Genomic DNA, 50,981 nt, shown 5'->3' on the forward strand with positions numbered 1-50,981 from the left:
TCAAGACTGCCGGACGAGCAGGCGACCGGACCTGGATTCCGATTCGGCGCTGCGCAGAGTTTGATTCCAGTGGAATCAGGAGTCGTGGTTCGGTCTGATTCCACTGGAATCAAGACTGCCGGACGAGCAGTCGACCGAACCTGAATTCCGATGCGGCGCTGCGCAGAGTTTGATTCCAGTGGAATCAAGATTCGAGGTCCATTCTGATTCCAGTGGAATCAAGTCTCCTCGGCCCATCCAGTTCCGCCGGTCTACCTGACCTAGCCTCACGCGTTGCCAAATCTTCGTTCCGACAAACCAGTTTTCCAACTGACTGCCTTCCGGCCCGTCGCGACACTGGATGCACTCCAGCCAGCAACGAGGTTTCCCGTGGCAGACTCCATCCAACTCAACCTGGGCGCGCTTCGCAGCGACATGAAGCTTACGCTCCACACCCATCACGCCGCGCGTATCTGGCACGGTCGGACCGCCAGCGAGGGCAAGAACGGCATCCTCGGCCTTAGCGGCTTTGTCGGTGTCCTCAACAAGATGAAGCGTGGTGCCGAGCAGGATGATCCTTACTCGGACTGGTGGCTGATCCGCGTCGAAGAAAAGCTCGCCGGTTCCAAGGCCGCGCTCACGACCATTCAGGAACAACTGGCTCAGATGATGACGGTCCTCCCGCCTGCGCTGAGCATCGGCGAGAACCTGAACGTTCAGCCCGTGACCCTGCCACTGTTCGTCAATGCGCAACACGGCTTCATGGCCGTCTACCTGCTGACCCAGTACGACGATCTCGCACGCCGACTGCTACTGGCCCATCACACCGCTTTGATCGGCCGCCGTGACATGGAGCGCTGGCTCAATGAAGGCGCTCATGTTCTACGCAGCCTGTTCGGCCTGGTGCAGCAGTACAGGTTCTCGGGGGCGACCCGCGACGACTTCGCAGCCAACAACGCCAGAGCGCGTGAAGCGCGGGAGTTGCTCGGCGAGCTGCCGCAGGAAGTGCTGGAAGGCACGCTGCGTGCCGAGTTCGCACCGCCGATCATCCGTCGACACAAGGTCGATGCGCTGGATCCTGACCCAGTAGAACAATCGCTCGACTCGGAGGGCCAGGAACCTGATGCAGGCGACGTCGAGAATAGGGAGCGCTGAGCCATGCACCTTCCGCTTACTGAGGCAGAGTCCTTCGCTGGAAGTGCCGGTGCTGACGCAAAACATCGAGCCTTCCGGATGCTGGAACAGACCGCCTTCTCCAGGCTTGAACACGCCGCCTTCCACAAAGGGCTTTTAAAACCTTTTAAGGGTAAGGGGGAGCTGGGCCAATTTGCATGCTACTGCGAGCAGCTCATGGAAGGCCTGATTCATCTCGCCGTTCATGAGGTCCTGGCACAGACAGGACGTTATCCCTTCACGCTGCTGCCGGTCCGCCTGACTCGACAAACGACCGGGGCCGGCACAGTCTTCCTGCGCTGGACCCGGGTCGATCGCAGCCAGATGGGCGTCCTGTTGTGGGACGAACTGCTCGCCGATCCGCGCACGCCGAACACCATGATCGACGACCTATACGCAGTGGAGCAGCAACGCATTGCGCTCAACATGCAGATCAGCCTGATGCACACGCTCAGCCGTCAGGCTGCGATTTGTGCCGACCGGATGAGCGAAGCCGAAGCCGCGTACGTACACCGCATCCGTTTCAATAACACCACATTCAACGAGGAGGCCTAAGCATGGCCACGCATTTCTGGGGTGAAGGCAACATTGGCAGCAAACCCGACTTCAAGGAGTTCGCCAACGGCAACAAAGAGCCGAGACGTCTGGTGCGGCTGAACGTCTATTTCGACAACTCGTTCGCCCGAGAAGGCGGCGACTTCGAAGACAAGGGAGGCTTCTGGGCCAACGTTGAGTTGTGGCACAAGGACGCCGAGCGATATGCGCGGCTGTACGCGAAAGGTATGCGCGTGCTGGTGCAGGGCCGGATGGTCATGGACAAGTGGGAGGCCGATGACGGCACCGAAGCCTGTGCCATGAAAGTCCAGGCGGCGCGGATCGGCATCCTGCCGCATCGTATTGAAAGTCTGGCCATGGCGTCGTCCGACCAGGCTGCGCCGGATCCGGACATTTGAACCTGGCACAAAAAACGCCCTCCACGTGGAGCCTCTGCGGAATGAGGCTCCATGCTCGTCATTCCGGCCATCCAACTAGACAGCTGATGTCTGGACACTCACGACGAAGGAGCGTCTGTCGGGCTGATTCCAGTGGAATCAGAATCACTGCTGATCACCGAACCGTCGCTTCGAGGTGGTCACCTGTCCGCTGGCCTGATTTGATTCCAGTGGAATCAAGTTACCTGGCCCAGCTTGATTCCACTGGAATCAGCCTGCGTTTCCGGCCCATGCGCTAATGAGCACGCTTCTTAAACGTCCACTACCGGCGCTGCTCAAAGCGGCGGTCTACGACGGTTACGACTACGGGCTGTCGCTCACGTATCTGGAAGGTGGCAACAAAGTCCTGCTCGCCCGGCAGGGCTACTACATCCGTCGCAGCGAGCATCCGTTGCACCGTGCCTGGCGCGTGCCGAAGCATCACATCCATGCCGACCCCGAAGGCTTGTTTGCCGACTTGAAGGCTTTGGCTTCGACGGATCTTCGCGAAACGCCGGACAGCTTTATCGCCAAACTCAACGAAGCCCGCGAGCATCAGGATCGCAGTGCGTTCATCTGGGGCATGCACCTACGCTTGGCGCCGCTGCTGGGTGGCGGCGTTCTGGCAAGTGGTGATTACCATCCGGGCGTCGTGGCCGTATACAAGCGCATGGGCGGCCTGTACCTGTCGCAGATGCGCGCGTGGAAACTCGCAAGCTCGGCCGAGATCGTGAAGCTCAACCTGGTCGAGGAGCTTGGCTTTGTGGATGCGCAGATCGAGGTCCTGACCACGCTGCAACAGCTGCACAGCGACGGCTCACTGACTTCGGTACGCGCCACGGACGGTATTTGTATTGGCGGAGATTTTCCGCAGGGTGAGGAAAAGGCCGAGGCAGGAGAGGGCGCCAAGGATATCTTTCTGGCCAGCGTGGCCGGCATCCAGCGCACGCAATGGACGGATGCCGGCATCGAAGAAGCGCTGCAGCAGTACTCGCTCTACGACCATCAGCATGCGGGCGTTCGCCATCTGCTGCTGCGTAACAGCGCGTTGCTGGCCGATGACATGGGGCTCGGCAAAAGCCGCCAGGCTGTTGTGGCAGCTGAGATCCAGTCAGCAGGCAGACCAGTCCTGATCGTGTGTCTGCTGAGCCTGATCATCAACTGGGAACGGGAAATTCGTGCGGTCAACCCGGACGCCCGGATTGCGCGGCAGCGGTTCGACAACGACGCTCAGTGGGTGCTGGTCAACTACGAGCGCTTGGGCGACTACCTGCAAACCGCGAAGCACTTCGCCGTCCTGGTCATCGATGAAGCCCATCGACTCAAGGAGCCGACTGCACTCTGGACACGACACGCCTTCGACATCGCTGCGCAGATCCCTTATCGCTACCTGCTGACCGGCACGCCAGTCCTCAACCGGGAGCTGGAACTGCACACTTTGCTACGGCTGTCGGGCCATAGCATCGGCCTGATGCCGTTGAAAGAATTCTGCAGAGATTTCACCGGTAGCACCGAATTTCGCCAGGCGCTGCGCGCGCAGCTTTCGGACTGGATGCTGCGCCGCCGCAAGGACGTGCTGACCCAGCTCAAAGGCAAACAGCGGCAATTGCTTTCACTGTCCATGACCTCTGAACAACGCGAGCAATACGACGCTGTCTTTCACGGCAGCGAATCCGCACTGGCACGTATCGGCAGGCTCCGGATCCTGCTCGAACGCATCAAACTCCCGAGCGTACTGGAGCTGGTGCAGGAGCTGGACGTCGAGGACAAGGTGATCGTCTTTTGCGAGTTCAAGGAAAGCGTCTTTGCGCTGACCGAAGAGTTCGAGCGCCTCGGCATCCAGGCTGTCACGCTGATTGGCAGCCATTCCTTCACAAAACGCCAGAAAGCGATCGACCGCTTCCAGACCGATCCCGATACGCGCGTGTTCATAGGGACCACTTCGGCGGCCGGTACCGGCAATAACCTGACCGCCGCCAACTACGTCATTTTTGCCAGCCTGCCATGGACGCCGGCGCTGCAGGATCAGGCGGAGGACCGCGCGTACAGGAATGGGCAGTTGAGGCTGGTTGTGGTGAAGATTCCGATGGTGGAAGGCAGTATCGATCAACAGTTGTGGAGCATGCTGGAGGGAAAGAGGGCGCTGGCGAGGGATCTGGTTGAAGGAGTAGATGAGCCGGACAGCATGATGCGAACCATGGCCCGCTCGCTTGAATACTCATCTGGTTGAAATCTGTTTGTTCCTGGACGGAGATTTCCCACTTTCGCACTCTGCACTCATGTCCGCTGACCTCGTCAGCAACATGCCCAGGCAGCCAGAGGTCTTCGAGGCTGTAGCGTGACTTCACGCTGACCTGCTCAGGACCGCTACCGCATTCATCAGCGCGGTCAGGTCGTCGTACCCTCGATGATCGGAATGCCTTTTTCATAACATCCCGCCGATCACGTTAACCGTGACCACCACCTACCTCTCGGGGAGCATTCCCCCTTGGGGTCAATGCTCGCCCGGGTTTCCTGGAGAGCACCTTATGAACCTGTCCCTGGTTAAACAAACCGGCACCGAGATGCAGTCGTTCGCGACCGCCATAGAAGATGAGCTCATCCTGCAGGCCTGCGAGATTCTTGATCGCAGACTGTTTTCGCAAGAGCCTGCTTTGAGTTGTCCTGCCGCAGTCTCATCCTACCTCAAGCTCAAGCTGGCACCCGAAGAGCATGAAGTGTTCGCCGCAGTATTTCTGAATGCGCAGCATCGTCCACTCGCGTTCGAAGTTCTGTTCACAGGCAGCATCGAAGGCGCTGCGGTTTATCCGCGGCAACTGGTGAAACGCGCCCTGTTTCATAACGCGGCCGCGCTGATCATCAGCCACAACCATCCTTCCGGCTGCACCGAACCCAGCACCAGCGATATCCAGCTCACAAAGCGTGTCCAGGAGGCGCTGAAACTAGTGGATGTACGACTGCTCGATCACTTCATCGTCGGTAGCGGCCAACCTCTGTCCTTCGCTGAAAAGGGATTGATCTGACCCTTCACTACTACGCGCCTTCGGGCGCTTCTTTTCGCCACATCACCCATTGGGAAACATCCCCGGTGGGGGTGCTTCCCATTCTGGAGAGCACCATGAACTCATTCACCACCCTGATCACTTCTAAAATTGGCGAGTCCCGAGGCGTTGCACGTGTCTGGCTGGAAGGGCAGAAGCTCCTCAACGCCGGCGTGAAGATCGGCATGCGATACGCGCTTCGTACCACAGCTGATAGACGTCTGGAGCTGGTTCCGCTGGCCACTGTCAGCGAAACTGACCTGGTTATCACCGTCTCGAAGCGGGAGCGCCACGGCGTGATCAGCCCGCTGCTCGAAATCCGCACCGAGCTGCTGCGCAACCTGTTCAAAACCGCAGAGAAGGTCCGCGTCGTAATCCGGCGTGGCCGAATTGCGGTAACGGCGCTCGATAAAGACATCCGCGTTCAGGAGCGTCTTGATCGACTGAGACACAAGCTGCAGGCCAACGAACCGCTGGCCGTCTGCAGTCTGTTTCACGGAGGAGGGGTGCTGGATCGCGCCATTCACAGTGGCTTCGCGCGGCACGGCATCGCTACCTATATCCGGATCGGGATTGAGCTCGAAGAACAGTACCTTGACGCAAGTCTGCGCAACAACCCGATGCTCTGGCGGGACGATTCGTTTGCCATCTGCTCGGATATCCGCGACATCAGGCGTGGAGACGATATTCCGGTTTGCGACCTAGTCGTGGCCGGTATTCCCTGTACCGGCGCATCAAGATCCGGGAAGGCGAAGAACAAACTGAGTGCCACGGAGGAGCATCCGTCCGCCGGCTCGTTGTTTGTCGACTTCCTGGATTTTGTGCGTTACTCCAACCCGGCCCTGGCCATACTGGAAAATGTCCCTGACTACCTCACCAGCACCTCAATGATGGTGATCCGTTCAGTGCTCGGTTCGCTCGGGTACAGGCTGTTTGAATGCGTGCTCGATGGCAATGCTTTCGGCGCGCTTGAGAACAGATCGCGGATGGCGATAGTCGCTTACACCGATGGCATGGTCGACTCGCTGTACCTGGAGGAGGTGCTGCCCGTGCGAACCAAGGAAAGCACCTTGGCCAGCGTGCTTGCGGAAATCGCACCAGACCATGAGAGCTGGAAATCTTACGATTATCTACATCTCAAGGAGCAACGCGACATCGCAGCAGGGAAGGGTTTTCGCCGGCAGCTGCTTGATGGTGATTCGGCATCTTGCGGCTGCATAGGTCGCGGATATGCGAAAGCCCGGTCGACCGAGCCTTTCATTCGGCATCCAACCAACCCAAGACTGAGCCGGTTGTTGACGATAGCCGAGCATGCCCGCATCAAGACCATTCCGGAGGAGATGGTGCACGGGGTGGCTGCTACGACAGCTCACGAGATCCTCGGACAGTCCGTTATCTTCGCGGCGTTCGAAGCGCTAGGGTCAGCGGTGGCGAAAAAATTGGTCCTTTTGAGAAGAGCTGTGTCACTCGTTGCATGATGGATCAGGTGCTTCCCATCTGGGAGCACCACATTCCCGACATGAAAGGCCGTGACCACTCCACGCTTTTGAGCTTGCGGACGCTAGCGGACAATCCGGTAATGGTCTGGCCTCGTATCGTCGACCGACCAGCGTATAACGCCCGGGGTTTCATGAACTGCAGCCTCACCTTCATCGACATCAATCAACAAGCTGCGGATCAATTTGCAAATCTGCTCCCGAATATCATCAAGGCTGTTGATTTGCGCGAGCCGCAAACTGAACGTCCAGCGGTCAGCGGCACCATTTTCAGTTTCCCATCGAAACAGAGATGCGGTGCCCTCTTGAAAGCGGGCCAAGGACCTTGGAGATATGTCACGCATCTCAAAGCCCATGTAGTTGTCATATCTCACATCTGTTGGGTCATCCCACAGGTTGATATGAATCAGGGGCTCGGGGCTGAAACCGCCTGCAGCGTCGTTACAAAGGAAAGTGATCTGGAACGCCAGATGCGCCGTCGCTTTACGTTTCCCCTTGGGCGTTAGAGGTAACGTCCATGCTGCTGCGCTAAAAACCCAGCCACTCTCGTCGGTTCTGTAACTGCTCGACCACTCGCCTGGTTTGTAGAGGGCGATAAGCGGATCTTTGCTGAAGAGAGCACTGATTTCTCCCTTGATCAGGTTGGCCAGCGCCTCACATTCTTTTCCGACTTCGGACACAAATGCGAAAGACGCTGAGATTGCTTTACCTACGTCACTCATTGGGAATGCACCCTTGGAAACTGGCTATTGAGATCGGGGGAAAAAGATATGACCCGACACGGCTGGCAACTGTGGTAGCGCCAGATTGGCGAACCCGTTAAAGGGCTCGACTGCGAGTAGCTCTAGACACCGTTGGACCTGATCGCTCCATCGTCTTAGCGCAATGCCCGGCCCGGTTTGAATGGCCGATACGGCAGTCAGGATGTCAAACCAGGAGCGTGCGAGCAGCTTCCCGTTCCAGATATCCTGGCGACTCAGCGCGTTACTGGCTTCGCTGACGTCTAGTCCGATGAACAAGTGGAGCGCTCGGCTCCGCTCTTCCGGCATGAGATAGGTTTTCCACTGGTCATGAAGCTGTCCCTGCCCACTCAAAGGAGCGCGCCATTTGAACTCCACCAGCAAAATCAGCGTGTGGTTGCCCCAGGTCAGCTCTACGTGCAGATCCGGCTCGACCCGATTCCTGCGTGGCCAGAAACACATTTCAGCACGAGTGGGCGCCTCAGCAGGGAAAGCGTATTCAGGATTGCGTAGATTGACCACGGCACCCCAGAAAGCTGCTATAGCCGCAGGAGGCAAAAATGCCAGCGGCCCCATAAGTGTTGAAGTGATTTCATCCTCTTCGGCGACCCTGCTCTCGTTTGTCTCGTCGCGATGGCCTAAATATCGCCGGTAAAGCCTGGATTTCTTATGGCTAAACGCATGCAGCATGACGGCTCTCCCGTGTATGCACAAAACTACTGAATTCACCCGGACGGCCCAAGCGATTGTGATCCTTATACAACACTGTAAAGGAGAGTCGCGCCTTCGCCTGCATTCATAGGATTGCGGGCAGTTTAAGACAACCCCGCAATGTTTAGCCCGTTCTTGCTGGTGTTGCTGAACAACCTGAAGCGCATCGTCCCTGAGCCTAGTCCACGGACCGCACCTACTTATGCGGGTATGGGCATGCCCAGATCATGCGCCGCCATCGACAGTGTTCGCTCCGCAACAAGCGAATCCAGATCCGAGGTCGAAAGATGGCTGCCAGGTGATGGTAGGGCAGAGGTTGTAGCGACGCGCCATTGGTCAAAAACTGCACCGGGTGCAAAATCCGGACGCTGAGCTTTGCGAGCCAATGCGCTTTCAATTCCTGAGCGGATGGTCGGTTTAACTCGGGCGTAAGCGAACCGGGAAGAAGGGTGGTTGACCACTGCTACGGGCACGGCACCCGCTAGTTTTTCAAGTGACGCTCCGGTGCGTCGGCTGAAGCAGATAATCAAGTCAGGAGATAAGACTGTGAGAACCTCTGCAAAGGCCTCTTTACCCTGTTCCCAGGCGTACGGTGGAGGATTGATTCGGCTGCGTGCGATGAACACTTGCAGGTAGTTGTAATAAGCGACCCTGCTCCAGAAATCTCGCTTGGACGGGTAAGCGAAGTCCTGCTTTGCGCCATTGATGGCGGCCATGATCTTGGCGAAATGCGGATGGCGCCGCAGCCTGCCGGTAGCTTTAGGATGTCTCTCGCCCAAGGCGAGAGCTTTGACAATTTCTGGTGTGACGGTCGGCCGTTCGTGATGCTTGGCCCCGTAGTGCGATTCGCAAACCAGCAGCATTCGCAAGCCATGAAACCCTTCGGCGTAGTTGGACCCTATCCAGGGCGCAAAGCGGATTGTCGTCTTGTTCATCGAAGCTCGTGAGTTTTATGGGTGGTAAATCTTGTGCGATTGGTCAGCTCGGCTTAGGTCATCCAGTGTCCTCGGGGTGTAGCCCTGCCGTATGCCTTCTCTATGTTGCAAGATCAGCAGGCGGTTTGGCCATCACTGCACCAATCGGATGTTCTTGCGCATGGCCTTTGAGCATCTCGCTATCAGAATTGTCCGCTCAGCGCGGCGGCTCATGCCTGTGGTTATGCGCTCGGCATCGAGTCTGTTCGGACGGACGCTGGGTAGACAATGGGGATTTTAGAATTCTGGGCTTTGTCTGCCGGAGCTGCTGAAGACACGGCGGTGGAGAGTTGAAGGCTGTTATCTCTTAGCGCTCGATTCGCGGTCAGTAGGGCTGTCCTGAGCGACAGGCTGCTACCGGCCAGAAGCGGACGCCTGTTTAGCTTGCGGATACCTTACAGTTGCTACTCAAGGGCTATGCACACCTGTTCGAACCAGGCGGCAAAGGTTGGCCAGCTTTCGTCTGTACTTCCGTTGTGTGACCAGTATCGAACAACACCAGCCTGCGATATGCAGAAGTAGTCGCTGTTATCTTCGATGAAAGGCAACCAATCCCGCGGCATACCTTGGGCCCAGGCGGCTTCGGCAATCTCAAAGATATCCAGATGGCTGCATCCGCCCAAAATCACCGCGGGTTCAAATACGGCGTTCGCGACGTCGCTGCCACCTTTCAGGAACTGGCTATATTGATCGGGAAAGCGAAAATTGAGTCTGCTCTCCGCGTCAGCAATTTCAGCATCTGTTGGAATGCGAAAAGGATGGTCGGTCATTCGTTCAAGTCCGAGGGTTGATCTGTATCGTGCAGTGACCGATAGCTGCAATAAGAGCGTGTAGGCGTCCGCTTTGGGTCGAAAGCAGAGAGCCGCGACTGACAGCTATCGACCCATAGCGGACCCAGTGGTGCTTCTTTCTTCTTTCGTCATGTTCGACTGAGTGTGCTCGCCTTTCGTGACGTCATGAGCGTCTGGCACATTGCCGCCACTTCTGGGATAGCCGCAGCCAGCGTGGACAACACCTGATACATCTCCTGGGCATCTGGAAATGGATATACATCTAGGCTCATGGCAATCCTTAGCTTGCGCGGATCGTGCTGTTCTCTGAGCCACGTCTCTACCTCACGCGTCATTGCCGCGCCGTTATCGTTTGTTTGCCATGCCAATAAATTGAATAGTTCGACAACCAGCTCTTCGGGCACTGTTCGAGGTATCTCCGCGAACAGGCGATTGGCTAGTTCAAGCTCGCCAAATACGCTTACCACTTCATTCACCGCGTCAAACGCCTGGGTGTATTCGGCGGCGTCGCGTTCTATATTAATGATGTCGAGCGCTTGTTTTAACGATGGGTGCATCTGGTCATTCCATGGTGTTGCAGGGGGGTTAATCATACGGGTATGCAAATCAGCATTGGACCCAACGCATCGTCGGCGCGTTGAGCCACGGTGCGGCAACATCTCACAGCTTGGAAGCGAGCGTTCACCACGAAAAGAAATATCTTTTCACCTATTGCAAACGTCCGCTTTGGCCGCATTTTGCCCCTCAGAGGTTAGCCGCAATCAATCCCCGGACAGGCAGCGCATTAACGCTCCAAGAGCCACGGATTGGCTTCGTCAAAGCGAGCCGGCGCCGGCATTTTTCCAGCGAAGAAGCCTTCGAAAACCATCTTGAATCTTTCACGAAAATCGTAAATTTGGTTTCTTTTGAGGTTGCGGATCTTGAAGCCATCCTTGTGATCGAAGTGGCATCCAAACAGCAGAAAACTATAGCTGAATATTTCAAACACCCGCTGAAAGAGCGTTAGGCTGAAGCTCGCTTCTGTTGCAAGTTGGTACAACGCCCACTCCAGTAACCAGTATTCGTCGTGATCCCAGATTTCTGCTTCGTGCAATCGTCCAATGAACGACGCGTCTTCGAACGCTTCGCCCCCAACGAAATTTCTAGCGATGACAGTATGTGCATCCATGTCCGAGATTCCCGACGCAAATAGGTCGATAGCCTATCGAGTGGCTCACTCTCAAACAATAGATTGCATAATCCTGCTACCCTTGAAAGGTGACTGGATCGACCGGCTGCTTCTGGCCGATTGCAGCCCCCGATGTCCGCAGCATCGGCCGAACCTAGAGGTGGCTTTACCAATATACCTGTTTAGTCAGCGTAGACGGCCGGAGTCCATCGTCAGCTTAGCAACGCCTGCAGAATCCGAAGAACGCTCGAGAGCCTGGGTCTGCACCAATGAGGGGTCCTAGGCAGTGAACTGGCACTCCCGCATGCAGAGTATTTCTACCGGGATACAAAAAAACGCTGAGTTGGTGGATGTCGGCACAGATCTATGCCAGACAGAGCCTCCCTGCTATCAGCCTTCAGGAGAGCTGGGGCCTTGAGGATTGTCGGCGTATCAGTCGGTGAAACATGTGACGCGACGCCGGAATAGCGAGGAGGTCTCGTAATAAGCTTCAAGTGCTGCCGTCCGGATGAGCAGGCGGCGTCATGGAGGCTTCCGATACTTCGTTCCAGCTGTCGTCAGGATCGAACGCCGCCATCAATCGTGCCACGCGGTCTCCGTCCGGACCCAGATCCTTTTCGAATACCTGTCCTTGATGGCTGATCATGAAGGACATCACCCCGGTGTCCGCGTAGCTAGCGGGCCAAGCGATCAACGCAAAACCACGGCTCATTCTGGAGCCGATCAGATAGCCATAGGCCCCGCCCGGCGCCGACGGGCCTTGCCGGTCCAGAATGCGGAAGTGATAACCGTGCCAGTCCTCGCCCGGCAGCGTCTTCCCAAACAGGGGGCCCAGGGGGCTGAGCTGAGCGCTGTCGTCTTCCGCCCAGTAGAGCCCGTCGTGTCTGCCTGGGGTGCTGAAGATATTCTGGGCATATTCGAGGGCGCCGTCGCCGTCGCGGTCCTCGGATGCATATTCCATTTGCGCGTCGTGATAGGCGAGCACCGCCTGCACAGCCGTCAGCTCATTGCGGCCGATCCGCCGCGCGCGGATTTCCTCGCCGCCTGCTTTGCTGTCGAAGCGCCAGCCGTCTGCCGCTCTGGCAATCGGGATGGGTAGCGTCCAATGAGTCGGAGGCTTGCCCACGGTCAACCGCGCCTCGTGGTCACCGACCCTCTGCAGATGATGCTCCACTCGGTAATGCATCAGGAACGCGTCTACATCCCTGCGCTGCACGCCTTCGAGCGGTATGAAGTCCCGCCAGTCATTGCCCAGGAGCTGGCTGAGACGTTGATGATTCGCAGGCTCCATGGTCAGCGCTTCGACGAATGACTGGGCTGCCTGCTCCGGCGTTGAAAAAAACTGCTATGCCCATGTTGCGCAGGACAGTGTTGCCGCCGTGATCAGGGCTAGGACCCGAGGTAGCCGGCGTATACCCGATGTGAAGCGCTTGTGGTCCATCAGCGTCTGCCTCGTGCGCCACGTGCCGGCGCACTGGCGGGGCGACTGACCGGACGACCGGCTGCTCGCGGCGTGCTCGCACGTTGCGCGGAAACCTGGCTGGCCCGACCACGATTCGCCTGCGCCGCCGTTTGAGCCGGTGAACGGGCACCTGCGAAGGCATTGTTGCGGGTGCTGCTCGGGCCGGCGGTCGCCTGGCTACGGGTGCCGGCCTGGGTCTGCGCCGTGTTCTGCCGGCGCTGCTGGGCGGCCTGAGCCGTGTTTTGCGAACGAGGCCCGGCTGCGTTTGCGGAGCGGGCCGCGCTGGCCCGGTCACGGGCTTCCCGGTTGCTGGTGGCCGGCCGTTGGACGCCATGCCTGTCCATCGAAGCACGGGCCTGTTCGCGAGCCTGGGCTCGTGCCGGGTCGTCGCCTCGGTAGGCATCGCGCTGCCGGGCGCCGTCCCGTTGCCGCCCGTAGCGTTCGCGACTCTGAGTGTCGCGGTAGGGGACACCGTCACGATGGACGGCATTGTGTTCCCATTTGTTCTGGTTTGCGCTGAGCTGGTTATTACGGTTGATGTTGTTGAATCGGGAAACATTGATATCGACGTCGTTGCTTCCCCAGTCGCAGTCCCCCCACAGCGACGCAACGACCGCGACGCCGGTGCCGAACGCAAGCCCGGCCATCAGCGCGGAACCGGGGTAGTAGGCGGGCGGTGGCGGGTAATACATCGGGGGTGAGGAGGGATATGACCATGACCCATACACCACTGTCGGGTTGTAGCTGGGGACATACACGACCTGAGGATCGGCAGGCTGAATGACGATGGTAGAGGCGGCCGGTGCCGGGGTCGTGGACGTTGGGGCCGGTCCGGTCTGCACCGTGACAGTCTGATAGCTGTTGCTTTTCAGGTTACCGGCCGCCTGCGCCTGATGACGCAGGCGCTGCACGCTGCCCATGACCTCATCGGGCTGCGCGAGAAAGGCATCACCGAGACGCTGGACCCACACCGAATCCTGCTCCAGAGTCGCCAGCACCTGGGGGAAGGCGACCAGCGCCTGTACGCTCGGATCCCAAGGCTGATCCGCGACCTGCCTGATGGCATCATCGCCTTTGGCTTCCGGATGGGCCTTCACCCAGGCTGCCGCTTCGGACAATCCACCGGGGTAGGTCGCGGCCATCAGCACTTGTGCCAGCAGAGGATCTGGATAGAGCGCGACAGGCGCCAGCATCTGGTCCAGTTGTTCCTGGCTGAACACCGCATCCTTTTTTGGCGCAGCGGCTGCGGGCGCGGGTTCGGCGGCCTTAGCGACCTTGGTTTCCAGGGCGGACCAGCCGCCCAGCAGCAACATGGCCGACATCAGGCACAGCAATCCAGACCGCATGGCACCTCTCCGATGACGCACTCACGCTTCAATGACCGGCAATTACGGCAGCGCATACACCTTGAACAGTTCTCTGGCGATCTCGGTGGTTGCACCGAAGTGCTTGTTGTAGGCGCCCTCGATGGCGCCGGTGTAATAGGCTTCGCTCAGGGCGGTGTCGACGAGCAGACGGAAATCCTCGTCACCGCGCTCCACAATCATGGCCACCGGTGAAAAATCGAAAATCCGGTCCAGCAACATCAGGCTCTTGCCGGTACCTTCTGTGGCTATCTCGTGCCTCAGCAGCATTCGTTCGGAAAAGAACGCATCCGCCTTGCCGTCGGCAACCAGCTGGACTCCCTCGTCCGCATTCGCGACTGTCACCAGTGAAGCCACCACGCCTAGCAGGCGCATGCGCTGGCGGATCCAGTCTTCGGTTACGCCGCCCTCGACCGTTGCGTAGGTGTGATTGGCCAGCCCCCGGTTGATCGTGGCCCGCCAGGTAGGGCCGTCGTACGCCTGATGTCCGTTGAGCACGTTGAGCAACGGCTGCGGGGCGTCGTTGCGAACGACTACCGACAGACCGGCGGTATAGACCGGTATGGAGTAGCTGATCGATCGGCGCCGCTCCAGAGTCGGCGGGGTCGGGGTGCAAAGGATATCAACTTCGCCCACGCTGACCGCTCCGACTTCTTCAGCGACCTTTACCGGGCGATACCGGACTTCAAGGTCAGGCATGCCCAGCTCGCGCTTGACCCTGTCGGCCACCATCAGACACAGGTCGATGGCATAGCCGCTTGCCTGATCGCCCTCGGCGCTGCTGAACGGCGCCTGATCCGGCAGATAGCCGAGGGTCAGCGTATGGGTACCACGCACCCGCTCAAGCGTCGCGGCGCCAGTCATCAGCGGCAACGCCAGGAGCACGCAAGTGGATAGCAAACGAGTGATTTTTGCCAGCGACCGGTTCATGTCCTATTCCCCTATGCAGATGTCTGTGCAGGTCCGGTGATCAGAGTCGCGGTTCACTGAGCCGGTCCTCGGTGCCCGGCGATGCGTACGGCGCGGCAACGAAGCGTTTAGCAAGGAAGCCATAAAGCAGATAGCCGAAGGCAAGGACCAGAGCACCCCCCATCACCGCATCCTTCCCGCACGCATACAATGCGTACAGTGAATAGCCCACCGCGATCAGCAAGACGGCGGTATTGCGCGTGTAGACCGAAGGCGCAACCCCAGCCTTGTACATGATCACCAGCAGCCCGGTCAGCGCCGTGATGTAAGGAATCAGGTTGGTGACCGCTGCCAGACTGACCAGTTTGCTGAACTGAGCGGCTGCGTCGGGCGAGATCGTCGACAGCGCAAGCACCGTCTGCAGAACGCCGCAGACGATCATCCCGACCACCGGCGCGCCCATGGAGTTGAGCTTGCTGAACAGCTTGAAAAAAAGATCCTGGTCGGCGGTCATCTTTGCCGTCTGCGCCAGCGTGAACTGCCAGCCCAGCAGCGAACCGACGCAGGCCATGACCGCCAGTGCCATGACGATGTTGCCCACCAGAGGGTTGAAAATCGTGCTGTAGACCAGCGCGAAGGGCGCGGAGGAATTGGCCAGGTCCGCGTTTGGCACGATCCCCTGGATGACCGTGGTCGACAGTACGTAGACGACCGCAGCGCCGAGCGTGCCGAACAGACAGGCCAGCGGTACGTTGCGCTTGGGGTCTTCGACGGCATCCGACGCCTGTGCCGCCGACTCCATGCCCAGAAAGGCCCAGAGCGTCAGGGGAATGGCCTTGCCGACGGCTTCCGAGATCGCCAGGTCGTTGGGGTTCCACGCGGCCACCAGTACATCCGGCTTGAACCAGAACCAGCCGACGACGCTGAGCCCGGCTACCGGAATGATCACACCCCATACCGTGAAGCTGCCGATTTTGCCGGTGATACTCGGGCCGCCGAAATTGGCGAAGGTGGTCAGCCAGATCAGTGCGATCGTACCGATGCATAACTCGATGGCACCGGTTCCCAGCCAAGGAATGAAGGCGGTCATATACCCTACCGCCGAAATGGCGACTGCAACGTTGGCGATCGCCAGCGACAGGAAGTACAGATAGGAACAAAGAAAAAATCCGGACTTCGCGTGGGCTTCTTCGGTATAGGCCGAAAGGCCGCCGGAGCGCGCGCAAAAAACCCCGCACTGGGCGAAACAGTAGGCGATCGCCATCGAACCTATGGCGGTGAATACCCACGACAACAGCGAAACGGCACCCAGTTGAGCCATGTTGGTGGGCAGCATGATGATGCCAGACCCCATCATGCTGACTGTCACCAGGGTGGTGAGTCCCATCAGGCTCATTTTTTTGTTCTTGCTTGAATCAGCCATCGCAAACTCCTTGTCGGGTTCGACGTGTTGAACCGGCCCGGCGCTTCACACTACGATGCCGGGGAGCGCACTGTTCACTGCTTGATGACATACACCTTGTAGGTCGGTTGTCCTTGACCGTCGCGCTCGATCTCGACGCCATGGTTGTCGTGTTCGAACCCCGGAAACCGTGCGTCGAAGGCCTCCATCGCCAGCAGATAGTCGATGACGGCCCTCTTTTCAGCGTCTGCCTTCTCGCCCGGCATCATCAGCGGAATGCCTGGCGGGTAGGGGACTATTTGCACGGCAACCGTGCGACCCGCCATGTCACGCACGGCAATCCGCTCGATTTCGCCTCTGACGAGCCTGGCGTAGGTTTCTCTGGGCGAAGAGACCTGGTCGGGCAGAAGGGTGTATGCGGCGTCCATGTTTTCAAGCATTTTCGTGGCTAGCATATCTTGGTGCATCGCTTGCGCCAGATCCTTGAGACCCATGTCGTGATAACGCCCGCTGTGGTCGGCCACCAGGTCTGGCATGACCTGCTTCAGCGGCGAATTGCTGTCGTAATGTTTTTTGAAATCCATGAGGCCTGCGACCAGTGAGCCCCATTTTCCTTTGGTGATGCCCAGCGTGAACAAAACCAGAATCGAATAAGGCTCGGTTTTCTCGACCACGATCCCGCGGCTGGACAGGAACGACGAGACCAGTGGTGCCGGAATGCCGTCCGCCTGCATCTGGCCCTCCAGAGTCTGTCCAGGGGTAAGCACCGTGACCTTGATCGGATCGAGCATGCAGTAGTCATCGCCCAGATTGCCGAAGCCGTGCCACGTCGCTTCAGGCTTGAGCCGCCACGCGCTGCCGTCTCGCAAGGTCTGCGGGTCAATGTCGGCGAAGGGCACGCCGTCAACCTCGTCGGGCTGCCAGACAGCGAACCACCAGTCCTCGGCGTCGCGCTGCTGTATTTCATTGCGCAGCCGCACCATGGCCTGGCGAAATGCGATCGCTTCGGCGATGGATTCATCGGTCAGGTAGCCGCCGGCATCATCCATCATCTTTGCCGAGACATCGGTCGAGGCAATGATGCTGTACTGCGGCGATGTCGAGGTGTGCATCATGAAGGCTTCGTTGAGCAACGCCGGCTTGACCGGCACTTTGCCCGAGCGGATATGGATCATGGACGCCTGGGACAACGCAGCCAGCAGTTTGTGGGTCGAGTGGGTGACGGTCACGGTGGCATCGTCGGCATGTCGTTCCCCGCGGTGCATGCCATAGTGTCCCTCGTAAAGCGTGTTGAACCGGGCGTACGCATACCAGGCTTCGTCATAATGGATGCGGTCGACGCTCTGGCTCAGTTCGCGAGTGGTGGTCTGCGCGTTGTAGCAGAGGCCGTCGTAGGTCGAGTTGGTGAGCACAGCCAACACCGGCCTCGCAGCCTTGTCGGTGGCCAGCGGGCTTTCGGCCAGTTTGCGGGCCACGGCCGCCGGAGTCAGTTCCTCGCGGGGAACAGGGCCTATGAGACCGCGCGCATTGCGTCGCGGGCGCAGGTACAGTGGTACGGCGCCGCTAATGTTCAAGGCGTAATTCAGAGACTTGTGACAGTTGCGATCCACCAGCACCGCATCCCCGTCGGTGACGGCCGAGTGCAGAATGATCTCGTTGCTCGCCGAGCTTCCTCCCACCGAGAAGAATGTGAAATCAGCGCCGAAAACACGGGCGGCGTAGATCTCGGCTTGACCGATCGGACCGGAATGATCGTTCAGCGAACCCAGCTCGCCCACTGACACGCTCAGGTCTGAACGCAACATCTGCTCGCCGTAGAAGTCCAGAAACGCACGCCCTACAGCGGTTTTCATGAACGCGGTGCCGCCGGTGTGCCCCGGCGTATGCCAGGAGTATTCATGGGTGTCGGCGAAGTTCACCAAGGCCCCGAAAAATGGTGGCAGCAGGCTGTCGAGGTAACGGCGGGCGGCGGTTTCGATACGCCCGGCGATGAACTCCGGGCTGTCTTCGGGCTGCCAGATGAATCCGTCGATATGTTCCACGATGGCCAGCGGAACCTGACCCCGATGGGCCTCGCTCATGCCCAGCATGAGCGGCACCCGAGCCATGCGACGACGGATCAGGCGGATCAGTTGCAAGGCTTCGTCCTGATTGTCCTCACAGAGCCCCCAGCCAACGATTACGCAGCACCAGGCCGGATTGGCGGTCACCGCAATCTGCGCTTCTCGCAGAGAATCCGCGAGCTGGACCGAGAGCTCATGTTCACGCAGCACGTCGGCGATCGCCTCGACGCTGCGCAGGATAATGCTGCCCTGATGTTGCCGGGTATCGGCAACGATCAGCACCGGGAAACGCTGCGCCAGCTCTTGAGGCAAGCGGGTCTGCGAATGACTCATACGTGTCTCCTTGATCAGCGTGAGTGTGCAGCGTCATGCCTTGAGCACGTGCCCGTAAACGCGAGTCCTGCCGTTTTCCCGTGTGAGATAGACCCCTTGCAGCTCCGGGGTGAAACCAGGCAGACGATTGATTCCCTCTTCGAGCGCTAGGAAATAGTCGAGCGCCGCGCCGCCCCAGACCTCTCCGGGCACGACGCACAGGACCCCCGGCGGATACGGCAGCGCGCCTTCCGCGGCTATTCGCCCGTTTGCCTCTTCCAGAGGGATCCGTTCGTAATTGCCGCGGATGTATTCGATCTGCGCCGCCTGGGGATTCATGGCGACCTGAGGGAGGTGGGCCTTGCGAAACAGGTACTTCTGCAACTGCTGAACATTGCGGCTGCGGTAGAGATCGTGCATTTCCTGACAGAGTCTGCGGATGGTGTAGCCGTTGTAGCGTTCCTGGTATTGGGCGTAGATCGCAGGCAGCACTCGGCTCATGGGCGCGTCATCGTGAATGAAGCGTTCGAAGCGGGCCATTTGCGCGGCGAGGTGGCTCATTTTGGCCCAGTCTTCGGCCGGGGTCAGCAGGAACAGAATGGAGTTGAGGTCGCACTTTTCCGGCACGATCCCGTTCTGGCGCAGGAAGTTGGCCAGTATCCCCGCGTGGATGCCGAAGTCCGTATAGCTGCCGTCCACTGGGTCGATGCCGGGCGTGGTGAACAGCAGTTTGCAAGGGTCGATGAAGTATTGTTTCTCGGCGTAGCCAGGGAAGGCATGCCAGCGATCCTTGGGATGAAACTCGAAAAAACGCAAATCGCTGGCGATGACTTCGGTCGGATGGTCCTGCCAGGGTCGGCCGTCGATGGTGTCCGGCACGAACGGCCGGATCAGGGTGCAGGCTTCAAGAATGAGCTTGCGCGCATTGATACCGAACTTCACGCAGTCGTCCCACAGCCTGAGGCCGCTGCGGCCTGCGTGGATTCGCGCATTCACATCCAGCGAGGCGAACAGCGGGTAGAAGGGGCTGGTGGAGGCCTGGGCCATGAACGCATTGTTCAGCCGGGCATGGTTGCAATAGCGCGCCTGACCTTTGATATGGCGATCCTTCTTGTGGATCTGCGAAGCCTGTGAGAAACCCGCCTGCTGTTTATGCACCGACTGGGTGACGAAGATGCCAGGGTCGTTTTCGTCCAGTTCCAGCAGCATCGGCGAGCAGTCCTTCATCATGGGGATGAACTGTTCGTAACCTACCCAGGCAGAATCGAACAGGATGTAGTCGCACAGTCTGCCGATGCGCTCGACCACCTGACGGGCGTTGTAGATCGTGCCGTCGTAGGTGCCGAGCTGGATGATCGCCAGCCGGAAGGGTCGGGGCAGGCCGACCTTGTCTGGGGCAACCTCTGCGATCAGCTGGCGCAGGTATTGCTCTTCGAAACAATGAGCGTCGATTCCGCCAATGAACCCATACGGATTGCGCGCGGTTTCCAGGTAGACGGGGGTAGCGCCGGCTTGCAGCAGCGCGCCCTGGTGGTTGGATTTGTGGTTGTTGCGGTCGAACAGAACAAGGTCGCCCGGGGTCAGCAGGGCATTGGTCACGACCTTGTTGGAGGCCGACGTGCCATTGAGCACGAAGTAGGTCTTGTCGGCGTTGAACACCTGGGCTGCATGTTTCTGGGCCAGCAGCGCGGGACCTTCATGGATCAGCAGATCGCCCAGCATGACATCCGCGTTGCACATGTCGGCACGAAACAGCGTCTCACCGAAGAAGTCGAAAAACTGCCTTCCGGCCGGGTGCTTGCGAAAAAATTGCCCACCTTGATGGCCGGGACAGGCGAAGGTCGCATTCGCCGACTCGGTGTAACGCTTGAGCGAATCGAAGAAGGGCGGCAGCATGCTTGCTTCGTAGGCCTTCGCCGCGGTTTCCAGTTGATTGCCGTAATACTGGGCGTTATTGCGGGTGGGATCGAAAACGCCGTTGACCTGCAGGATCACATCTTCCAGTTGCTTGTAGATTTCCAGCGAGCGTTCGCCGCCGCGCTGCGCGGCAACCAGAAAGATCGGGATGTCGAAGCCGGTGCGTTTGATGGCATCCAGAACACCAACTTGCAAGTCATCGATCGATAGCACCGCAACCGCAATATCGGTGTAATCGGTCAGTTCAAACGGAACGGTTTCGCGCGTGGTATGAAAGTAAGGTCGAACGGAGTCGCTGACAGCGATTTTCAAGATATTCATATCCATGATCTCTTGTTCGATGGTCAGATCAGTCAGCCGCTAGTTGCGTTTGAAATTTAGTATTCAGGTATAGGACTGACTCGAAAAGAATCAAATGCCGTTAGTCGCTACTGAATGCTGCGGGTATTAATCACCCTGTATTCGGGTTGGAGGCTCATAATAAGCATACTAACGAATCACTTTCAGGCAACACTAAAAAAGAGTGGATGACCGATGGTCGGGTGCGGGCTTCTACAAGCCAAACGGTGCTTTAGTTCAAGTTCGTACTTGCGCTCATCACCAAGTACCTGTGTCGAACTTTTTTCTCGTAGGTACTGACACCTGATGTCGGATCTTTCCGCTGGCTCGCACGGAGAAGGAAATGACAGGCCGCAGTACCATAATCTATAAATGGAGCGGACGATGAACGTGTTCAACAGACAGGCGTTAGGGATTGTTTTCAGCAGCTTGCTGCTTGGTGCTTGCGTCTCGGATGTGACAGAGGTAGATCAGTATTCCGGATTCCTTCCAGACTATTCGAGACTTGAGCGGGCCACCTCGACGAGCGGCCACCCTGTCATGCGCTGGATAGACCCGGACTTCAGCCCGCGCAGTTACACGACCATCGTGTTCAGCACGCTCCAGATGCATCCGGCACCCAAGCCCAACGAACGGGTGGACCGCAAGACCCTTCAGGATTTGCAGGATTACACCAGCGCCAGCGTCAGGGACACCCTTTCGCTGCGCTACAAGCTGGCAGCCAACCGCCAGTCGGTGCCCGCCGGAGAGCGCGCGATGACCCTGCGAGCCGCGATCACCGGTGTCAGCTCGTCGAACGAAGGCATGAAATGGTACGAGGTCATTCCAGTCGCCGCGGTGGTAGGGGCGACTTCCGCTGCGACCGGCCATCGCGACCAGAACACCGAGCTGTATATCGAGGCCAGTCTGACAGACAGCGCGACAGGGAAACCGCTCGTCTATGTGGTGCGCAAGGTGTTCGGCGAGACGCTGGAAAACGATCAGCAAGCGGTAACCGTCAAGGGTTTCGAGAAGGCTATCAAAGAGCTGAACAGCGATTTGAGCGTCATGCTAAATCGATAAATCCATGCTCTGGACATGAAGGCTGCCTGGATGAAAGATCTGTTCAACGCTCTCGTGTTGGGCCTGGTGGCGCTGTTGCCGCTGATCAACCCGCCGACCACGGTGGCGCTGTTCATCGCGCTTTCCAAGGGGCTGGGGCAGGAGCAGAAGCGCCGGCAGGCTTCGCTCACCTGTGTCTACGTGTTTCTGATCATGACGGTCGCGTTCTACCTGGGCGAGCTCATCATGAGGGCGTTCAGCATATCCATACCGGGCCTGCGGATCGCCGGTGGGGGGATTCTGGTGATCATGGGCATCAGAATGCTCTTCCCGGCGCCGGCACCCGCGTCGCCACGCATCAACGAAGAAGACAGGATCAGTTTCGCCTTTATCCCGTTGGCCATGCCCAGCACAGCGGGGCCGGGGACCATTGCGATGATCATCAGCGCCTCCGCCACCATCAGAACCAATGCCGCCTTTCCGGAGTGGGTGTTGCTCGCAGCGCCACCCCTGATTTTCCTGGCGACCTCGGTGATCCTTTGGTGCTGTCTGTTGGGAGCCGACCTGATCATGAAAGCGGTCGGCAGATCCGGAATCGATGCCATTTCCCGCTTGATGGGATTTCTGCTTGTGTGCATGGGCGCGCAGTTCGCGATAAACGGAATGCTCGAAGTCATGCAGGGATTTGTCAACTTCAATGCCCATCTCGTTCGACCGTAGGCGTTCCGCTCAGCACTGCGAAGCGAAGTATCTGATCCGAGGCTTATAGCGAAACGGTAGATGTTCTTCAGCGCTTTTTACTAACATGAGCAGCTGAATGCTCAATGTAGTTTTTATGAGAAAAGCGAACAAACAAAGGCAGCCTTACAGCCAAATGTTAGTTGGGGGTCTCTGTACAAAACGAGGCGGGATACTAAGCTGGAATTCGGAATGCCGCACCGTTTGAGTCGTCCGGGTCGCGCGCGAATGAAATTGCGAATGAAATTAAAGTTCTGCAAGGGCGGTTCTTGCCTGGCGCTTGTCAGAGAGAGTTGCTGTAACTCTGTCCAGAGCAAATATTTAGCCGGAGCTTTCCTGGAAATAGCACAGTTCGCCAATCACTCAGTCACCGAGGACGATCATGATGGCCCTGGAAAAAGTCAAACTCGGCGTGCATTCGGAAGCCGGCAGGTTGCGCAAGGTCATGGTTTGTTCGCCGGGTCTTGCGCACCAGCGGCTGACGCCGAGCAACTGCGATGAATTGCTGTTCGACGATGTACTCTGGGTTGCACAAGCCAAGCGCGATCACTTCGATTTCGTCAGCAAGTTGCGCGAATGGAACGTGGATGTACTCGACATGCACAACTTGCTGACCGATATCGCTGCGGATCCCGAAGCCCTCGACTGGATATTGCAGCGCAAGATCACGGCCAACTCGGTCGGCACCGGGCTGGTCAACGAGACAACGTCCTGGCTGCGCAGTCTGGAGCCCCGGGAAATCGCGGAGTTCCTGATCGGCGGGGTCTCTGGCGCCGATCTGCCCGACAGTTTCGGCGGCAATACCATCCAGATGTTCCGCGACTTCATCGGACCTTCTGGATTCATCTTCCCGCCGCTGCCCAACACGCAGTTCACTCGCGACACCACGTCTTGGATCTATGGCGGCGTCACTGTGAACCCGATGTACTGGCCCGCACGACGTCAGGAGACGCTTCTGGCCGCGGCGATCTACAAGTTTCATCCGCAATTTACCGAGTCCGAGTTCGAGATATGGTACGGCGATCCTGATCAGGATCACGGCTACGCCACGCTGGAGGGCGGCGACGTCATGCCGATCGGCAACGGCGTGGTATTGATTGGCATGGGCGAGCGTTCTTCACGCCAAGCCATCAGTCAGCTCGCCCTCAACCTGTTCGAAAAAAACGCCGCCGAGCGCGTGATCGTGGCCGGTATGCCCAGGTCCCGCGCCGCGATGCACCTGGACACGGTGTTCAGTTTTTGCGACCGGGACGTGGTGACGATATTCCCCGAAGTGGTCAACCAGATTGTCGCCCTGAGCCTGCGGCCCGATTCCGGTAATCCCAGCGGTCTGGACATTCGTCGTGAGCCCACCAGTTTCCTGGATACGGTTGCCGAGGCAATCAATCTCAAAACCTTGCGCGTCGTCCAGACCGGCGGCAACAGCTTTGCCGCTGAACGCGAACAGTGGGACGACGGCAACAACGTGGTGGCGATCGAGCCCGGCGTTGTGATCGGTTACGACCGCAACACTTACACCAACACGCTGCTGCGCAAGGCGGGGGTGGAGGTCATCACCATCAGCGCCAGCGAGCTGGGTCGAGGTCGCGGCGGCGGCCACTGCATGACCTGCCCGATAATTCGCGACCCGGTCGACTATTGACCGTCGAGCGCCGGCCCACGGGTCGCTCTTGATCCGAGGCCGCCGATTTCAGGAGAACGCAAATGGCCTTCAATATCCGCAATCGCAATCTGTTGAGTCTGGAGCACCACAGCGCGCGGGAACTGCGCTATCTGTTGGACCTTTCCCGGGACCTCAAACGTGCCAAGTACACCGGGACCGAACAACAGCATCTCAAAGGCAACAACATCGCCTTGATCTTCGAAAAGACCTCGACCCGCACCCGCTGCGCATTCGAGGTCGCCGCCTATGACCAGGGAGCTCATGTCACCTACATCGATCCGTCATCATCCCAGATCGGACACAAGGAAAGCATGAAGGACACGGCTCGGGTGCTTGGGCGTATGTACGATGCCATCGAGTACCGGGGCTTCAAGCAGGAGATCGTGGAGGAGCTCGCCGAATTCGCCGGCGTCCCGGTCTTCAACGGTCTGACCGATGAATACCATCCGACCCAGATGATCGCCGACGTGCTGACCATGCGTGAGCACGCTGACAAACCGCTTCACGAAATCAGCTACGCCTACCTTGGCGACGCTCGCAACAACATGGGCAATTCACTCTTGCTGATCGGCGCGAAACTGGGGATGGACGTGCGTATTTGCGCACCCAAGGCGCTCTGGCCCGCCGACGACCTGGTGAGACGCTGTCAGGAATACGCTGTGCAGAGCGGCGCCCGCGTCACCTTGACCGAGGACACCGGCGCGGCGGTCAAGGGCGTGGACTTCATTCATACCGACGTCTGGGTCTCGATGGGCGAACCGGTCGAAGCCTGGGGCGAACGCATCCAGCAGCTTCTGCCTTACCAGGTGAACAAGCGCCTGATGGACGCCACCGGAAATCCTCGGACGATGTTCATGCACTGCCTGCCGGCCTTCCATAACAGCGAGACCAAGGTCGGGCGACAGATTGCCGAGCAGTATCCGCAGCTGGCGAACGGCATCGAGGTGACAGACGACGTTTTCGAGTCGCCCGCGTGCATCGCCTTCGAACAGGCAGAGAACCGCATGCATACCATCAAGGCGATCCTCGTCTCGACCCTGGCGGATCTTTGACCGGGGCTTCATGTTTCTGGCTAGAAGGACTGCGCCATGCGTATTGTCATTGCTCTGGGCGGTAACGCGCTGCTACGACGCGGTGAGCCACTGAGTGCCGAAAATCAGCGGGCCAATATCCGGTTGGCGGCCGAGCAGATCGCCCGGATTCACCCTGGAAATCAGCTGGTCGTCGCCCATGGCAACGGCCCGCAAGTGGGTCTGCTGTCCCTTCAGGCTGCCGCCTATACCTCCGTTTCTCCCTATCCGCTGGACGTGCTGGGCGCTGAAACCGAAGGGATGATCGGGTACATCATCGAGCAGGAGCTGGGCAACCTGCTGGCGTTCGAAGTGCCGCTCGCGACCTTGTTGACCCAGGTCGAAATCGACCCCGACGATCCTGCATTCCTCAACCCCACCAAGCCCATCGGTCCGGTCTATACCCAGGCCGAAGCGGAGCGCCTGGCGGCACTGGAAGGCTGGAGCATTGCCCCGGACGGCGCCAATTATCGCCGCGTTGTCGCAAGCCCCAGACCCAGGCGCATTTTTGAAATGCGTCCGATCAAGTGGTTGCTGGAGCACGACTGTATTGTGATCTGCGCGGGCGGCGGCGGGATTCCCACGATGTATGACGATGCCCGCAAGCTTCACGGAGTCGAGGCGGTGATCGACAAGGACCTGTGCTCTTCGCTGCTGGCGCAACAGCTTGAAAGCGATCTATTGCTGATCGCGACCGATGTCCATGCCGCCTACGTCGATTTCGGTAAGCCCGGCGAGCGGGCCATTGCCCAGACGCACCCGGATGACATCGAAAAGCTGGGATTCGCGGCGGGTTCGATGGGCCCCAAAGTGCAGGCAGCCTGCGAATTCGCGCGTCATACCGGAAACGTCGCGGTGATCGGCTCGCTGTCAGACATCGAGCAGATCGTGGCCGGCCAAGCGGGCACCCGAGTCAGCATGGCATCCCGGGGCATCACCTATTATCCGGGCGCTGCCGAGACGGATGCGCCTGACATGCATCAGGGGAGTCAACCATGACCGCATTCAAGCCGGGTCACCTGCATCTGGAGCGCCATGCCGTAGGCAAGCAGGACGCTTTTTACGACGTCTGGCTCGATTACGAGGTCAGCCATGATTCCAGGCAAGGGAAGGGGATGCTGTTCACGATGCATGGCAGCATCCAGGGGAACTCGCTCGACGAGTCATTCTTTCTACCGCAGGATCAGGTCTATAACTTCGCCAGCGCTGTCACCAGCATCGCGGAAAAATATGGTGTGCCCAAGCACCTGAGCAGCATTGGCTCGGCACATAAACACTATGACGCGATGTTCGAGGATGTCAGGACGAAAATGGGCTTGAAATCAGGCGATGCGGTCAATATCGAGCGCTTCGAATAGAGCGCGACGGGTCGTTTGCGTCAGCCAGTCCTCGCGTGGCGCCTTGCCGGGTTATCCATCGCGTAAATCATTGCGCAACCATACAAGGCTACCAGCAGGAACAACGTCATGCGCACCGCGAACACCTGATAGACATCCCGACCCGTCACGCTGTCCTCGACGGACTGCCCGAGCAGTATCAGCAGCGTTGAAAGGCAGCTTACCCAGAAGCCGGGCGACTGCCGGGTCGCCACCACCCAGTAGAGCCTGCGGCCCTGCAATAACGAAAACAGGAAAGTCCACAGGAAGAACATCCACAGGTGAACGAACAGGCTCAGCGCTCCCCAGAAGAGCACTGCCAGGATGCCCGCCAGCACGGTTGAGCCGATCAGCTCGCGGCCTGCTCGACGGGCGTTGGTGGCGCAACTCTGTTGGCCGAGACTGACCGATTTCAGTATCAGTGGCATGAACGTGTCCGGGGAGACCAAGGCCAGCAGGAAGGCCGGCATCACGATCAAGGTGGCGCGTAGCGAGATCCGGGACCGCGCTTGCGGGTCGGGCAATGGAGGGGAGGGGAACGCTGGCGCCTGTAAGGGCTCGGGGAGTAGCCAGTGGGACAGCGTCACGGTGAGTGCGGCCAGTAGCATTCCTTTGGCCAGGGCGCTCACTACTGACAGGGCCAGGGTAAAGTGGCTGACCCCCGCAGCCGAGACCATGGTCAATCCGATCACCATGAAGGTTGCAAGCAAGCCGTTGCCGCCATTGAGGATGAACCGGAAACACAGGAACAGGCCGAGCCCCACAAGCAGCACGCCGCTGAGCGGTGCGTGGCGCAGCATCGGAATCAACAGCAGGCCGCTGCCAGCGCTCAACATCACCGTCAACGCCAGCGCTGGCGCCATGCGCAAAGGCAGGGCCTGGGGACGCGCGGCAAGTATCAACATCGTGAACAGCGGGCCGAGTATGGGGATTGGCAGCGCCAGACCGTAGCTGAGCGCCAGACAGAGCGCCGTGCCGGTGGCCAGACGCAGCGCACGTCGACGGCTAGGCTGAACCGGCCTGCAAGGCATAGGCTCAATAGGCATAGGACAGCCAGCTCATGAGCCACATGAACAGGCGCCCGAGCGGGTTCAGAAGATTACCCTCGCCGGGGAATGCCATGACCTCGGCCTGGCCGCCCACCCGCAGGTCGAGACTGCCGCCCAGAGCGCTTCGATCGAACTCCACGACCACGGGAAAACGTTGCGCCGAACGTAACCACTCGCGGCTGTTCTGCGCGGTCGGAAGGTTGCCGGCCGCAGTGGGGCGGCCAGCGCTGATGCCGTGACTGACGCTGCGCACCCGGCCTTCGAACAGCTCGCCGGGTCTTGCGTCGAGAATGATCAGGACCGGCGTGCCCGGCTTGACGTGGCCCAGGTTATTCTCGGTCATTTCCGCGCTGATCCAGACATCGTGGATCGCGATGAGGGTCATCACCGGGCTGCCGGCCGCGACGTAATGCCCGACGTCAGTGCGCAGATCGGTTATCAGGCCGTCCGAGTCGGCGCGCACGACCGTACGCTGCAGGTCCAGTTGGGCCTTGTCGACGGCGGCTGCCGCACTGCGCAGTTGGGCGTTCTCGGATTCCTGGCCACCTTGCTGCTCGCGGGCCCGTTCGACTTCGGCACGGGCGGCGATGACCTGGCTGATGGCCTGATCACGGCTGGCGCGGGCGCTCTCCAGACGACGTATGGAAACCGTGCCCGGATCCTCGCTGTACAGACGCTGCAAGCGATCGCTGTCCTGACGGGCTCTGCGCTCGCTGGCTTGCGCTGCGGCCAGGCTCGCGGTCGCCGCATCGATGCCGGCGGTGCTGGCGCCGACTTGCCGCCGTACGGTTTCCAGATCCGCCTGCGCGCGAGCCAGATTGATGCGGTATTGCTCTTGGTCCAGCTCGAACAACACTTCGCCTTTGCGTACCCCCCGGTTGTTGCTGACCGCCACCCGGGTCACCTGGCCCACGACCTCGGCAGCGACAGGAATGACGTAGGCTTCCAGGCGTGCTTGCTGGGTATAGGGGGTAAAACGATCGGCAAACAGATACCAGACCAGGCTGGCGACAATGGCGATTAGCACCCATCGAACACTGTGGTCGGCGCGAGTGGTATTCGCGGGCTCAGCCGATGGAGCGGTCTCATTCATGTCTGCCTACCTCGTGATCCCCGTTCGCGAGTCGTCCAGTCGCCCGCCCCAATCAGTACGTTGTTCCATTTGCCTTTGGGTATCGGGGTCGACGACCGGGCGGGTCTCGTCCCAGCCGCCCCCAAGCGCCTTGTAGAGCGCCACCAGACTGCTGACCGCATTGCCCCGGCTCACCAGGTAACCATCCTGCTGTTGCAGCAAAAGCTGTTGGGAGTCGAGTACCCGCTGGAAGTCGGCAAAACCCTCTCTGTAGTGAGCGTTTGCCAACGCCAGGGAGCGCTCCGCCGCCTCTGCGGCGGAGGCACGCAGGCCCGCGCTGGCCAACGCGCGGACCAGGCCGCTGGCCGCATCGTCGGCCTCGCGCGCCGCCTGCCTAACCTGTTGCCGATAGGACTCGATCAATTGTTGCAATCGGGCATCCTCTATGCGCACCTGATCCGCACCCCGCTGATAGTCGAAGAGGTCCCAGGCCAGACTCGGCCCTGCGGCGATGTCGAAACTGTCGGGCAAGTTGCCTGCCGAAAACAGGGTCCAGCCGATCGTGCCGCTCAGGCCTATGGAAGGGTAAAGGTCGGCTTGTGCGACGCCGACCAGTGCCGATTGCGCCGCGACGAGTTGTTCCGCCGCGCGTATGTCGGGCCGGCGCAAAAGCAGCCGGGCCGGTACATCCTCCAGGATGGCCCGGTCGGGGAGCTTGAGCTGTCCCTGATGGGCCGCAAGTTCCGGGACCGGCCCGGGAGGGCGCCCGATCAGCACGCAAATCGTGTTGATGAGCGCATTGATCTGGTTCTCGAATTCCGGAATGGTTGCCTGGGTCGCCAAGTATTGAGTGCGGGCCTGTTGCCAATCCAGCTCGTCGCTTTCGCCGTGACGGAACAACCGCTCGGTAATCTCCAGGCTGCGCCCCTGGCGGGATGTGTTCTCCACCGCGACCGCCAGACGGGCCTGGGCCGTGCGCAGGGCGAAGTAGGTATCGGCCATCTGTGCATGCAGGAGGACCTGGGCATCGAAATAGTTGGCCTGAGAGGCGAAGTAGTTCGCGTCGGCTGATTCGATGGCCCGGCTGAACCGCCCCCAGAAATCGATCTCCCATGCGATATCGAAGCCCGGTGTCGACTGCCAGAAGACCGAGTCGCGCGCGCCCGGACCCGACTGATCGCGTTTGAGGTACAGCGTGTCGTTGCGCAACTGCTGGCGTTGCGGATAGCGACCGGAGTGGGCCAGTGAAAGCTGCGTGCGGGCCTCGACCACCCGCAGACCGGCGATCCGCAGGTCGCTGTTGTTCAAGTTTGCTTCATCGAGCAAGGCGTCAAGCGTAGGGTCCGCGAAGACGCGCCACCACTGCATTGAATCTGCCAAGTTTGTCCTGACGGTCCCGTTCTCCAGTACCGCATTACTCCAGCCCTCCAGCCATGGGCTGGGAGGCGTCTGATGATCCGGACCCACCTGAGTGCATCCGCTGACCAGAAAGACGAGCAACAGCGGGCATGTCGCGCAGCCCCGGTGCGGGGAGCGGCATGTGTTCATTCTTCGAGCCCGGAACCGGCCGGAAGCTTCTTCGCTCGTTCGTCCACCCACAGCCAGAAGATTCGATAACCCACTGCCAGGATGACCGGTCCCAGAAACAGACCGATGATGCCTTTCACCACCATGCCCCCCAAGGCGCCGATGAGCACCACCGGCATGGGCACGTCGACTCCACGACCCAGCAGCAGAGGTTTGAGAACGTTGTCCGCAAGGCCCGCGATCAGCGAATAGACGGCAAATACGATCGTGGGCAGCACCAGTCCTTCTGTACTGATGACGTAGATGATCACCGGCAGGGTGATCAGGGTTGCTGGGAACTGCACGATCCCCAGCAGCAGCACGGCGACCGCAAGGATACCGGCCCCGGGCACCCCCATGATGACGAAGCCTACTCCCAGCAACACCATCTGGATAAAGGCGATACCGATAACGCCCAGCGCGACCGCGCGTATGGTCGACACGCACAGCGTCACGATCCGGGGTCCGCGCTCGGGTCTCGAAATCCGCGCGGCGATGCGCTGGGAGGCGTCGAGGCCCTGATCGGCGAATGCCATGCAGATGCCGGCGATGATCAGTGCGCCAATGAATAGCAGCAGCGCCGCGCCCAGGTTGGCGGCCGTCTCCAGCATTGCGCGTCCCGAGCCTTTGAGATGGGGAAGCAGCCGGTGGAAAGTGCCGGTGAGATCGGTCGACGCTGACAACCATAGTGCGTGAAGACGAGGGCCTATCAATGGCCAGCCCGCGACGGCGTCGGGCGGGGCTGGAGGATGCCACGAGCCGCTCCTGATCTGGGTGAACAGCGCTTCCACCGACTCGGTCAGGGAAACGGCCAGCAGCCAGGTGGGAAGCAGCAACAGGATAAGCGTGAGCGCGACAACCAGGGTGGCGGCCAGCCCCGCCCGGATCCGGGCCCGGCTGAGCATCCAGCGCTGCATGGGGTAAAGCGTGACGGCCAGAATGATCGCCCAGACCATCAATTCAAGGAACGGCCGGAACACTTGGTAGCACACCGTGACCAGCGCCGCGATCAGGCCGGCCCGGATGAAGACATCGAGCAGATCCTGAGAGACCCTGCTACTCAGGCTCGACTGCGGTAGCATAAGTTCTTCTCCTCTGTCAGGCTGGAAGTGCTCTTGCCAGCGCCGGATATCTCTCCGCGAACCTGAGTTCAACAGTAAGCAGGGAAGTACGTGGCCATGACGGGCTATCGCTCGCGAATTATGGATGACTGATCCGGAAGTGCCAGTTTCAGCCGATGATCTGCAAGGGATCACATCCGAATTCTTGCGAACTTGATGAACGTGACCGCTGGGCGCCGAGACAGCGATTGCGCCACGGCATACCCGTAAACGACTGCTAAACTTGTGTGGCGCTCTTATTTAAGACTTTCCACGAGCGTTATATTCAAGCGTTCCAAGTAGTGGGGTCGATATGAAAAGGTTCGTTATTCCGCTTATCGCGCTGTCTGCATCCGGTTTTGGGCTGTTTGCAACGGCGCAGAGCGTTACGCCAATGAACGGTCAGTCCCAGCAAACCATGCAGCAGGACATGAGCGCCTGCCAAAGCCAGGCGGGCATGTCTGGCAGCTCCACCACCGGCAGTTCCCAGTCCGGTGGACGCGTCCGGGGCGCGGCCAAGGGCGCCGTCGCGGGCGCTACGGTGGCGGAAGTACGCGGCAATCGCGATTCAGAAATCTATGATCAGCTGGATTCGGATGTCAAACAGGAACACCGCCAGAACCAGGCGAAAGACGCCGCGGTCGCCGGTGTTGTGGTGGGAGGCTCCCGTCAGCGCCAGGACCGCAGGGAAGATCGGCGCAACTCGACCGACAGTGCTTCGGTATATAGCACCTGTATGCAACAACGCGGTTATCAGGTAACACCCTGAATCTGGGGTCGAGGTTGATCGAGTGTGGTTGTGACGCGACCTCCAGTTGCCTGTAAGTTGTCGGCGCGGCATTGTCATGCGCCGTCACGGGCAACTCTTTACTGGACTTCGAATGAATGCGCTGATGCTGGCTGCCAACTTTTGCATATTCTGGATCTAGGCCGAGACGAGGTCTTCCACGGCAGCTCCGAACCGCGTCTGAAAGACCGCCTGGCATGTAAGCTCGGCCATATTTTCACTTTCAGGCAAAGCAGGGCGGATACGCCCGATCGTATCCAGTACTGCGTTTTGGGCCGGGGACCAACTCGAATCGCTGGACATCAACGCGTAGCAGGGTCTTCCGGCCCTGGGCCGCTTTCGCGTTCAAATGGCTGTCGAGGGCGCTACCGATTTCCTCCGCGAGATTGTCCGCCCACCATTGCGTATCCAGAATCACCAGTTCGTTGCCGGTCTGTCGAACGACGATCTGCGTCCGCTCGACCTGGCGCGGCACCGTCACACGTTCAAGCTGGACGGCGAGCGCTTGCTGACCCGCGGCGGGCATTCCCGAAGACGCAGGCGGCAGGCTGTAGTAACGCACAGACTCACTCCGGCATGCCGCGAAAAGCAGAGAAAACAACATCAGCGTTGCCTTGCAGTGCGCGCGCATAAGGAGTTAGTCCTTCAAGCGCAGAGTCAGCGGTGAGATCGAAGAGCTGCTGCCGCATCGATGGCAGGCAATCTAGTTGCGCGAGATGAGATGCCCCGGCGCTTACAAAGCATCATTTGGAACACTGTCTTCACCGGACGTCCGCACTCAGTAAGCTTATAAGGATGGAGTGTTCGTACTCCCCAGAATTCGCATCAAGAAAAACCATATCCTGACTTGTAAGGGGCCGGCGAACACACCTTCCGAACTCCAGCATTAAGGGCGATGGTGGCCGCATATTTTTTAAGCGGGCGCGATAGTTTCCATTGCCGCCTCTAGGGTGCAAATGTCCGCTTTTGGCCGATTGCAGCCGCTACTGACTGCGGCACCATTCGAGCAGTCTGCAAGCGTCCGAGACCAAACCTCAGTTCGTACACTTGGATGGCCAAAACCTAATGACGCTTAAAGAAAACATTCAGGAGCTCGAAGAGCGCCTGCTCCGACGGGAAGTCCGCTCCAATGAATCAGTAGCAGCATTGCTCGCAGACGATTTCGTAGAGTTCGGCGCCAGCGGCCAGGTCTGGAACAAAAGCGAGGTGATCGCGGGATTGAAGTCCGAGGTCTTCGTGGCACGGTCCATCAGTAACGTTCAGGTACGAACGCTGGCTGAATGTGTCGTCCTGCTGACGTACGTTTGCCATAGCACAACGACCTCACTGCGCAGCTCGATCTGGCGTCTGGACGGAGGCAACTGGCAGATGACTTTTCACCAGGGTACGAGGCTGGAGTGAGGCCGTCAGGCGGAGGCTCAGCCCCGGTTCGATGAAATGTCCTCGCAGTCAGTCATCTAGTGGCTCGATAAGCGCGGCACCCTGATTCGCCACATTCCCCACCGCCTTACCCACCCGATACCACTCAAAATCCTCCACCGGCCGGCAAGCCTCCCGTGCAATCACCTCGGCGCGACCGGCCGACAACCCCGGCTCAACCCACTCCCGCGCCGCTTCCGGCGACAGCACCACCGGCCGCCGATCATGGATGTCCACCATCCCTGAATCACTGGCCGCCGTGATGATCACAAACCCATCGCCCTCGTGCGGCTCGAGTCCCGGATGCACTTGCGCGAGGGCGGCGAAGAACATCGGTTCCTGGCTCTTGAGTCGGATGAAGTAGGGCTGTTTCTTCTTTGGGGCGTCGGGATCTTTCACCCACTCGAACCAGCCATTGGCCGGTGCCAGCGCTCGACCGTTGGGCCACAGCTCTTTGAAGAACTTGCCGGTCATGACCGTTTCAGCCCGCGCATTGATCGGGTCCGGGCGTTTGCCCTTGGCCCAGAACGGTGCCCATCCCCAGCGCACCTTGTCGACGCTCAGTCCTTCACCCGCCGGGCGGATGATTTCGACACGGGTGGTGGGAGCGATGTTGTAGCGCTCGATGGGCCACTCGTCATAGCCGTTGATGATCAACTGCTCTGGCGCGAGCGTTTTGAGGTAATGGTCCATCGGTTCGTAGAGTGAATAGCGTCCGCACATGATGTCACCCGTAGTGTCACTCGTCGAAATTTCCTACATCTCACGTTGACCACCTGCGGGCCACAGAGTTTACTGTATATACATACAGATAACCCATCCACCCAAAACAGGCTCGCATTATGAGTGTCAACATCCTTGGCCCTTTGTCGGCAGGGGGCGTCAAGCTCCCATTGTTCTCTTCCCTGGTTGCGGCAGGCTTTCCATCGCCCGCGGCGGATCACATCGAAAAGCACATCTCGCTGGACGAACTCTTTCAGGTGCAAGCACCGCATGTGTATCTGGTGAAGGTCGAGGGCGACAGCATGCAAGGGGCGGGGATCTTCAGTGGTGACATGGTGGTCGTGGACCGCAGCGTGTATGCCGAGCATGGCGATATCGTCATTGCCTCGCTCAACTGCGAGCCGGTGTGCAAGCGTCTGCATATGCGCGACGGCGTAGTGATCCTCAAATCCGAAAACAGCAAATATCCGCCGCGACACATTCTGGAGGGTGACGAACTGGTCATCTGGGGTGTGGTGAAGTACAGCGTGCGCGATCATGACCATGCCTAGGCCGGTATTTGCCCTGATCGACTGCAACAGCTTCTACGCCAGTTGCGAGCGAGTGTTCCGGCCGGACCTGGCGAAAACGCCCATCGTCGTGCTCAGCAACAACGACGGTTGCGTCATCGCCCGCAGCTACGACGCCAAGCCTTTCGTGAAAATGGGCGCGCCGTATTTTCAGATCAAGGACCTGCTGCAGCAGCACGGCATCATGGCGTTCAGCAGTAACTACGCGCTGTATGGCGACATCAGCGAGCGAGTGATGTCGATCATCGAATCGATGGTGCCGGCGGTGGAGGTGTACAGCATCGACGAGGCCTTCGCTGACCTGACGGGCATACCCGGCAACCTGACTGCGTTCGGGCGAGACATTCGGAGCAAGGTCTATCGTGGTACCGGCATTCCCGTCGGGGTCGGCATCGCCCAGACCAAGACGTTGGCCAAGCTCGCGAACCATACGGCCAAACGCCTGCAGGACGTCACCGGCGGCGTGGTCGACATCACTGACCCGTTCAAGCGCGATTGGGTACTGCGCAACACCGCTGTGTCCGAAGTCTGGGGCGTGGGCAAGCGCATGAAAGCGCACCTGGAGACGATGAACATTCACACGGCCATGGACCTGGCGAAAGCGGACCCGCGCACCCTGCGTGATCGGTTCAGCGTGGTCATCGAAAAGACCGCCCGCGAACTGTCAGGCACGCCATGCCTGGAACTGAGCGAAGCCGACCCGCCGAAGCAGGAGATCTGCTGCAGCCGCATGTTCGGCAAGCGCCTGACCACCATTGAGCCGATCAAGGAAGCGGTGGCTACCTACACCCAGCGCGCCGCCGAAAAACTCCGCGCGCAGAACTCGCTGTGCAAAAAGATGCGCGTGAGCATCCGCACCGGCATGTTCAACCCGGAAGAGGCCAAGTACGCCAACGGCGCGCTGGTCGAACTGCCGTATCCCACCAATGATGTTCGCCTGCTGGCCAAGGCGGCGGCCGAAGCGGTGAATCGTCTGTTTCGCCCGGGGTTCAAGTACAGCAAGGCCGAGGTGCTGCTGATGGATCTGCGGCAGCCTGGTGAGTTTACCGATGACCTGTTTGCGGCCTCGCAGCCTGTGGCGGCGGAGAAGGTGATGGGGGTGCTGGACGAGATCAATTTGCGCTGGGGGAGGGGGACGTTAAGGACGGGGAGTGTGCCGGCGGATCCAGAGTGGGCGATGCGGCGGGATTTGATGAGTCGGAGTTATACGACGAAGTTGGATCAGTTGTGGGTGGTTAGGGCGTAATGAACACGGGATATCAATTGTTGTCCGCCCAGAGTTTACGTAAGCAGGTTGAAAGCAGTGCTTATTGATTTAGAAACGGGGCTATGAATGCCCAATTAGGATCGATTTCAAAAGGGGATTTCCATGAATGTAGTGTCCTTTAGTCGAGATATTCCATTCCATCTTTCGCCTGATCTTAAGCTATTTTGTCGCGACTGATGAAGATGCGGCTTCGGCTAACTCTGGAGCTAAAACCAGTAGATAAAACGCAAGGTGAGTTCACTATCCGCTTACATCGCTGCGCCCTGATTCGCCGCTGAGGCTACCGAGGCGTCTGCACCATTCGCCTCGGTGCCACGACAGTCTCATCGGAAGTGTAGAGCAGCAGGAAGTTACTTAGGCCGGACAGCTGCGGTCGTATTCCGCCTCCGTCCGGAACCCTGTTGGCTCTGTCATTTTAACGCGTCACTAGCATTCAACCGCGCACACAACAGCCTAGACACGTTGCTCAGCTGATACGCAACATCCGAGTGGTTGCGTCGGCTCGCCATGAGCTGGATATTGATTAGTGATCGATGCAACGCAAGCGGAGCGCAGGCCTAAGGCCGTAGGCGGGAGGATGGACGCCCGGCAGGGCCGAGACCGAGCAGGAACCGCGAGGCCTTGGTTCAAGTGGTCGGCCTCTTAGCTGCGTAGGTGTGTTCAAACGCATCACCGAATTTAGGAAGTAACGGATACTGAAGTTTCGAAACCTTGCCACCCATGAAGCTGTTTCGAGACGATCAGCAACCGGTTCCCTGCGCCGTCCGTGGACGCAACGCATCGACCCTGCTCATTCCAAAACGCGCTCTGCCCAGCAGCAGCCCACCCACCGGTCGGGCCGCCATGATTCGCCATGAGCACGGCCATTCCATGACGCTTTGAGCAGTTTTGCAATAGCGAGCTATCGCGTGAATAACCGGCTTCACCGATGAGCACACTAGCGGCATACAACTGCGCACCTTGTTTTGCAGCGTGTGATGAGTGTTCCGGGTGACTGAAATCAGCACACACCGATAGGGCTATGGGCAAGTCGCCGATAAGCATCAAATCCCCCCCCATTACCCGCACTAAAGAATTGCTCTTCACCAGGGTGTAAATGCTGCTTGGTATAGACACTAATCGAGCCGTCTTGGTGGAGTATGAAAGCTGCAATTTGCGGTTTGTCATTACTGGGTAGGCGCAACGGCAAACCCACTACCGTAGTCATGGAGGCTTCCCGCGCAAGGTGTCGCAAGGGGGAGAGAAGTGGGCTATCTATATCCTGCGCCAGAGCTTTAGCCAAGGTTGGTTCATATCCTGTGAGCGATAGCTCGGGAAAGAGTAATAGCCCCACCCCCTGCTCGCGGGCGTGCTGCATGAAATCCATGTGCAGCTTCAGGTTGGCACTGATATCGCCAGCACGAATGGCGCATTGGGCTGCCGCAAAAACTGGTGCCGACATGAGCGTCTCCAAAAAGAGCACAATCTTAACGTGACCCCGATTCGCATGCCACAGCGCGTTCCCTCGGGTAACGCGCATGGCACATATACTTTTCCACAGGAAGGCGTGTTGGCCAGACGGTTACTTCAGCTCGACGAATCTGTAGCATCTTCACTCTCCTGAGAGTAGCCATTTAGAACGGAGAATGAAAAAGCCCCGTCCATTCCTGGCGGGGCTTAGTCGATGCACTTGTTACCTACGCGCGCATTACCCTATGGCCCGCCCAAGGCGGTCATCAAGGTGTGCATCATGTACAGTCGGTGGTGATCATTGGCTTATAGTCTGGGGGATCAATCCGACTGTCAATGTCGGTTTGAAGAGCATGCTGCGTTCCTATTCTTGCCAATCACCGAGCCAGCCGATCGGGACTGCAGCGGTGTGATCACGGTCCAACCTTTCAGCTTGCTTGTCAGTGGTTTGATTTTCGGGGGCATAGGAATGCTCCGGGAGAGCGTGGTTGACCCCGGCTCACACGAGCCATAGGATCCGACTGCTGAGATCTTTTCACTGATGGCGCATCTGATAACCGTCTCGACGACGGCAGCTAGCCTGGCAGCCCTTTCATTGCTGGTTTCAGGGCGCTCGCACGTTGGTGTTACCCAAGTATTTTGGCCGGGGATGGTATGTTTTTTGTTCTCAAGGGATTGATTCTTCTGCCACCAACCGCTCTGTTTTTAGTCCTTCCATTTGCGAATGGCATGGCATGGCGGCAATCTGATTCAGCGCCGCTTAGCTTCTATCTGGTGTTTTCGGGAGCCGGCCTTTTCCCTGGCTGTCCTGGTTTTTCCTGTGCGTGCTCTGGAGGGAAGGGCTCAGGAGGCGGTTGCTGTGTGTGACAACGCTACAGGTTCCATTGCACTTTGTTGCTTATGCGTATTTAGCTCACGACTTCTACGTCGGTTATTGGATGTTGGTTCTTGTCGGATTTTCGATTCTGGTCTGGATCGTCCAGGCCCTGAAAAAGACCGTCTATGGATCTGAACCCGCTCGTTAGTAAGTGGAGGTGGTGACCAAGACGATGCATAAGGTTCCGCTTCACTCGCGCCTTCAATCTCGTAAACCTCGAGGATTAGAAACATGCCCGAACTATCCAGCCTGCTTGCCTATGCCTTGATCTCACTCGGCATGGTGCTGACCCCCGGTCCGAACATGATTTACCTGATTTCACGTTCGATCTGTCAGGGGAGAATGGCGGGGCTGATCTCTCTGGGCGGCGTTGCGCTAGGTTTTGTCGTGTATATGTTGTGCGCTGCATTGGGCATAACAGCGCTGGTTATGGCAGTTCCGTATGCATACGATGCACTGCGAGTCGGCGGCGCGCTCTATTTGATCTATCTGGCTTGGCAAGCGGTGAGGCCTGGCGGCAGCTCTCCCTTTCAGGTCAAAGAACTGCCGAAGGACAGTCCGCGCAAGCTGTTCATGATGGGGTTCCTCACCAACCTGCTCAATCCAAAGATTGCAGTCATGTATCTGTCGTTGTTGCCCCAGTTCATCAGCCCGGAGGGCCATGGCAGCGTGCTGACCCAATCGTTGATCCTTGGCTGCACGCAGATTCTGGTCAGCGTGAGCGTGAATGCGCTCATTGCTGTCATGGCTGGATACATCGCAGTGTTCTTTGTAAGCAGACCCCGCTGGCAGACTGCACAACGCTGGTTGATGGGCACGGTACTTATGGGGCTGGCCATGCGCATGGTGGTCGACGGGAAACGATAGAGTCTTGATACTTTGTGAAACTCCCCACCGTCACGCTCACGACAAAGCCCAAACCGCCGCACAAGGCAGCAAAATCAACACCGGACTGACACTCACCGGCAACGTCAGATGTATCACCCAAGGGCCACCCCCCATCGGCTTAACCAGCATCTTCGCCCGGTGATAGATAAACCCAGACTCCCGCCCAGCCCCATACCTACGCAGATCCACTCGTACCGCCCCATGTGCTGCGCTTTTCGGGCGTCGCTACCATGAACCAGCCCTCGGCTGGGTTAGCGTCATTTCTAAACCGTGCACCCATCCAGCCGCAGGCTGAATCCTCAACCCTCTGCGAGATGCCCCGCCTTAGCGCAACCGCTCTAGCACGGACGTAACAAACCCGATACACGGCCGTACAAACGTTTGACGTCAACGCGATGGCACTCTAATATCGCCGCCTTTTAATGATGTCAGCGTGGCATCGCAAGGACGCGTCGTGTATTTATTTCTGTCCCGGGCAGCCCTGTTGGTGCTGCTCGTACTCGCCCCCACCTATTCACTGGCTGCCACCCCCGGTGAACAGGACCTGATCCGTGATCGCCAGGACCGACTGCTCGAAGAGCAGCGCCGTCGCCTCGAAGATCTCAAGGACCTGCCCGGCAAACAAACCGTACCGGTCACAGCGGCCCTACCGGAAGACGGCCGCTGCTTCACCATCCAGCGCATTGAACTCAAGGGTGCCGATTCGCTGTCCGGTACCGAGCGTCAGCGGCTGATCGCGCCGTATCAGGGTCAATGCCTGGGCGTGGCGCAGCTCAACGAATTGCTCAAGGTCATCACTAATCACTACATCGACAAAGGTTTGGTCACCACCCGCGCTTATCTGCCGCAGCAGGATCTGTCCGGCGGCGACTTGCAGGTGCTGGTCGTCGAAGGCGCGCTGGAACACTTGCGTAGCGACGCCGACAGCGGGCTGTCGGAGCGGGAACTGGCGATGACCTTTCCCGGCCGCGAAGGGCAGCTGGTCAACTTGCGCGAGATCGAGCAGATGGTCGACCAGCTCAATCGCTTGCCGTCCAACAAGGCGCAGATGGAGCTGACGCCGGGCCAGCAGGTGGGCGGCAGTGACGTGCTGGTCAAGAACACCGCGCTAAAGCCATGGCGAGCCACTTTGTCGCGCAATAACGACGGCCAGCGCAGCACCGGCGAGCAGCAATGGAATGCCGGGCTGGAATGGGACAGCCCATTGGGACTGGCCGATCAGTTGAGCCTGCGCGGCGGGCATGATGCGATCAGCGATCACCAGCAAACCTCGCGCAACGGGCTGCTGTCCTACAGCCTGCCGTGGGGCTGGTGGACGTTCAGCTACTCGTACAGCGAAAGCGAATACCGTTCGGTCGCCAAGGCCGAAGGCATTTCCTTCAAGCAGAATGGCGACAGCCAGAACCATCAGTTCCGCGCCGAGCGGGTCGTGCATCGCGATGCGTTGAGCAAGACCTTGCTCAGTGCCGGGCTCGCTTACCTGCGCACCAACAACTACATCGAAGACAGCCGGTTGGCGCTGAGCAGCAATCGCCTCACCGAAGCGCAGTTCGGCATCAACCACGGTCGACGCGTCGGCTCGGCGTTCGTCAACCTGGACCTGGGCATGCAACAGGGCATCGGCGCGCTGGACGCTCAGGACAACGGTCATCCCGGCCCCGGCGAAGCGGACGCCCGCTATCGCAAGTACACCGGAACCCTGAGTTACCTGCACCCGTTCCAGCTGTGGGGCGAACAGTTGACGTTCTCCAGCCTGGCCACCGGGCAGCGCAGTGAAGACGTGCTGTTCAGCCCGCAGCGCATGAGCCTCGGCGGTTCGTCCTCGGTGCGTGGCTACAAGGACCAGTTTCTGTCCGGCGACAGTGGCGGTTACTGGCGCAACGAACTGCGCCTGACTCGGCCGGTCACCCTCAACTGGCTGCACCCGGTATTCGCCGAGTACGGAGCCGCCGCCGGTTACGACCAAGGCGTGATCCGCAACGACCGTTACAACGGCGAGGAGCACGGACGCCTGTCCAGTCATTCGCTGGAACTGTTTGCCCGAGGTCAGCACGTCGCCGCCTCGGTGACCTTTGCCCATTCCTTGGAACGACCGAACCTGATCGAGCGCGAATCGCCGGTCTACTTCCGTTTGGACTTTTTCCTCTAATTACGCCGCTCGTTAATACGCTGCCGAGGTTGCTTACATGGACGTTCATCAACTGGCTCTGCTGAGCCGCCAGCCTTCTGCAGCCCTGAGCGAGCGTCCGAATTTCTGGGGCATGCCCAAGCGCGGCCTGGCGCTGATCCTGGCCAACGCACTGTTCTGGCAGCCGCTGCTGGTGCAGGCCGAAGGCATCGTGGTCAGTGGCACCAACACCGGTCTGAGCCAGGCCGGCAATGGCGTGCCGGTGGTGAACATCGCCGCGCCCAACGCCGGCGGCCTGTCCCATAACCAGTTCCAGCAGTACAACGTCGACAGCCGTGGCGTGATCCTCAACAACGCCACCGGCCAGACCCAGAACACCCAGCTGGGCGGGATCATCGTCGGCAACCAGAACCTCAATGGGCGTGCGGCCGCCACCATCCTCAACGAAGTGACCGGCGCCAACGCCAGCCAGCTCAACGGCTACACGGAAGTGGCCGGGCAATCGGCACGCGTCATCGTCGCCAACCCCTACGGCATCAGCTGCAACGGCTGCGGCTTCATCAATACGCCGCGAGTGACCCTGACCACCGGTAAACCGGTGCTGGACGGCAACGGCCAGTTGACCCGTTTCAATGTGCAGGGCGGCAGCGTGTCCATCGACGGCGCGGGGCTCAACGCCGGCAACGTCGATCAGTTCAACATCATCACCCGCAGCGCGAAGATCAATGCCGAGCTGCACGCCAACAAGCTCAACATCATCGCCGGGCGCAACGACGTTGACGCCACTACCCTGAACGCCACGGCGCTTGCCGACGACGGCAGCGCCAAACCAGAACTGGCCATCGACAGCTCGGCACTGGGCGGCATGTACGCCGGGGCCGTGAAACTGGTGAGCACCGAAGCGGGTGTCGGCGTAAAACTGGCCGGTAATCTGGCGGCCAGTGGCGGCGATATCCAGATCGATGCCAACGGCAAACTGACCGTGGCACAGACCGCAGCCAGCGGCGCGATCAACGTCAAGGCTGTTGCTGCGCAAGTGACCGGCCCGGTGTACGCCGGTTCATCCACCACGATTGCCACTTCAGGCGACCTGACCGTCCGGCAGAACGTTGCGGCGCGGGATGGGGTGAACCTGTCAGCGGGCGGGCAACTGACCAATGCGGCGATCATCGAAGCCGGGGTCAATGCCGACAACAGCCGCAATACGTCCGGTGACGTGGCGCTGTCGGCCAATGCGCTGACCAATACCGGCAGCGTCACCGCCAGCCGTAACCTGCGAGCCACCGTTACTCAGACCCTGACCAACCAGAGCGCGACCCTCAGCGGCCAGGCCGGTACGCGCATTACCGCCGGTACGCTGGACAATCGTCAGGGCGGCCGGATCTTGAGCCAGAGCGGCACCGTCGAGCTGAAGGCCGAGCAGGTGCTGAATGAAAAGGGCGTGATTGCGAGCGCCGGTGACCTGACTATCAGTGCCGGAACTCTGGACAATCGCAATCAAGGTGCAGTTTCTGCGCAGCGCGATGCCCAACTCGAGGTAGGGTAACTGATCAATAGCGGCGGCTCCAACGTCAGCAGTGTCGGCGGCCTGACGGTCACAGCGAGCGGGGCGGTTGATAATCAGGGCGGGACGCTGGCGAGTGACGTCGGGCTGACGCTCAGCAGCTCGAGTCTGGACAACAGTCAGTCAGGCCGCATTACCGGCAAAGGCGTTACGGTCACGACCGGCACATTCAACAACGGGCAGGGCGGTCAGCTAACCAGTACCGGCGCGCTGGGATTGACGGCTGGCCAGGTGAATAACCGCGACGCGGGGCGCATTGCCAGCGCGGGTGCGCTGACTGCTTTAGTGACTGGTCTGGATCAGACCAATGATGGACGGCTGTACGGTAATGGCGATGTCAGCCTCGACCTGAGCAATGGTGTGCTGAATAACCAGGGCGGTCTGATCTCCGCGCCCGGCCAGTTGCTGCTGAAAAACCTCGCGGCCGTGAACAACCAGAGCGGCGAGATTTCCAGCGCGAATGCATTCACTCTGGCGGCCACTTCGCTGAACAACACGGATGGCTTGCTGATCAGCGACAAGGCCTTGATCGTTCGCGTCGACCAACTGTTGAACAATCTACGCGGCCTGGTATCCGCCAGCGGCCTGACGCTCAGCGCCGTAACACTGGACAACCGCAACGCGGAGATCTCCAGCCTCGGCGCGTTGACCGCCACCGTCGGCCAGTTCGATAACCGCGACAAAGGTCGCCTGCTGGCCAACGGTACGCTGGTGATGACGGCGGACACTCTCGACAACCGGAACTCGGGCACCGTTTCCGGGCAACAGGGTGTGCAACTGAATCTGGGGCAACTTACCAATAACGGCAGCGGCCGCGTTTACGGCAAAACCAGTCTGGGCCTGGATGTGACCGGCCCGCTGAATAACGATCAGGGCGTACTGCGCAGCGACGGTACGCTCACCCTTCGTGCCGGTTCTCTCGCCAATAGCGGAGGCAGCGTTACCAGCAGTGGTACGGCGTCGATCAGCAGCGTGGGCGCAGTCGTCAGTCAGCGCGGGGAATTGCTGAGCGATGCCGATCTGACTGTGGCAAGTGCTGCGCTGGACAATAGCGGTAACGGTCGAGTCGCAGGCAAAGGCGTTACGGTCACGACTGGCACGTTCAACAACGGGCAGGGCGGTCAACTGACCAGTACCGGCGCGCTGGGTTTGACGGCTGGCCAGGTGAATAACCGCGACGCGGGGCGCATTGCCAGCGCGGGTGCGCTGACCGCTGTGGTGACCGGTCTGGATCAGACCAATGATGGACGGCTGTACGGCAATGGCGATGTCAGCCTCGACCTGAGCAATGGTGTGCTGAATAACCAGGGCGGTCTGATCTCCGCGCCCGGCCAGTTGATGCTGAAAAACCTCGCGACCGTGAACAACCAGAGCGGCGAGATTTCCAGCGCGAATGCTTTCACTCTGGCGGCCACTTCACTGAACAACACGGATGGCTTGCTGATCAGCGACAAGGCCTTGATCGTTCGGGTCGGTGACCTGCTGACCAATATCCGTGGCCTGGTTTCCGCCAATGGAATCGATCTGCAAGCCGGTGCGCTGAACAACACCAGCGGCAGCATCAGCAGCGACGCGGACCTTACTGTCACCACCGGCAGACTGAACAATCAGCTCGGCGAGTTGACCAGTGCGGGCTCTGTGACCCTGAACGCTATGAGCCTGGGCAATGTGGATGGCCAGATCATGGCCGACCGTTTCCTGAACCTGGTCGTGACCCAGGCCATCGACAACCAGACCGGCACGCTGGGTGCAGGCCAGGGTCTGGACCTCAACGCTGCAAGCCTGGATAACCGCGCCGGTACGCTGGTGACCGATGGCAACGCCAAACTGGTGCTGGCCGGCGCGCTGGATAACCGCAGCCAGGGTGCCCTGCAAGCCAAGGGCCGGGTCGATATCACCAGTCTGAGCCTCAACAACCAGAGTGGTTCTATCCGCGCGCAAACCGGCATGCTGCTACGGGTCGATGCCCTCGACAACAGTCAGGTCGGCCTGACCGGCGCCAACAAAGGTCTGATCTACAGCAACGCTGGCCTGGAACTGGTGGGCAAGCAACTGGGCAACCGCAACGGTCTGCTCAATTCGACCGGCGTCATGCGCCTCGAAACAGGCACCGTCCTCAACGATAACGGCCGCATCGCCAGCCAGGCCGGGTTGACCGCCACGGTCGACAGCCTGACTCAGCAGGGCGGTGAGCTCGTCGCTCAAGGTGACCTGACGCTGACCGGCAAAACGCTGGATAACCGCGCCAACGGTCTGATCGGTTCGACTCAGGCCGTGATCCTCACTGTGGACGACATCGACAACCGGGGCGGCGAGATTTCTAGCCAGTTAGGGCTGGAGGTTATCGGCCAAACCCTCGACAACAGCAACGGCGGCAAGGCACTGGCCGGCACGGCGCTGGAATTGGCCGTTGCCCAGGTCATCAACCAGAACAAGGGGCTGTTGTTTGGCGACACGGTAAAACTCGCCGGCACCCGCCTGGATAACAGCGGCGGCAGCGTTGCCGGTCAGAAAGACCTTAACCTCTTCCTGTCTGGCGCGCTGCAAAACGGCAGCGGTCTGTTGAGCAGCGAAGGCACCTTGACCGTCAAGGCCGACACGCTGAGCAACACCTTGGGCAGCCTGTCCAGTGCCGGTGCGTTGCTGATCACCACCGATGGCGCGCTGAACAACCAGCAAGGCTCGATCACCACTGACGCAGGGTTGGTACTCGTCAGCGGCAGCCTCGATAACAGCAATAACGGCCTGCTGTCCGGCAAGGACGCCACACAGGTTGAAACAGGGCTATTCGACAACAGCCAGGGCGGGCGCCTGACCAGTAGCGACACGCTGCAACTGACCGCCGGCCAGGTCATCAACCAGAGTGCCGGCCGCATTGCCAGCGCCCTGGCCCTGACCGTCAGCGTCACCGGCCTGGACCAGCAGGGCGGCGAGCTGTTCAGCAACACCTCCGTGAGCCTGGACCTGAACCACGGCGAGTTGAACAACCAGGGCGGCCTGATCACCGCACCCGGCGCGTTGCTGTTGAAAAACCTCAAGGGCGTGGACAACCAGAACGGCGAAATCTCCAGCGAACAGTCCTTTGAGCTGCGCTCCGAATCCCTCGACAACAGCGGCGGCAAATTGCTGAGCAACCAGACCCTAACGCTGGTGGTGGACAACGCGCTGCGCAACCTCAAAGGCACGATTTCCGCAGCGTCCCTGAGCACTGCAAGCGCCAGCCTGGACAACCGCGAAGGCCTGATCAGCAGTCGCGGCGCGTTGGACCTGACGGTCGATACTGCCCTGAGCAACGTCGAAGGCACGGTGATTGCCGACGGTGATCTGCAGCTGAACGCCGCGACGGTGAACAACAGCAAAGGCCAGATCGCCAGCAAACAGAACCTGATTGCGAAGGTCGGCAGCTTCGAACAGCTTGCCGGTGAACTGGTGGCGCAGGGTGCATTGACCTTGACCGGCGACAAGCTGGTCAACGGCGAGAATGGTTTCGTCGGCGCGACTCAGGGCCTCAACCTCCTCGTGGCCGACATCGACAACCGGGGCGGCGAACTGTCCAGTCAGGGTGCGATTACCTTGACCGGCCAGCAGTTGAATAACGGCGACAACGGTCGAGTCCTGGCGCAACAGGGGTTGACCCTGAACATGGCCGAAATCAGCAACCGCGCGGGCGTGCTGCTTTCCTCCAAGGCCGGTCTGACGCTGACCGGCGCGTCTTTGGACACCACCGGCGGCAGCGTGTCCGCGCTGCAAGGCTTGGCCCTCGACCGGTCCGGCGTGCTGGACAACAGCAACGGCCTGATCAGCAGCGAAGGGCTGTTGACCGTAAATGCAGGCAGCCTGATCAACAATGCAGGCAGCGTCTCCAGCGCAGGCGATCTGACCCTGGATGTGGTCGGCGCGATCAACAACGACAGTGGCGCGTTGGTCACCGACGGCGGCCTCATTCTGCGCAGCACCAGACTGACCAACCGCCAGAACGGCAACATCAGCGGCAAAGCGCTGCTGACCCTCACCACCGGCGATTTCGACAACAGCCAGAAGGGCCGGGTGAGCAGTGGCGACCGACTGGAACTGACCACCGCCAAACTGACCAATCGTGATCAAGGCAGCATCGGCAGCACCCAGGAGCTGGTCGCCAGCGTCACGTCCCTCGATCAGCAGGGCGGACGACTGTTCAGCAACACCGCCCTGAGCCTCGACCTGAACTATGGCGAGTTGAACAACCGGGGCGGCCTGATCAATGCGCCCGGCACCTTGCTGCTGAAAAACCTCGGCACTGTGCTCAACCAGAACGGCGAAATCTCCAGCGCCGAGGCGTTCACGCTCACTGCCCAGACGCTGGATAACAGCAGCGGCAAACTGCTCAGCAATCAGGACCTGACCCTGCGCATTGCCAAGGCATTGAACAACGTCAAAGGCATGCTGGCCGGCGCGGGCGTCGATGTCGAAGCGAGCACGCTGAACAACAGCGGCGGCACCTTGATCAGCCGCAACGATCTGGACCTGACCGTCACCGGCCAGTTGAACAACCGCGATCAGGGCCTGATCAACAGCGCCGACACCCTCGACATCACCGCTGCCAGCCTGGACGCAGGCAACGGTGGTGAAGTGTCCGCCCTCGGTGACATGACCCTGGCCCTGAATGCGTTGTCGCTGGATGCCGGTCGCCTGATCGGTGACGCGGCGGTATCCATCGACCTCAACAACGGCGACCTGAGCAATCAGGCCGGCCTGATCACCGCCAAGGGACCGTTGACCCTCAATCGCCTGCGCGACCTGTCCAACCAGAGCGGCGAGATTTCCAGCGAGCAGTCTTTCCTGCTGAGCGGCCGCGCCCTGAACAACAGCGGCGGCAAAATCATCAGCAGCAACCTGCTGACCCTGCACGCGGACAGCCTTATCAATCAGACCGGCTTGCTCTCCGGCTGGCAAGGCGTAAGCGTCACCGGCGCCAGCCTCGACAACCGCAACACCGGCACCGTCTCCAGCCGCAACGGCAACGTTGGCGTGAACCTCAGTGGCGCCTTGCTCAACGGCAATGCCGGTGCGCTGGTCAGCCAGCAAGCCTTGACGGTGACGGCCAACAGCCTCGACAACACAGGCGGCATCCTCTCCAGCGGTGCCGGCCAGACCTTGACCGTCAGCGGCCGGCTGAACAACAGCCAGAACGGCCTGATCGACAGCGGTGCCGGGCTGGCAGTCAAAGCCGACACTCTGCAAAACGTCGCGGGCGACATCGCAGCGCAGCATGACGTTAACGTCGAAGCCCGCGAGCTCAACAACACCAGCGGCAGCCTGAGCAGCAAGGGCGGCATGACCCTCGACCTGCTGGGCCAACTGGTCAACACCCAGGGCAAGCTGGCCAGCGGCGGCGCAATGCTGCTGCGCCGTAGCACCCAGATCAGCAACCAGGGCGGCCAGCTGGTCAGCCAGAACCTGATGACCCTGAACACCGGCAGCCTGGATAACAGCAATCGCGGCACGGTCGCCGCCAATGACAGCCTGGTGCTCAACGCCACCGGCAAAGTGTTCAACAACGCCGACGGCCTGATCTACAGCCAGAACGCCGACCTGCAACTGACGGCAGCCGCCCTCGACAACGCTCGTGGTGCTGTGCAAAGCCAGACCGACCTCAACGTCGACGTCACTGGGGACATCGACAACCAGAGCGGCCGCCTCATCGCCCAGACCGGCGCGCTGGATGTTGACGCCGCCAACCTCGACAGTCGCGGTGGCGTGCTGTCCAGCCTGCAAGGCGCGTTCACCGCCAACGTCACCGGCGTGCTGAAGAACGGCTACAACCTGAGCAACCAAGGCGGCGTCATCCAGGCCAACAGCCTGAACCTCAATGCTTGGGGCGGCTTCGACAACAACGGCGGGCGCATCTCGGCACGTGCTGGCGATGCCCTGATCAACACCGGCAACGGTGACTTCGACAACCGTAACGGCGGCCTGTACGGCAAAGGGCTGATGCGCGTTATCGCCCGCGAGTTCAACAACAGCACCGGCGGACAGATCGCCGCCGGCCAGATCGACCTGCGATTGAGCGGGGCGCTGAACAACCAGACCGGCATCGTAGAAAGCGACAGCACCTTGTCCGTCACCGCGACCCAGATCAACAACCAGAACGGACGCTTGCGCGCACTGGGCGCGGGCGGCAAGACCGAGTTTCAGATCGGCAGCTTGTTCGATAACCGCAACGGTGCCCTTGACGTCGTCAACAGCGACCTGACCCTCAACACCCCGAGCTTCCTCAACAGCGGCGGCAGCCTGCTGCACACCGGCAGCGGCACGTTCGACATCTCCACTGGCAACATCACCAATGCCGGCGGCAGTGTCGTGACTCAGGGCGGCTTGACCCTTAACGCGGACAGCTGGACCAACAGCAGCGTTATTCAGGCAGGGCGTTTGACGGTCAATGTCGGGAGGTTCCATCAGACCGCCAACGGGCAGTTGCTGGCGGGCACGGCATTTACCGGGACGGGTGGGAACTGGACCAATGATGGGTTGATTGCCAGTGATGGCAGCACGAACCTGTTGCTGTCTGGACGCTACAATGGTGCAGGCCAGATCAGTGGAGTGGGAGCGGTCGGCCTGACCGCCGCACAGCTGGAGCTTGGTGCAACTTCCGCAATCAGGGCCGGTGGAAACAGCGACATCGCTATCAGCGGCCTGCTGACCAACAACGGCAACTTGTCTTCAAACGCGACGATGACCGTCAACGCTTCGCAGCTGGACAACTTCGGCACGTTGAGCGCCGGGCAGAACCTGATCGTGAAGACCCCTGCATTGCGTAACGAGCGTGGGTTGATCTTCAGCGGCCAGAATATGTCCTTGCTGGTGGGCGACCTCACCAACCAGAACGCTTCGATCTACGGTTTCGGCAATCTGGATATTTCCGGCTGGCAGGGCGGATCTGCGAATACCGTCAACAACCTCGCATCATCAATCAATGTGGACGGTGATTTCACGCTGGCCGCCGCGACGTTTCTGAACAGGACCGAGGCGGTGTTGGGTGAGGAGAAGCTGGTTTCCGGCGACATCACTTACGCATGTCAAGGAGGCCGTGAATGCAAGTGGGTCGACTATCACATTGAAGAGCACTGGGAATCGGAGTCTAAAATTATCGGTGATCAAGCCATTGTCTCCGTGGGAGGTAATCTCACAGCAAGGGCAGGTGACTTCTCTAACTATGCGTCCGTTATCTCTGCGGGCAAGAACGTCCAGCTGGATGTAGGAACATTCGATAACACAGCCCTGGAGTCCGGCAACTTCACCAAATCGCTTATCTACAATGCGCGGGTTTATGGTCTGGAAGACCTCGTTGACGAGCAACGAGGAGCGATGGCTGCTTACAATCGCAGGAATTCGAAATACATTCATCGCTACATGGACCGGTCGAAAAAGCTGTCCAGGACAGAGCAGATCACCTCGCAGCTCAATCCGAACTTCGGCATAGGACCCGAAGTCGCCGCGCCTGAGAAAATCTTCACCTACGATTATAAGGGCGGCGATACCGTCTTCACCGGCACCGGAGGAACGCCGTCGGTTGTTCAGGCGGGTGGGGCGCTGGCCGTAAACGCAACCGGTACCGTCAAGAACGGTACGCTGCAGGCCAATGCAGTGTTTTCCGGCATTGCCAAGAATGCACCGGGGACCCGCGTTGAGCATGATGTAGTAGTTCCCTATGTTCACCTGAATGCGCAACTGCCTCCGGATTTGGCTCAACAGCAAGTCAACCCGCTCGCACTGCCCGGCTTCAGTCTGCCAACAGGGCAGAACGGCCTGTTCAGATTGAGCAGCCAGACCACCAGTAACACCAG

The 50,981-nt window shown here is 59.6% G+C and carries 35 protein-coding genes and 4 pseudogenes; 19 read left to right on the top strand and 20 right to left on the bottom strand.

The features are described 5' to 3' along the window. Positions 1-369: 369 nt before the first annotated feature. The 6 genes from EGJ27_RS22300 to EGJ27_RS22325 all read left to right on the top strand — a co-directional run bounded on the left by EGJ27_RS22300 (position 370) and on the right by EGJ27_RS22325 (position 6,642). Positions 370-1,134, top strand: a complete 765-nt coding sequence (locus EGJ27_RS22300) for a PFL_4669 family integrating conjugative element protein (protein ID WP_125832922.1) — start codon at positions 370-372, stop codon at positions 1,132-1,134. Between the two features lie 78 nt (positions 1,135-1,212). Further along, positions 1,213-1,707 (top strand): DUF3158 family protein, encoded by a 495-nt coding sequence (locus EGJ27_RS22305; RefSeq protein ID WP_125832923.1) that lies wholly within the window; start codon positions 1,213-1,215, stop codon positions 1,705-1,707. A 2-nt stretch (positions 1,708-1,709) separates the two neighbouring features. After that, positions 1,710-2,105, top strand: a complete 396-nt coding sequence (locus tag EGJ27_RS22310) for a single-stranded DNA-binding protein (protein ID WP_125832924.1) — start codon at positions 1,710-1,712, stop codon at positions 2,103-2,105. A gap of 277 nt (positions 2,106-2,382) precedes the next feature. After that, entirely contained in the window at positions 2,383-4,353 is a 1,971-nt protein-coding gene (locus tag EGJ27_RS22315) for a DEAD/DEAH box helicase (RefSeq protein WP_125832925.1), read from the top strand. Between the two features lie 298 nt (positions 4,354-4,651). Continuing rightward, complete coding sequence (gene radC, locus EGJ27_RS22320) at positions 4,652-5,146, top strand: DNA repair protein RadC (RefSeq protein ID WP_125832926.1); 495 nt, start codon at positions 4,652-4,654, stop codon at positions 5,144-5,146. Between the two features lie 95 nt (positions 5,147-5,241). Beyond that, entirely contained in the window at positions 5,242-6,642 is a 1,401-nt protein-coding gene (locus tag EGJ27_RS22325) for a DNA cytosine methyltransferase (RefSeq protein WP_125832927.1), read from the top strand. Between the two features lie 83 nt (positions 6,643-6,725). Here the strand turns inward: EGJ27_RS22325 and EGJ27_RS22330 are convergent, their stop codons facing one another. The 12 genes and pseudogenes from EGJ27_RS22330 to EGJ27_RS22385 all read right to left on the bottom strand — a co-directional run bounded on the left by EGJ27_RS22330 (position 6,726) and on the right by EGJ27_RS22385 (position 20,794). Continuing rightward, on the bottom strand, positions 6,726-7,382 hold the full coding sequence (locus EGJ27_RS22330; RefSeq protein WP_125832928.1) for a hypothetical protein: 657 nt from the start codon (positions 7,380-7,382) through the stop codon (positions 6,726-6,728). A gap of 24 nt (positions 7,383-7,406) precedes the next feature. Continuing rightward, positions 7,407-8,090 carry a hypothetical protein gene (locus tag EGJ27_RS22335; protein WP_125832929.1) on the bottom strand — a complete coding sequence of 228 codons (684 nt, stop codon included), beginning with the start codon at positions 8,088-8,090 and terminating at the stop codon, positions 7,407-7,409. A 221-nt stretch (positions 8,091-8,311) separates the two neighbouring features. Further along, entirely contained in the window at positions 8,312-9,046 is a 735-nt protein-coding gene (locus tag EGJ27_RS22340; RefSeq protein WP_125832930.1) for a hypothetical protein, read from the bottom strand. A gap of 443 nt (positions 9,047-9,489) precedes the next feature. After that, the gene (locus EGJ27_RS22345; protein ID WP_125832931.1) at positions 9,490-9,855 is read right to left on the bottom strand and encodes an SMI1/KNR4 family protein; all 366 of its coding nucleotides are present in this window, start codon (positions 9,853-9,855) and stop codon (positions 9,490-9,492) included. 149 nt (positions 9,856-10,004) lie between these two features. Further along, positions 10,005-10,433: a hypothetical protein gene (locus tag EGJ27_RS22350; protein ID WP_125832932.1), complete on the bottom strand. Its 429-nt coding sequence runs from the start codon at positions 10,431-10,433 to the stop codon at positions 10,005-10,007. A 227-nt stretch (positions 10,434-10,660) separates the two neighbouring features. Continuing rightward, entirely contained in the window at positions 10,661-11,044 is a 384-nt protein-coding gene (locus EGJ27_RS22355; RefSeq protein ID WP_125832933.1) for an Imm41 family immunity protein, read from the bottom strand. A 490-nt stretch (positions 11,045-11,534) separates the two neighbouring features. Then, positions 11,535-12,485, bottom strand: a pseudogene (locus EGJ27_RS22360) (DUF2950 domain-containing protein). Beyond that, complete coding sequence (locus EGJ27_RS22365) at positions 12,485-13,852, bottom strand: DUF3300 domain-containing protein (protein ID WP_125832934.1); 1,368 nt, start codon at positions 13,850-13,852, stop codon at positions 12,485-12,487. Before EGJ27_RS22365 ends, EGJ27_RS22360 begins: the two are co-directional and overlap by 1 nt. 42 nt (positions 13,853-13,894) lie before the next feature. After that, positions 13,895-14,800 carry an amino acid ABC transporter substrate-binding protein gene (locus tag EGJ27_RS22370; protein ID WP_125832935.1) on the bottom strand — a complete coding sequence of 302 codons (906 nt, stop codon included), beginning with the start codon at positions 14,798-14,800 and terminating at the stop codon, positions 13,895-13,897. Positions 14,801-14,840: 40 nt separating this feature from the next. Beyond that, positions 14,841-16,202 (bottom strand): putrescine-ornithine antiporter, encoded by a 1,362-nt coding sequence (potE, locus tag EGJ27_RS22375; RefSeq protein WP_125832936.1) that lies wholly within the window; start codon positions 16,200-16,202, stop codon positions 14,841-14,843. A 74-nt stretch (positions 16,203-16,276) separates the two neighbouring features. Beyond that, on the bottom strand, positions 16,277-18,577 hold the full coding sequence (locus tag EGJ27_RS22380; protein ID WP_125832937.1) for an Orn/Lys/Arg decarboxylase N-terminal domain-containing protein: 2,301 nt from the start codon (positions 18,575-18,577) through the stop codon (positions 16,277-16,279). A gap of 33 nt (positions 18,578-18,610) precedes the next feature. After that, complete coding sequence (locus tag EGJ27_RS22385) at positions 18,611-20,794, bottom strand: ornithine decarboxylase (RefSeq protein WP_125832938.1); 2,184 nt, start codon at positions 20,792-20,794, stop codon at positions 18,611-18,613. Positions 20,795-21,196: 402 nt separating this feature from the next. Here EGJ27_RS22385 and EGJ27_RS22390 point away from each other — a divergent pair, with 402 nt between their 5' ends. The 6 genes from EGJ27_RS22390 to EGJ27_RS22415 all read left to right on the top strand — a co-directional run bounded on the left by EGJ27_RS22390 (position 21,197) and on the right by EGJ27_RS22415 (position 26,682). After that, positions 21,197-21,874 carry a DUF3313 domain-containing protein gene (locus EGJ27_RS22390; RefSeq protein ID WP_125832939.1) on the top strand — a complete coding sequence of 226 codons (678 nt, stop codon included), beginning with the start codon at positions 21,197-21,199 and terminating at the stop codon, positions 21,872-21,874. A 30-nt stretch (positions 21,875-21,904) separates the two neighbouring features. Next, complete coding sequence (locus tag EGJ27_RS22395; protein ID WP_125832940.1) at positions 21,905-22,573, top strand: MarC family NAAT transporter; 669 nt, start codon at positions 21,905-21,907, stop codon at positions 22,571-22,573. A gap of 403 nt (positions 22,574-22,976) precedes the next feature. Beyond that, on the top strand, positions 22,977-24,233 hold the full coding sequence (gene arcA, locus EGJ27_RS22400; RefSeq protein ID WP_125832941.1) for an arginine deiminase: 1,257 nt from the start codon (positions 22,977-22,979) through the stop codon (positions 24,231-24,233). 62 nt (positions 24,234-24,295) lie between these two features. Further along, the gene (locus tag EGJ27_RS22405) at positions 24,296-25,306 is read left to right on the top strand and encodes an ornithine carbamoyltransferase (RefSeq protein WP_125832942.1); all 1,011 of its coding nucleotides are present in this window, start codon (positions 24,296-24,298) and stop codon (positions 25,304-25,306) included. Positions 25,307-25,342: 36 nt separating this feature from the next. Then, on the top strand, positions 25,343-26,323 hold the full coding sequence (gene arcC, locus EGJ27_RS22410) for a carbamate kinase (protein ID WP_125832943.1): 981 nt from the start codon (positions 25,343-25,345) through the stop codon (positions 26,321-26,323). Further along, the gene (locus EGJ27_RS22415) at positions 26,320-26,682 is read left to right on the top strand and encodes a DUF5064 family protein (RefSeq protein WP_125832944.1); all 363 of its coding nucleotides are present in this window, start codon (positions 26,320-26,322) and stop codon (positions 26,680-26,682) included. Before arcC ends, EGJ27_RS22415 begins: the two co-directional genes overlap by 4 nt. A 20-nt stretch (positions 26,683-26,702) precedes the next feature. On the opposite strand, the gene EGJ27_RS22420 is transcribed toward EGJ27_RS22415, so the two are convergent. Genes EGJ27_RS22420 through EGJ27_RS22435 form a run of 4 tightly spaced genes read right to left on the bottom strand, consistent with a single transcriptional unit; the run spans position 26,703 to position 31,469 of the window. Next, complete coding sequence (locus EGJ27_RS22420) at positions 26,703-27,746, bottom strand: DUF2955 domain-containing protein (RefSeq protein ID WP_256672898.1); 1,044 nt, start codon at positions 27,744-27,746, stop codon at positions 26,703-26,705. After that, positions 27,736-28,842 carry an HlyD family secretion protein gene (locus tag EGJ27_RS22425; RefSeq protein WP_125832945.1) on the bottom strand — a complete coding sequence of 369 codons (1,107 nt, stop codon included), beginning with the start codon at positions 28,840-28,842 and terminating at the stop codon, positions 27,736-27,738. Before EGJ27_RS22425 ends, EGJ27_RS22420 begins: the two co-directional genes overlap by 11 nt. A 6-nt stretch (positions 28,843-28,848) precedes the next feature. Next, on the bottom strand, positions 28,849-30,369 hold the full coding sequence (locus tag EGJ27_RS22430) for a TolC family protein (RefSeq protein ID WP_125832946.1): 1,521 nt from the start codon (positions 30,367-30,369) through the stop codon (positions 28,849-28,851). Next, positions 30,366-31,469 (bottom strand): AI-2E family transporter, encoded by a 1,104-nt coding sequence (locus EGJ27_RS22435; protein WP_125832947.1) that lies wholly within the window; start codon positions 31,467-31,469, stop codon positions 30,366-30,368. Before EGJ27_RS22435 ends, EGJ27_RS22430 begins: the two co-directional genes overlap by 4 nt. A 331-nt stretch (positions 31,470-31,800) precedes the next feature. On the opposite strand from EGJ27_RS22435, the gene EGJ27_RS22440 reads away from it, so the two are divergent. Next, the gene (locus EGJ27_RS22440; protein WP_125832948.1) at positions 31,801-32,256 is read left to right on the top strand and encodes a hypothetical protein; all 456 of its coding nucleotides are present in this window, start codon (positions 31,801-31,803) and stop codon (positions 32,254-32,256) included. A gap of 241 nt (positions 32,257-32,497) precedes the next feature. Here the strand turns inward: EGJ27_RS22440 and EGJ27_RS22445 are convergent, their stop codons facing one another. Then, positions 32,498-32,836 carry a membrane integrity-associated transporter subunit PqiC gene (locus EGJ27_RS22445; protein ID WP_158619378.1) on the bottom strand — a complete coding sequence of 113 codons (339 nt, stop codon included), beginning with the start codon at positions 32,834-32,836 and terminating at the stop codon, positions 32,498-32,500. Between the two features lie 503 nt (positions 32,837-33,339). Between EGJ27_RS22445 and EGJ27_RS22450 the strand changes: the two genes are divergently transcribed. Further along, positions 33,340-33,675 (top strand): DUF4440 domain-containing protein, encoded by a 336-nt coding sequence (locus EGJ27_RS22450; RefSeq protein ID WP_125832950.1) that lies wholly within the window; start codon positions 33,340-33,342, stop codon positions 33,673-33,675. A 48-nt stretch (positions 33,676-33,723) separates the two neighbouring features. Here the strand turns inward: EGJ27_RS22450 and EGJ27_RS22455 are convergent, their stop codons facing one another. Further along, entirely contained in the window at positions 33,724-34,416 is a 693-nt protein-coding gene (locus EGJ27_RS22455; RefSeq protein WP_125832951.1) for an SOS response-associated peptidase family protein, read from the bottom strand. Positions 34,417-34,535: 119 nt separating this feature from the next. Here EGJ27_RS22455 and EGJ27_RS22460 point away from each other — a divergent pair, with 119 nt between their 5' ends. Together EGJ27_RS22460 and EGJ27_RS22465 are read left to right on the top strand one after the other, a co-directional pair. Next, positions 34,536-34,967, top strand: coding sequence for a LexA family transcriptional regulator (locus EGJ27_RS22460; protein ID WP_125832952.1), 432 nt, complete (start codon positions 34,536-34,538; stop codon positions 34,965-34,967). After that, a complete protein-coding gene (locus tag EGJ27_RS22465; RefSeq protein ID WP_125832953.1) occupies positions 34,954-36,231 on the top strand; it encodes a Y-family DNA polymerase in 1,278 nt (425 codons plus the stop codon). Before EGJ27_RS22460 ends, EGJ27_RS22465 begins: the two co-directional genes overlap by 14 nt. Positions 36,232-36,930: 699 nt before the next feature. Here the strand turns inward: EGJ27_RS22465 and EGJ27_RS22470 are convergent. Continuing rightward, positions 36,931-37,771: pseudogene (locus EGJ27_RS22470) on the bottom strand (carbon-nitrogen hydrolase family protein). 1,038 nt (positions 37,772-38,809) lie between these two features. Between EGJ27_RS22470 and EGJ27_RS22475 the strand changes: the two are divergent. Next, complete coding sequence (locus EGJ27_RS22475; protein WP_125832954.1) at positions 38,810-39,445, top strand: LysE family translocator; 636 nt, start codon at positions 38,810-38,812, stop codon at positions 39,443-39,445. Here the strand turns inward: EGJ27_RS22475 and EGJ27_RS22480 are convergent. Then, a pseudogene (locus tag EGJ27_RS22480) lies at positions 39,402-39,667 on the bottom strand (DUF4400 domain-containing protein); the annotation flags it as partial. The gene EGJ27_RS22475 and the pseudogene EGJ27_RS22480 sit on opposite strands and share 44 nt — an antisense overlap. 265 nt (positions 39,668-39,932) lie before the next feature. Between EGJ27_RS22480 and EGJ27_RS22485 the strand changes: the two are divergent. Together EGJ27_RS22485 and EGJ27_RS22490 are read left to right on the top strand one after the other, a co-directional pair. Then, positions 39,933-41,615, top strand: a complete 1,683-nt coding sequence (locus EGJ27_RS22485) for a ShlB/FhaC/HecB family hemolysin secretion/activation protein (protein WP_256672900.1) — start codon at positions 39,933-39,935, stop codon at positions 41,613-41,615. Between the two features lie 37 nt (positions 41,616-41,652). Next, positions 41,653-50,981, top strand: a pseudogene (locus tag EGJ27_RS22490) (filamentous hemagglutinin N-terminal domain-containing protein); the annotation flags it as partial.

It is taken from the genome of Pseudomonas sp. v388 (genome assembly GCF_003935425.1).
GTDB lineage: Bacteria > Pseudomonadota > Gammaproteobacteria > Pseudomonadales > Pseudomonadaceae > Aquipseudomonas.

Bases quoted from the DNA above. Each gene is read 5' to 3' on its own strand.
- EGJ27_RS22385 (WP_125832938.1), bottom strand. From the start codon at position 20,794: ATGAATATCTTGAAAATCGCTGTCAGCGACTCCGTTCGACCTTACTTT.
- EGJ27_RS22420 (WP_256672898.1), bottom strand. From the start codon at position 27,746: ATGCCTATTGAGCCTATGCCTTGCAGGCCGGTTCAGCCTAGCCGTCGA.
- EGJ27_RS22370 (WP_125832935.1), bottom strand. From the start codon at position 14,800: ATGAACCGGTCGCTGGCAAAAATCACTCGTTTGCTATCCACTTGCGTG.
- EGJ27_RS22330 (WP_125832928.1), bottom strand. From the start codon at position 7,382: ATGAGTGACGTAGGTAAAGCAATCTCAGCGTCTTTCGCATTTGTGTCC.
- EGJ27_RS22465 (WP_125832953.1), top strand. From the start codon at position 34,954: ATGACCATGCCTAGGCCGGTATTTGCCCTGATCGACTGCAACAGCTTC.
- EGJ27_RS22405 (WP_125832942.1), top strand. From the start codon at position 24,296: ATGGCCTTCAATATCCGCAATCGCAATCTGTTGAGTCTGGAGCACCAC.
- EGJ27_RS22455 (WP_125832951.1), bottom strand. From the start codon at position 34,416: ATGTGCGGACGCTATTCACTCTACGAACCGATGGACCATTACCTCAAA.
- EGJ27_RS22325 (WP_125832927.1), top strand. From the start codon at position 5,242: ATGAACTCATTCACCACCCTGATCACTTCTAAAATTGGCGAGTCCCGA.
- EGJ27_RS22340 (WP_125832930.1), bottom strand. From the start codon at position 9,046: ATGAACAAGACGACAATCCGCTTTGCGCCCTGGATAGGGTCCAACTAC.
- EGJ27_RS22345 (WP_125832931.1), bottom strand. From the start codon at position 9,855: ATGACCGACCATCCTTTTCGCATTCCAACAGATGCTGAAATTGCTGAC.
- EGJ27_RS22415 (WP_125832944.1), top strand. From the start codon at position 26,320: ATGACCGCATTCAAGCCGGGTCACCTGCATCTGGAGCGCCATGCCGTA.
- EGJ27_RS22395 (WP_125832940.1), top strand. From the start codon at position 21,905: ATGAAAGATCTGTTCAACGCTCTCGTGTTGGGCCTGGTGGCGCTGTTG.
- EGJ27_RS22335 (WP_125832929.1), bottom strand. From the start codon at position 8,090: ATGCTGCATGCGTTTAGCCATAAGAAATCCAGGCTTTACCGGCGATAT.
- EGJ27_RS22460 (WP_125832952.1), top strand. From the start codon at position 34,536: ATGAGTGTCAACATCCTTGGCCCTTTGTCGGCAGGGGGCGTCAAGCTC.
- EGJ27_RS22390 (WP_125832939.1), top strand. From the start codon at position 21,197: ATGAACGTGTTCAACAGACAGGCGTTAGGGATTGTTTTCAGCAGCTTG.
- EGJ27_RS22380 (WP_125832937.1), bottom strand. From the start codon at position 18,577: ATGAGTCATTCGCAGACCCGCTTGCCTCAAGAGCTGGCGCAGCGTTTC.
- EGJ27_RS22315 (WP_125832925.1), top strand. From the start codon at position 2,383: ATGAGCACGCTTCTTAAACGTCCACTACCGGCGCTGCTCAAAGCGGCG.
- potE (WP_125832936.1), bottom strand. From the start codon at position 16,202: ATGGCTGATTCAAGCAAGAACAAAAAAATGAGCCTGATGGGACTCACC.
- EGJ27_RS22350 (WP_125832932.1), bottom strand. From the start codon at position 10,433: ATGCACCCATCGTTAAAACAAGCGCTCGACATCATTAATATAGAACGC.
- arcA (WP_125832941.1), top strand. From the start codon at position 22,977: ATGGCCCTGGAAAAAGTCAAACTCGGCGTGCATTCGGAAGCCGGCAGG.
- EGJ27_RS22425 (WP_125832945.1), bottom strand. From the start codon at position 28,842: ATGAATGAGACCGCTCCATCGGCTGAGCCCGCGAATACCACTCGCGCC.
- arcC (WP_125832943.1), top strand. From the start codon at position 25,343: ATGCGTATTGTCATTGCTCTGGGCGGTAACGCGCTGCTACGACGCGGT.
- EGJ27_RS22430 (WP_125832946.1), bottom strand. From the start codon at position 30,369: ATGAACACATGCCGCTCCCCGCACCGGGGCTGCGCGACATGCCCGCTG.
- EGJ27_RS22440 (WP_125832948.1), top strand. From the start codon at position 31,801: ATGAAAAGGTTCGTTATTCCGCTTATCGCGCTGTCTGCATCCGGTTTT.
- EGJ27_RS22355 (WP_125832933.1), bottom strand. From the start codon at position 11,044: ATGGATGCACATACTGTCATCGCTAGAAATTTCGTTGGGGGCGAAGCG.
- EGJ27_RS22475 (WP_125832954.1), top strand. From the start codon at position 38,810: ATGCCCGAACTATCCAGCCTGCTTGCCTATGCCTTGATCTCACTCGGC.
- EGJ27_RS22450 (WP_125832950.1), top strand. From the start codon at position 33,340: ATGACGCTTAAAGAAAACATTCAGGAGCTCGAAGAGCGCCTGCTCCGA.
- EGJ27_RS22310 (WP_125832924.1), top strand. From the start codon at position 1,710: ATGGCCACGCATTTCTGGGGTGAAGGCAACATTGGCAGCAAACCCGAC.
- EGJ27_RS22305 (WP_125832923.1), top strand. From the start codon at position 1,213: ATGCTGGAACAGACCGCCTTCTCCAGGCTTGAACACGCCGCCTTCCAC.
- EGJ27_RS22435 (WP_125832947.1), bottom strand. From the start codon at position 31,469: ATGCTACCGCAGTCGAGCCTGAGTAGCAGGGTCTCTCAGGATCTGCTC.
- EGJ27_RS22365 (WP_125832934.1), bottom strand. From the start codon at position 13,852: ATGCGGTCTGGATTGCTGTGCCTGATGTCGGCCATGTTGCTGCTGGGC.
- radC (WP_125832926.1), top strand. From the start codon at position 4,652: ATGAACCTGTCCCTGGTTAAACAAACCGGCACCGAGATGCAGTCGTTC.